We start from the raw sequence: 56,302 nt of genomic DNA on the forward strand, positions 1-56,302 counted from the left end.
GGGCATACTGGGGGCAGTAACGTTTGCAGTCAGTCATTTAGCACCACGACCTGATCCACGTTCATACCTGCAATCCACTTTGAATATACCTCATAAACCATCTTAGCATTTTCATGGCCCATCTGACTCGCTCAAAACGAAGGATTCGCCCGCGGTAGACGCTGGGCAACACAACGCGCAGCGGAGATTTGTTTTGCGAGGGGAAGATGCTCAAGAGTGAAATTCAAACCTCGCGCTCTAAAACAACCCCCATTATCCCTACAAAATTGACACAGATCATTTACATATTAGGTGCTAATGTTAAGTATAGAGATTCATCAACAGGAGGAATGATATGAAAAAAGCATTATTAGGGACGGTATTGGCTTTCTCAGTAGCAAGCTTTGGTGCATCTGCAGCAGATATGATTTCCAAGGATGAAGCGCATCACTTCAAACTTGAATACATTGGCAACGTTACCGTTGGCGCTTCCGGCGGACAAATTTCCTCCCCTTCAGATCTTCATCAACAACTTTCGAAGTTGGCCGATGAGAAGGGCGGGAAATACTATGTCATCATCGCGGCCCGTGAGCACGGTCCTAACTTCCAGGCTGTTGCAGAAGTCTTTAAATAATCATTACGGTTAATACAGAAACCCGCTTTCGGCGGGTTTTTTTATTATTGTGTATTAATCTGGGCTGCCGATAATGTCAGCGCATCAGATGCTTTTTAAGCAATGCCCTCAGTTGGTGGTAGGTTAATCCCAGCAGTTCAGCCGCCCGCTTTTGGTTATATTTCGCCTGCTTCAGGCTTTGTTCCAGCAATTGGTGCTCCTGATCGTGCTGAAACTGACGTAGGTCGAGGGGCAGTGAAGGGGCGTCACTGGCGGTCACTGGTGCGGTAATCGTCTGAGGGCTACGCTGGAAAGGGTCGATAACGATCGTGTCCAGCTCCGTCTCACTGCTGCCATGGCGGTAAACCGATCGCTCGACCACGTTCTTAAGTTCACGAATGTTACCCGGCCAGTGGTAAGCGAGCAGCGTTTCCTGAGCATTTTCGCTGAAACCAGGAAAGAGCGGCAGGCCCAGTTCACGGCACATCTGAATGGCGAACTGCTCCGCCAGCAGCATAATGTCGCTGCGGCGTTCACGCAGCGGCGGGAGCTGAACTACGTCAAAGGCCAGGCGATCGAGAAGATCGGCGCGGAATTTATCTTCTGCCACCCTTTCAGGGAGATTCGCGTTTGTCGCGCAGACCAGACGCACGTTGACCTGCAGCGGCTGACTCCCCCCAACGCGTTCCAGCTCGCCGTATTCAATCACCCGAAGCAGCTTTTCCTGGACCAGCATCGGGGCAGTCGCCAGCTCATCCAGAAACAGCGTACCGCCATCCGCCCGTTCGAACCGTCCCGGGTGGCGTTTTTGCGCTCCGGTAAAGGCGCCGGCTTCGTGACCAAAAAGCTCGGTGTCGAGCAAGTTTTCATTCAGCGCCGCACAGTTAAGCGAAATGAAAGGGCCATCCCAGCGGCCGGACAGATAATGAAGACGGTTCGCAATCAGCTCCTTACCCGTCCCGCGCTCGCCGATAATCAGCACGGGCTTATTGAGCGGGGCGAGTCGGGAAACCTGTTCCAGCACCTCGAGAAAGCTGTTTGCTTCGCCAAGTAAGTTATCTTTGTATCCAGCCATGATGAAATTAACCACTCCTTAGTGTTATTCACCAGGTGAGAATAGTTCGTGGCTGGAGAAAAATCAATCAGTCTCTGTAAAATCAACAAGATAAAAAGTTGGCACGGCATTTGTATTATCTGTTCAGCAGGGCATCGCCCGATAACAGAACTAAGAGGATTGAATTATGGGTATTTTTTCTCGTTTTGCCGACATCGTGAACGCCAACATCAACTCTCTGCTTGAGAAAGCAGAAGATCCGCAGAAGCTGGTGCGCCTGATGATTCAGGAAATGGAAGATACGCTGGTAGAAGTGCGTTCTACTTCTGCCCGCGCGCTGGCTGAGAAAAAGCAGCTTTCGCGTCGTATTGAGCAGGCTACTGGCCAACTGAATGAATGGCAGGAAAAAGCTGAACTGGCCTTGCGTAAAGATAAAGACGATCTGGCCCGTGCCGCGCTGATTGAAAAACAGAAGCTTGCGGATATGGTGACCACGCTGGAACATGAAGTTAACCTAGTAGACGACACGCTCTCTCGCATGAAGAAAGAGATTGGCGAGCTTGAAAACAAACTGAGCGAAACCCGTGCGCGCCAGCAGGCGTTAACGCTTCGCCATCAGGCTGCCAGCTCTTCTCGCGACGTCCGCCGTCAGCTGGACAGCGGCAAGCTGGATGAAGCAATGGCGCGATTCGAGTCCTTTGAACGTCGTATCGACCACATGGAAGCGGAAGCAGAAAGCCACAGCTTGGGTAAACAGAAAACGCTGGATCAGCAGTTCGCTGACCTGAAAGCCGACGATGAAATTAGCGAGCAACTTGCTGCGCTGAAAGCCAAAATGAAGCAAGACAACCAATAATAATTTTCGCGGCACCTGAGCGTGCCGCTACGTATCCTAAGACAAGGAGTACACATGAGCGCGCTTTTTCTGGCTATTCCCCTGACCATTTTCGTGCTGTTTGTTCTGCCGATTTGGTTATGGCTGCACTACAGCAACCGCGCTTCACGCGGCGAACTTTCTCAAAGCGAGCAGCAGCGTCTGGTGCAGCTGTCCGATCAGGCGAATAAGATGCGCGAACGTATTCAGGCGCTGGAAGCTATCCTGGATGCGGAACATCCAAACTGGAGAGATCGCTAATGGCTGGACTGAATCTGAATAAAAAATTGTGGCGAATTCCGCAGCTGGGCATGGTCCGCGGCGTCTGCGCCGGGCTGGCGCATTATCTCGACGTTCCGGTGAAGCTGGTGCGAGTGGTCACGGTCTTATCAATCTTCTTTGGCCTGGCCTTTATTACGCTGGTGGCGTACATCATTCTGTCGTTTGTGCTCGACCCAATGCCGGAAGGGCAACTGGCCGCTGACGGTGCGCCGACCAGCAGCGATATCCTTAATGACGTGGATGCGGAACTGGCCGCAGGCGAGAAGCGGCTGCGTGAAATGGAACGCTATGTCACGTCAGACACCTTTACGCTGCGAAGTCGTTTTCGTCAGCTTTAAGAGAGAGATTGCATGAATCGAAACTGGCAACAGGCCGGTCAGAAGGTAAAACCCGGCCTGAAAATCGCAGGAAAACTGGTCCTGCTGACCGCGTTACGCGTTGGCCCGGCTGGCGTAGCCGGTTGGGCAATTAAATCTGTTGCCCGCAAGCCGGTGAGAATGTTGTTGGCCTTGGCGCTGGAGCCACTGCTGCAAAAACTGGCCGGACGTATTTCGAGAAAGCTGAAATAACATTGATATGGCACGCTGATTAGCGTGCCATTTTGCTGCAAGGTTTTATTCCTTTCATGTTGCCCCCATGTCATATTTTTAAGAACTCTTAGGCCATCAGGCAATAAGGACGGCGATGAAGCGACTTAAAAACGAACTCAATTCTTTGGTGAACCGTGGCGTCGATCGCCATTTGCGTCTGGCGGTGACGGGACTAAGCCGCAGCGGTAAGACAGCGTTTATCACGGCGATGGTGAATCAGCTGCTTAACCTTCATGCTGGAGCACGGCTCCCGCTGCTGGGCGCCGTGCGTGAAGAGCGCCTGCTCGGCGTTAAGCGCGTCCCCCAGCGCGACTTTGGTATTCCTCGCTTCACCTATGATGAAGGGCTGGCGCAGCTGTACGGCGACCCGCCCGCCTGGCCCACGCCGACGCGCGGGGTCAGTGAGATACGTCTCGCGCTGCGTTTTCGATCTAACGATTCATTGATGCGCCACTTCAAGGATACCTCCACGCTGTATCTTGAAATTGTGGATTACCCTGGCGAGTGGCTGCTCGATTTACCTATGCTGGCCCAGGATTACCTTAGCTGGTCGCGTCAAATGACGGGATTGTTGCAGGGACAACGCGCGCAGTGGTCGGCAAAATGGCGCCAGCTCTGTGAAGGTCTCGATCCTCTCGCGCCTGCGGATGAAAACCGTCTGGCGGCCATTGCCGAAGCCTGGACAGATTATCTGCATCAATGTAAGCAAGAAGGGCTGCATTTCATCCAGCCGGGGCGTTTTGTTTTGCCGGGCGATTTAGCGGGTGCGCCTGTGCTGCAGTTCTTCCCATGGCCGGACGTGGACGGGATAGGGGAATCGAAGCTGGCGCAGGCGGGCAAGCACACCAACGCGGGTATGCTGCGAGAGCGTTACGCGTACTACTGTGAAAAAGTGGTGAAGGGCTTCTACAAAAATCACTTTTTACGCTTCGATCGTCAGATTGTGCTGGTGGACTGCCTGCAGCCTCTGAACAGCGGGCCGCAGGCGTTCAACGACATGCGCCTGGCCCTGACGCAGCTGATGCAAAGTTTTCACTACGGCCAGCGAACGCTGTTCCGCCGCCTGTTCTCACCGGTGATCGATAAGCTGCTCTTTGCCGCGACGAAAGCTGACCATGTGACGGTCGATCAGCATGCCAATATGGTGTCGCTGTTGCAGCAGCTGGTGCAGGACGCCTGGCAGAACGCGGCGTTTGAAGGGATAAGCATGGATTGTCTTGGCCTGGCTTCCGTACAGGCTACCCAAAGCGGGCTGATTGACGTTAACGGTGAAAAAATCCCGGCGCTGCGCGGCAATCGCCTGAGCGACGGCGAGCCGCTCACCGTCTATCCTGGAGAAGTGCCCTCACGTCTGCCGGGCCAGGCTTTCTGGCAAAACCAGGGCTTCCAGTTCGAAGCTTTTCGCCCGCAGGCCATGACCGTCGATCGACCATTACCGCACATTCGTCTGGATGCGGCGCTGGAATTTTTGATTGGAGATAAATTGCGATGACGGAACCGTTAAAACCGCGCATTGACTTTACCGGGCAGCTTGAGCAGGACTCGCAGGAGGCATTTAAGACGGCTCACACGTTCAGCGGTACGCAGGCAGAGTACTTTGCCCCGGTGCTGTCAGAAGAGGCCTCGGTCGAAGAAGGTCAGGCAGAAGCCGTTGTTGAGGCCGCTTTGCGCCCCAAGCGCAGCCTCTGGCGCAGGATGGTCACCGCCGGGCTGGCGTTGTTTGGCGTAAGCGTGGTCGGGCAGGGAGTCCAGTGGACGATGAACGCCTGGCAAACTCAGGACTGGGTCGCTCTCGGCGGCTGTGCGGCGGGTGCGCTGATTATCGGTGCTGGTGTGGGTTCCGTTGCGACAGAGTGGCGGCGTCTCTGGCGTCTGCGACAGCGAGCGCATGAACGCGATGAGGCGCGGGAGCTGCTGCATAGCCACGGCACCGGAAAAGGTCGCGCTTTCTGCGAAAAGCTGGCCGCTCAGGCCGGGATTGATCAGTCGCACCCGGCTCTTCAGCGCTGGTACGCCGCCATTCATGAAACCCAGAACGATCGGGAAGTGGTGACGCTCTATTCGCATATGGTGCAGCCAGTGCTGGATGCGCAGGCGCGGCGCGAGATTAGCCGTTCGGCGGCCGAATCCACGCTGATGATTGCCGTCAGCCCGCTGGCGCTGGTGGATATGGCGTTTATCGCGTGGCGTAACCTGCGCCTGATTAACCGTATCGCCAATCTTTACGGTATTGAGCTGGGGTATTACAGCCGCCTGAGGCTGTTTAAGCTGGTCTTGCTGAACATCGCTTTTGCCGGTGCCAGTGAACTGGTACGTGAAGTGGGTATGGACTGGATGTCGCAGGATCTGGCCGCGCGTCTGTCAGCACGCGCAGCGCAGGGAATCGGTGCCGGTTTGCTGACCGCACGTCTTGGCATCAAAGCGATGGAAGTGTGTCGTCCGCTGCCGTGGATCGACGGAGACAAGCCGCGCCTGGGCGATTTCCGCCGCGAACTCATCGGCCAGCTTAAAGAGACGCTCAATAAAAAACCTAACCCGTGAGGTTTTGCTCACTAATCGTGCTGGCTGTCAATATTTGTTGACAGCCACCTTCCCGAACACCGCGATCTGACATATCATTTTATTGTTACTGGCTTATAACGGTGAATTTCCCATGCGTCTGGAAGTCTTTTGTGAGGACCGTCTCGGTCTGACCCGCGAGTTACTCGATCTCCTTGTTTTACGTAGCATTGACCTACGTGGCATTGAGATTGACCCTGTCGGGCGAATTTACCTCAACTTTGCCGAAATTGAATTTAATACCTTCAGTAGCCTGATGGCGGAAATCCGCCGTATCGCTGGCGTTACGGATGTGCGTACCATTCCCTGGATGCCGTCAGAGCGTGAGCATCTGGCGCTGAGCGCGCTGCTTGAAGCGATGCCGGAACCTTTCCTGTCGCTGGATCTGAAAAGCAAAGTTGAGCGTGTAAACCTGGCGAGCTGTCAGCTCTTTGCGCAAAGCCAGGCGAAGCTCAGCAACCATCACGCCACGCAGCTGATCCCCGGTTTTAACTTCCAGCGCTGGCTGGACAGCAATCCGCAAAATACCCACAGCGAACACGTCGTCATTAACGGGCAGAATTTCCTGATGGAAATCACGCCGGTTTACCTGAAAGGGGAAAGTGACGCTCGGGTACTGACCGGGGCGGTGATCATGCTGCGCTCGACCGTGCGAATGGGCCGCCAGCTGCAGAATCTCTCCAACCAGGATGTTGGCGCATTCAGCCAGATTATTGCCGTCAGCCCGAAAATGCGCCATGTGGTCGACCAGGCGCGCAAGCTCGCAAATTTAACCGCGCCGCTGCTCATTACGGGCGATACCGGTACCGGGAAAGACCTGCTGGCGCACGCCGTGCATTTGGCCAGCCCGCGTGCGGACAAACCGTATCTGGCGCTCAACTGTGCCTCTATCCCCGAGGATGCGGTTGAAAGTGAATTGTTTGGCCATGCACCGGAAGGGAAAAAAGGCTTCTTCGAACAGGCAACGGGGGGGGCCGTGCTGCTGGACGAGATTGGCGAAATGTCGCCGCGCATGCAGGCCAAACTGCTGCGGTTCCTGAACGACGGAACCTTTCGTCGGGTGGGGGAAGATCATGAAGTCCACGTGGACGTACGCGTGATTTGCGCTACCCAGAAAAACCTGGTTGAGCTGGTACAAAAAGGGATGTTCCGCGAGGACCTCTATTATCGTCTGAACGTGTTGACGCTGAACATTCCTCCGCTCCGTGATTGCCCACAGGATATCATTCCCCTGACGGAGCTGTTTGTCGCCCGCTTTGCCGATGAGCAGGGGGTGCCGCGTCCGAAACTTTCCGCGGACCTGGGCACGGTCCTGACGCGTTACGGCTGGCCGGGAAATATCCGTCAGCTTAAAAACGCGGTGTATCGCGCCTTGACGCAGCTGGAAGGCTACGAGCTTCGCCCGCAGGATATCCTGCTGCCGGATTACGATGCCGGGACGGTGTCCGTGGGCGAAGAGGCTATGGAAGGATCGCTGGATGATATTACCAGCCGTTTTGAGCGATCGGTGCTGACGCAGCTTTATCGTAGCTATCCAAGCACCCGCAAGCTGGCAAAACGCTTAGGGGTATCGCATACCGCCATTGCTAATAAGCTGCGCGAATACGGACTGAACCACAAGAAGAGTGACGAATAACAATGAAAGCCTCTGCGAAGAGGCTTTTTTTTCGCGCTTATTCCTTCGCCATCGGCGTGGTTACCACGTCTACTTTTGTCTCTCCCTGAATCACTGCGATCCTGTTTTCCACCTCTTTCACCTGCTCACGATTGGAAAGCAGGGTATAAGTGAGATCAAACTGGGTGCTGTCGCCGGGTTGCAGTTGCTTAACACGCTTTTGCTCGCGTTCTATCGTGACGGGGTAAGCGTAGCTGGTGCCAGGCTCAATACCCGTGACATAACCCTGTTTTAGCGTGTCGGTATTTTTCCATAAGGTCAGTACGGGCAGTTGACGGGTATCGAACTGAATTGACGCGCCTTTGTCGCCCGCTTTATTGATCACTGCGGCGAGCGTTTTGTGGCTATTATCGGCGAGAGGTTTGATATTGAAGACCATTTCATCAAAGTCTCGGGTCGGGCCGGCATAGGTCTGCCAGGTGTCGAGACCTGCTTTAGCATAATCGTTGAAAGGACTGATACTCGCCGCAGGGGCAAGGAAGCGTGCGCCTTCTTCAAGAAGTGGGGCGCCGAAGTTGCTGTGGTAGATTATCTGATAGTCATGAGGGTAATCAGCGCGGTTCGTGAGAACATCATGCAGGCTGAACTGGTTGCTTCCCGGTACGTAGCGCAGCTCGGTCATCGTTTGCAAATCCGCTTTTTTAAACGTGCTCTCTTTAATTAAGCCGCGAATACGGATTTCATACGGGGCGGTATCTGCGATCTCAACTTCAACCTGCGACGCGGGGGTATTTCCTGCCTTGCCGTGCAGGGTATAAAGCTGCCCGTCAGCGGTGATAGGATGGCCTGTCCATTCGTATCCGCAGCGTACCATCATCTCGTTGAAACCTTCCAGCCAACCCAGCCCATTTCGACTTTCCAGATTAATGTAAGCTGGGTTTACCACCTCTTTAACCGGCGAGCTCCAGCCCATTTTTGTACCAAAACCTTCAACATGCAGGAGATTCATTCCGCGAGTCGGGCTTACCGCAATCGTAAGCCCATCTTTACTGGTAATGACAATGATTTTGCTGCCTTCCTGCTTACCACCGTGCAGGACTTTTTGCTCAATGCTGAAAGGCTGACCTTTCACCTTCAGCTCATCGCTCGAGATCTTCCAGTTTTCTTTCTCCACGCTGCTTTCAGTGCTCGTCAGCACCCAGGCTTTTGCTGCGGTATGGCCCGAAGTCAATATTGTGAGCAGCGTTAACGCCAGTTTGATTTTCATGTTTTTCCCTTTTTGCTGAAACGATTTTTGTCTATCGTTAGCAAATCTAATATTTTGACGAAAAGGGAAATGTGATGTTGTTCACTGGTGAAGAAAATACGATTTATTAACCTAATTTATGCAGTCAATATCGCGTTATAGGTGAACGACTGAAATATTTTTTCAGTTTTAGTGTGATTTTTGTCTTAATTAGCTTTAACGATTCAGTCTTGTAGAAATAAAAAACCCCGCAAAGGCGAGGTTTTAGACGTCTGGCGTATTACAAACCGTGTGGCAGTAATAAACCTTTTATTTCATTACTTTGCTAAGCTTTGTACCATGCAAGCCAATGATTAGGCTTTGAGAACATCCAGCGCTGCGGTGTAATCAGGCTCTGTGGTAATCTCGTTCACCAGCTCGCTGAAGACGACGTTGTCGTTTTCATCGATGACCAGAACGGCACGTGCGGCCAAGCCTTTCAGTGCGCCTTCAGAAATACCCACGCCGTATTTCTCCAGGAAATCAGCATTGCGCAGAGTAGAAAGGGTAATAACGTTGCTCAGACCTTCAGCACCGCAAAAACGAGACTGGGCAAAAGGCAGGTCAGCAGAAATACACAGCACCACGGTGTTGTCCATTTCAGTTGCCAACTGGTTGAATTTACGCACGGATGCGGCGCAAACGCCGGTATCGATGCTTGGGAAAATATTCAGGACTTTGCGTTTGCCAGCAAACTGGCCCAACGTGACGTCAGACAGATCTTTAGCCACCAGAGTGAATGCCTGTGCTTTGCTACCAGCCTGCGGAATAGAACCTGCAACAGCAACCGGGTTGCCCTGGAAATGAACGAGTTGTGACATAGATATCTTCCTGTTTACATATAGTTAACGTCGAGGCTAGTGTATGCCAACAGCGGATAATACGGCAATCCAATTTTCATGCCTTACCAGGCTGCAAGGAGTCAGTGATGAGAAGCGTTAAAGTCTATGAAGAAGCCTGGCCATTGCATTCCCCCTTTGTTATATCCCGCGGCAGTCGCAGTGAAGCCAGCGTAGTCGTGGTTGAAATCGAAGAAGAGGGGGTTAAAGGGGTTGGCGAATGTACTCCTTATCCTCGCTATGGGGAAAGCCTTGCGTCAGTAATGGCGCAGGTGATGACCCTGGTACCCGACCTGCAAACGGGCCTCGCGCGGGAAGCTTTACAGCAGCGCTTGCCGGCAGGTGCTGCGCGTAACGCAATTGACTGTGCCCTCTGGAGCCTGGAGGCGGCTAAGCAGCACACATCCTTATCGGCGATGGCGGGAGTGACGCTTCCTGAATCGGTTATCACCGCGCAAACGGTGGTCATTGGCGAGCCGGAGCAAATGGCTGCCAGTGCAAAGGCGTTATATGACACCGGGGCCAGGCTGTTAAAAGTGAAGCTGGACGATCGACTGATCAGCGAGCGTATGGTTGCTATTCGTTCCGCGGTACCGGAAGCTACGCTGATTGTGGATGCGAACGAGTCGTGGCATCCCGAAGGGCTAGCGGCACGTTGCCAGCTACTGGCCGATCTGGGGGTGGCCATGCTTGAGCAGCCGCTCCCGGTAAAGGATGATGCAGCGCTGAAGAATTTTATCCACCCGTTGCCAATTTGCGCAGATGAAAGCTGCCATACCCGCGAAAGCCTTGCCGGATTAGCGGGACGTTATGAAATGGTAAACATTAAGCTGGATAAAACCGGCGGGCTGACAGAGGCGCTGGCGCTGGCTGCAGAGGCACAGGCGCAGGGATTTTCGCTGATGCTGGGATGTATGCTCTGTACATCCCGGGCGATTAACGCGGCGCTGCCGCTGGTGAATAAGGTCGCTTTCGCCGATCTCGACGGACCGACCTGGCTGGCGGTTGACGTTTCACCCGCACTCAGTTTCACCAGCGGCGTGCTTCATCTCTGAGGCTGCCAGCGCAGAAGCTCAACCATAGCTTTCAGGTATTTTTCGCTGGCTTCATCGGAGGATATGGGCGGGAATTCAGCGGTGATGCAGTGCAGGTCAAGATCGGCGCACCAGCTGCCAAACGACCCCGGTGTCTCGTAGCCAACGCTGGTGACAAGCGGCAGGGCGAATGCATCCGCCAGCCACTGTCCCAGCGCGGTGTGCCGAGGATCTTCAATGCAGGCAAGCGGATCGTGGAAGGAGACAACCCAGGCGGGGTGGATACGATGAATTAATTGGCACAGTGCCTGCGTCTCCGGCTCTGAACCCGGTTTTTCCCCCGTCAGTAATACCACGTCGCGCTCTTCAGCCGAGCTGTTCCAGCGGTACACCGTTTCTCCGGCACGCCAGTTGGCTGCCGGGAAATTACGGTTTAAATCGATCCCCCTCGCATTTGCTCGTAGCCCAAGCTGACAACCGTCTGGATTTACGGTCAAAATGACGTGATGACGGCGTAACGCCGGCGCGAGCGTACGCAATGCACAGGACAGAGTAACGATGGATGAATTTTCGTCGCCGTGCGTACCGGCAATAATCAGGCCGCTATTGCGATCGGCTTCAGGGGCGGGAAACCAAATCAGCGGAGCGCCCAAAAAAGAGTGGCCATAATGTTCGGTGCCTGGCGGAAAAGCGCCCCGTTCCGTTCGCGGTCGAGTGAGAGCCATAGGAAATCCAGATAATAAGTAACTACTGGCAGTGTTGTGCAAAACCCGCGCTTAATCAAATAGTTTCCGTGCAAGGCGATGATTGCCAGATATCAACTATCCAGCGTAGGATATTTGCATTTCGCCGTTCTAAAACAAATAATTACGCATCTGCGTGTTACCCATTTCAAAAGGGGATCTCATGAAGCATCCTGTTTCGCTGCTATGTTCTGCGCTGTGCCTTTGCGGGCTTTCTTCATTTTCATTCGCTGCTGACGTGCCACAAGGCACGACGCTTGCAAAAAAACAGGAGTTGGTCAGACACATTAAAGATGAACCCGCCTCTCTTGATCCCGCTAAAGCCGTCGGGTTGCCAGAGATCCAGGTGATTCGTGACCTCTTTGAGGGGCTCGTTAATCAGAATGAGAAAGGGGAGTTAACGCCGGGGGTGGCAACGCGCTGGCAAAGTAATGATAACCGGATCTGGACCTTTACGCTTCGTGATAACGCCAAATGGTCAGACGGCACGCCAGTCACTGCACAGGATTTTGTCTACAGCTGGCAACGCCTGGTGGATCCGACAACGACGTCTCCGTTCGCCTGGTTTGCTGCGCTTGCGGGCATTCATAATGCCCAGCCTATTATAGATGGTAAAGCCGCGCCTGACACGCTGGGGGTCACGGCTGTCGATGCCAAAACGCTGCGCGTGCAGTTAGATAAACCGCTGCCGTGGTTCAGTAACCTGACGGCAAGCTTTGCGTTCTATCCGGTTCAGAAAGCCAATGTTGAGAGCGGCAAAGAGTGGACGCGGCCAGGCAGTCTGGTCGGAAACGGCGCGTATGTGCTGAAAGATCGCGTGGTGAATGAAAAACTGGTGGTCGAGCCGAATTCGCACTACTGGGACAACGCCAAAACCGTCTTGCAAAAAGTGACCTTCGTGCCGATCAACCAGGAGTCTTCAGCCACCAAGCGCTACCTGGCGGGGGATATTGATATCACTGAGTCCTTCCCCAAAAATATGTACCAGAAGTTGCTGAAGGATATTCCGGGGCAGGTATATACACCGCCTCAGCTAGGCACTTACTACTATGCGTTCAACACCCAGAAAGGCCCAACCGCTGATGCTCGCGTGCGTCTGGCGCTGAGCATGACTATCGATCGCCGAATCATGGCAGACAAGGTACTGGGGACGGGTGAAAAACCGGCGTGGCACTTCACGCCAGACGTGACGGCAGGTTTCACCCCAGAGACGTCTCCGTTTGAGCAGATGTCGCAGCAGGAGTTGAATGCGCAGGCCAAAACGCTGTTACAGGCTGCTGGGTATGGTCCACAACGTCCGCTGAATCTGACCCTGCTCTACAATACGTCTGAAAACCACCAGAAGATTGCGATTGCCGTTGCCTCGATGTGGAAGAAAAACCTGGGCGTTGACGTTAAGCTGCAAAATCAGGAGTGGAAAACCTACATTGATAGCCGTAACACCGGCAATTTTGACGTCATACGCGCATCATGGGTAGGAGACTACAATGAGCCATCGACCTTCCTGTCGCTGTTGACCTCGACCCACACCGGTAATATTTCCCGCTTCAACGACCCTGCGTACGATAAGATTATAAATCAGGCGACGCTGGAAACCACGGCAAAAGCGCGTAATGCCGATTACAACATGGCCGAGAAGATCCTTGCTGAAAAAGCGCCGATTGCGCCGATTTATCAGTACACCAATGGCCGCTTGATCAAACCGTGGGTGAAAGGTTATCCGATCAATAACCCTGAAGACGTTGCCTATAGCCGTACAATGTATATCGAGAAGCATTAACAGGACTTTTATAGCCTGAATGCGCTGAGCTATCTGAAATGAAAAAAAGCCCGTCAGAGAACGGGCGAAATAAGCAAATGATTTATTGATTCGTTAGCTGCCATAGCGGCTAACGATGGGCATTTTACGCATCCGTTAAAATTGCGGGTAGCCGACAAATTAGGTAGGTGAAACAAGGCATTAAACGTGCGTCATGGCGCATCAATCATGGGGTAAAGGCGACTTTCAAAATATTCCACCATGACCCATATCTCGCCGCTAAAGATAAACCACATGCCTAATATAATAAGGCTTAAAATGATTATGGTGAGTATTATTTCTGTTTTTCCCATTGCAGATATTACCCACTTGAAATCTGTTCCTTAGAGGTGGGCATTGTAGCGGAGAGTCTTCTTTTATGCAGCCAGAACTTTATTACGTCCATCATTTTTGGCGCGATAGAGTGCATCATCAACGCGTTTAAACAGTTCATCGATACTTTCACCGGGATTGTGGCGCGCAACGCCGATGCTGACCGTAAATCGCGGCAAACCAGGAATGGTTATGCGCGCAACGGCGGCACGGATCGTTTCCGCAATCTGCATCGCGGCATCAATGGGCGTGCGCGGAAGCAGGATCACAAATTCTTCTCCTCCCCAGCGGAAGACAAAATCGTCTTGGCGGCTACAGGCTTCCAGTGTTCGGGAGAGGGATATGAGTACCTCATCACCCTTCATATGACCAAAGACGTCGTTGATGTTTTTAAAATGATCGGTATCAACCAGCAGCAGGCTGAACTGTTGCTGAGCGGGAAGGTGCGTCGGGTTGGTTTGTTCTGTGATGGTATAGAATTGCCGACGATTGAGCAGGCCCGTCATGGAGTCCCTTAGCGCGGCGTGCTCAAGCTCAAGCTCCAGACGCTTTTGCTCGGTGATGTCATGGATAATACACAGCATCAGCTTGTCGCCGTAGATCTCAATAGGACCGGCATACGTCTGAACATGTCGGGTTGTACCATCTGCAAGCCGGTGAACGAAGTTGAGCGGTTTGTGCCCACCCGGCAGTGCAGCAATTTCAGTCATGATCGGCAATACGTCTCGTCCCAGAGTGTTTATTTCCCAGGTATGTTTGCTGCACATGTCATCGTGGGAATAACCGTAAAAATGAAGTGCGGCAAGGTTAGCATCGACGATCTGGCCATCGCGAGAGGGGTCTATTAGCAGCATCGGCGCGCTGTTTGTCAGGAAAAAGCGCGCGTAGAACCCCTGTTTTTTACGCTGGTAGGTCGCGGAACGACTGGCCTTTAGCCCAGAAGCAGCCTGCTGAGGGATCCCTTCAAAAGTAATAACGTCACCAAAAGGGGAAACGTGGGTCAGCGAAAGGCGACAGCTCAGCGTGGTTTCGCATCGATCGCGCCAGACGGTGAAGACTTCAATGATGTCCTGTCCCGAACTCAGCTCGGGAACATACATTGAAAGTACCTTTTGTGCGCTTGCGGAAAAGGTGCCATTACGCATCTCCTTCAGGGATTTCTCCTGCATCAAGGCAGATGCCGCTGAATTTGCAAATATAATATGTTCGGAAACAGGTGAAATCAGCCACACGGGTGTTTTAATTAAATTTAGTGCATCAAAACAATATTGCGACATAGAGAATTCCTGTACATCGACACGGGATGCCTGACGATCACGGCGGAATTGATTCGCGTGGACTCTTTTGAAACATACTCTACTTAATCACATCAGGCATGATTTTTTTGCGAAATAGGAGGGGATTCCGTATGAATTTTACCGATTGGTACAATTTGCTTATCGGAGTTCTTCTGCAATAGCAGCCAGGGAACCTGCTCAGCGGGTAAAGGACGGGAAAACAAGAATCCCTGTAAATAATCGCAGCCCAAATCGGTCAGGACGGTTTGCTGTTCCAGAGTTTCAATCCCTTCTGCGACGACATTCATCTCCATGTTACGCGCAATACTGATTATTGTTTCAACGAGTTTTCTGCTCTTTTCATTTCCCATCATTGAGCTGACGAAGCTTTTATCGATTTTAAGCTCTTTTGCCGGCAAGACGCTGAGCATCAGCAGGTTGGAATACCCGGTTCCAAAATCATCAATCGACACGGTGACCCCAGCCTGATTAAAGGCGTTAAGCAATTCAATGCTGCGATCGAGGTTTTTAAGGGCCGTGCTTTCAGTCACTTCAAGGATTAATCGGGAGGGGGCCAGGCTGTATTTTTGCAACATGGAAGAAATAACCTGGAATATATCCTGTTGTTCAAACTGTACCGGCGACAGGTTGAATGACAGCGTCCACTGACTAAAGCCTTGTTCCGTCCAAAAATGCAGTTGTCTGCATGCCGCTTCAATCGCCCAGTTGCCAACGGGAATGATTAACCCCGTTTGTTCCAGAGACGGCAGAAACAGATTGGGCAACAGTACGCCTTGCTCCGGATGTCGCCAGCGCAGAAGGGCTTCAAATCCATGAATGGTGCTTTGCCCGGCATAATACGTTGGCTGATACCACAGCTCGAACTGATCGCGCTCCAGCGCCTGAGACAGCTTCTGCAAAAAAGCCGGTTCGGCGGGTACCGCTGTTGACATCTCGGTGCGATAAACTGTCCAGCTGTTACGGCCTTCCTGTTTGACATGGTGCATCGCGGCGTCTGCTTTAAGCTTTAACTCATGCAGCGTTTCGCCATGCAGAGGGTAGAGGCTCACGCCGGCGCTGACCGTGATGCTTAATGCGTGTCCGCAAATGGACAGTGGACGGCGCACGTCTTCCAGAAGCGCGGTGAGAAGACTATCTAGCTTTTCATCGTCACACTCCGGGACCAATAAGATCAACGCATCGCCGCCCAATCTCGCCAGCGTCATGTCCTGGGCCAACCTGCCCGTTATGCGTTGTGCAACGTTGATGAGCAGCTCATCGCCCACCATGTGGCCCCAGGTGTCATTCACCCGCTTGAAGTGATCGATATCGAGGAAGACTACGGCAAACTGCTTTTTAGTGAGCAGCGCGCTGCGCAGGCAATCCTGCATCCTGATATCCATCTGGTGCCGGTTAGCCAGGCCGGTAAGTACGTCAAAACGTGCCTGCAGCTCCAGTTGACGGTTAAGCTGGTGCAAATTGTCCGTCAGTCGGCTTGTGCGCCGGTGGGAATCCACCAGCGAGATAATCAACATCATCCCCAGCAGGCAAAGCGTCGTGACGGAAACCCAAATTGATAATCCCAGCTCGCTGATGCCTCCTGGCAGCGTGCGCGTCATTTCGTGGAAATGCGCAGCGTACATGCCGGTGTAATGCATTGCACAAACGGCCGCACCCATCACGAGGGCTGCTGCAATACGATTGATAAAGACGCCCTTGCGTTTGTCCCTCAGATGGAAGGCTAACCACAGCGCAACGCCGGAGGCGATGACGGCAATCAGCATTGATAGCAGCACGATGCGCCATTCCCACATGATGCTTCCTTCAAGCATTAAGGCGGCCATACCGACGTAGTGCATAGAGACAACGCCTGCGCTAAGGATCAATGTGGCAAGAATCAGTCTGAAGGAGGAGAGCGTTTTCGCCGGGACGGCGATATTAATGGCGAGCGTTGAGGCGAGCACGGCAACGCCCATTGAGGCCAAGGTTAAACCAAGATGGTAACTCATGATCATCGGCATTTTCATCGACAACATACCAATGAAATGCATCGACCAGATCCCGATACCCAGCGTTACTCCGCCAGCGACACGCCAGAACATGGCACCTTTGCGGCTCGAAAGGGGGATTTTACCCGCGCTATCTAATGCCACAAAAGAGGCGATAAATGCCACAAGATAAGAGATGGCTATTAATACAGGGTCCCACGATACATTGAGCATTATGCAATCCCACGCCAAATACGTTACAAAGTTCACCTGCCGAACATGCCTGGTGCCCGGATCATGCGCGTTCAAACTATATTAGTTAGCCATCACGAAAAATGACCCATTCAATGAGAAATAATCGGTTATTTAAGAATATAAAATATATTACCTAAATTAACCTTTGTAGCACCGCTTAACAATAACGTATTCCTACAGCAATGCTTCTTAAATACTCGCCAGTCATATTGCGTCACGAAAGAAGATGGTATCGCTTAAGTATGGCGTAAACCAGCGTGACGGGATGATGTGAAAAACATTTCCACTATTACATTTTTTTATTCTTACTTAAGTTAAATCCACGCAATCAAGCTGCGAAACGTCAAACCAGCGTAGTTCTTGAGGAAAAAGTGGCTCAGCAATGCTATAAAAGTTAATGCCGACAAAAATATAAAGTTGTAGGAAAACTCATGCTAAGAAATATTAGTGTTAGGACCTTTATTATCTATTTTCTTCTGGCTGCTTTTTTGGTAAATGATGGAGTGATTGCGTTATTCTCAGGTAATGTTTCACTTTTTATTGCAATAAATATTATTCAATTCAGCGCATTGTTTTTACTGTGGGCGTACATGACAAAATATCTTGTGACACCGATCAATACTGTGAAAAAAAGTATTGAAGAGGTGACGTCAGGCAATCTTGGCGTGTCGATTCCTGAATTTGGCAATAACTGCGCGGGGCGATTGATCCCGGGCATTAATAGCTTATCCAGCAATATCGCGACGCTGGTTCGTGAGATTCGCGCATCGTCCCAGACCGCCATGACCTTATCGGATCAGCTCTCGTCCCGCAGCGAGCAGCTCTCGGTCAAAACAGAACAGCAGTCGGCGTCACTGATTCAAACGGCTGCCAGTATGGAACAGATGGCAGCGAGCACAAAAAATAACGCCGACAATACTCGCTTAGCCAGTGAACAAGCGAATGTCGCGACCCTTCAGGCGCGTAAGGGCGGCGAGCTGATGGGGCTGGTTGCCAACAACATGCAATCCATTACCGAGTGTGCTCAGCAAATGACGGAAATCATCTCCCTCATTGATGGCATCGCTTTCCAGACCAATATTCTGGCGCTGAACGCGGCCGTAGAGGCAGCAAGAGCCGGCGATCATGGTAAAGGGTTCTCTGTCGTGGCGGGAGAGGTCCGAAGTCTGGCGCATCGTAGCGCCGAGGCGGCGAAAAATATCAAATCCCTGATTGAAGTGACCAGCAATAACGTGACCCAGGGCGCTAACGTCGTCTCGGAAGCCGAAAAAAATATGCACGAGATCGTGGCCGGTTCGAGCAATGTCAGCCGGTTGATGGACGATATCTCCGCGTCGACCTCTGAGCAGGAGAAGGGGATTTCGCAGATCACTCAGGCATTGTCAGAGCTGGAACGCGTGACGCAGAGCAACGTGTCTATGGTTGAAGAGCTTAACGGCTCATCAGATGTGCTCCGAAATCAGGTCATTGAACTGCAAGCCCGGACGCGCAACTTCCGGCTGGATAATGAACATCTCTCTGGTGGACCGTTAGGGCTGAATCAACGTTCGCCTCTGTTTACGCCACGAGCAGGACACTCACTCTAACGATAAAAGCCTGCCTGGCAGGCTTTTTTTTATTGTTCCACCATCCACTGATTTCGCCCCTGCTGTTTTGCTCTGTACAGGGCTTTATCGGCCCTCGCAATCACAGAAGGCGCTGTCTGCCCCGCTTTCCAGGTAGCCAAGCCCTGACTAACGGTAACCCGATCGTTGACAGGGGACCTCGCGTGAGGCAAGGCCTGACGCTTTAACGCGTCGGTGATGCTTTCCGCACTGCGCTTGAGCGCGTCAATATCGGCATCGGGTAACAGTATTACAAACTCCTCACCGCCAAATCGACCCACGACGCCGGCATTTTCGCGGGTGGCCTCCTCAAGCGTTCTGGAGATCGTTATCAAACACCGGTCACCGTTCTGATGCCCATAATAGTCGTTGTAAAGTTTGAAATGATCGACATCGACCATAATCAAACCAAAACCTGTCCCATCGCGCTGGTGGTTGACTATCTCCTGGTCCATCCTTTCTTCAAATGCCCGCCGGTTTGCTATGCCGGTCAGGGGATCTTTGCTTGCCAACTGCGCCAGCTGCTGGATGAGATCGGCGTTTTCCTGTTCGCGACGTAAGGCAAGGAGAAACCAGCCGTTCAATATACGTCTGCCTGATTCAAGTAATCCTGCCAGCAGTACCCACTGAAGCGCATTCAAAACGGTGAGCGTAGTGCGGTGAAATAGAGTAGTGATCAAAATGGTTATCCACACCGGCACGATAAAACTCAGTAGCACCTTAGGATCGAAATAGAGCGATATCAGCGCGGTAAAGAGAAGCAGTGCGGCAAAGGGAAAAATAATCCGCACGTCTTCGCTGGAAATAAGGACATAAAAACAGACTGACCAGCAAAGGCTTAGTACAAAAGCGATGCTCTTAGAGAGCGTTCTTAGCCATGATGCCTGTGAAAGCGGTGCCATGCGAAGGATAAATAGCACACCAGAGGAGAGCAGAAGATTGATAACAACCATCGTCTCCAGCACCCCTGCCGGGTGAAGTGACGGGGCCAATGCCTCAGCTGGTGAAAAATAGCGGCGTCCCAGTATAAATAATGAAAACAGAATATTTACCCACAGAAACCAGGTCATGCTGGTTTTGATCGCAACGGCTCGCATTTCAGCCAGTCGCGACTCGAATGCGGCATAGCGCTTTTTTATGGTCATGCAGTTACCTCTGCGTACATCTAGATCAAATTAATAGCATTTTGTTAACTTTATCGAATTGCCTGCACCTGTCCACCGGAAGATTCGGGAAAACGACCATTTCCCGAACTAATTCAGCGCGATGCAAAACATATAGGTTGCTTAACCTTTGCCGAAAGCTAGACTGACAACGAAAGAGCTTAAATGGTGGAGGCGTTGTGGAAAGCATTAAAGGATCTGAACTTAACGTTCCAGACGCAGTGTTTGCGTGGATGTTCGATGGTCGCGGCGGGGCGAGGCCTCTGGAAGATAGCGATGAGATCGATCGCGAGCATCCGTGCTGGTTGCACCTGAACTACACGCATCCTGACAGCGCAGACTGGCTGGCTTCAACGCCACTTTTACCGAATAACGTGCGTGATGCACTGGCGGGAGAAAGTTTGCGGCCGCGGGTCAGCAGAATGGGGGATGGGACGCTTATCACGCTGCGCTGCATTAATGGCAGCACGGATGAACGCCCCGATCAGCTGGTTGCAATGCGTGTTTACATGGATGACGGGCTTATTGTCTCTACCCGTCAGCGTAAAGTGCTGGCGCTGGATGATGTCGTCAATGATTTGAAAGAGGGCACAGGTCCGACAGACTGCGGTGGCTGGCTGGTGGACGTGTGTGATGCGCTTACCGATCACGCAAGTGAATTTATCGAAGAGCTGCACGATAAAATTATCGATCTCGAAGATAACCTGCTCGATCAGCAAATTCCGCCGCGCGGCTTTCTGGCACTGGTGCGTAAACAGCTGATTGTGATGCGCCGTTACATGACGCCGCAGCGTGACGTGTATGCCCGTCTGGCGAGCGAACGGTTGAGCTGGATGAATGACGATCAGCGCCGCAGAATGCAGGATATCGCCGACCGACTGGGACGGGGTCTGGATGAAATTGACTCTTGTATCGCCAGAACGGCGGTCATGGCAGACGAGATCGCGCAGGTGATGCAAGAATCGCTGGCGAGAAGAACCTATACGATGTCGCTGATGGCGATGGTGTTCTTACCGAGCACGTTTTTGACCGGGCTGTTTGGCGTAAACCTGGGCGGGATCCCCGGTGGCGCATACCATTATGGCTTTACCGCATTTTGCGTCATGTTAGTGGTTTTGATTGGGGGTGTTGCATGGTGGTTGCATCGCAGTAAATGGTTGTAAATTTTCGTTTTTTCGACTTGCTCAGTGCTTCAAAACGTCATTTTAATTGAGCGAAGTCAATAAACACTTACCACGTAAGGTGCAATATTAGTCCCGCAGGTGAATGCAACGTCAAGCGATGGGCGTTGCGCTCCATATTGTCTTACTTCCTTTTTTGAATTACTGCATAGCACAATTGATTCGTACGACGCCGACTTATTAGTCGGCTTTTTTTTTGCCTCTCGTTCCTCAGCGTCTACCCTAAAAGGAGAACGCCCAAACCTGGAGGGAAAAATGACCATCCTGCTAAGTCTGCAACTCTCGCTTTCAATTCCAACGGGCCCGGTTCCCAACGATCCTGCCCCGATGCCCGATCCGATACCGCGTCCGCAGCCGATGCCCGACCCACCGCCAGATGAAGAACCGATTAAAATGTCGCATCAAACCCCGAGATCTGCGAGGATACGCGCCATCTGTCTGCAAAGATGACCACGAGAGACTATTGTGACCGCTTTTTCTACTCTGAATGTTCTTCCCGCCGCCCAACTCGATAATCTCAACGAGTTGGGATACCTCTCTATGACGCCTGTTCAGGCCGCTGCACTGCCAGCCATTCTTGAAGGTCGCGATGTGCGCGTACAGGCGAAAACAGGCAGTGGAAAAACGGCGGCATTTGGTCTTGGAGTGTTACAGCATATTGATGCTGCGCTGTTTAAAACCCAGTCTCTGGTGCTGTGTCCCACTCGTGAGCTGGCGGATCAGGTCGCGGGTGAATTGCGTCGTTTGGCGCGTTTTCTGCCTAACACCAAAATTTTAACCCTCTGCGGCGGACAACCTTTCGGCGCGCAGCGTGATTCCCTGCAGCATGCGCCACATATCATTGTCGCGACGCCGGGACGTCTTCTGGATCACCTGCAAAAAGGCACCGTTTCACTGGATGCGCTGCGAACGCTGGTGATGGACGAAGCCGATCGTATGTTGGACATGGGCTTTAGCGACGCCATTGACGACGTTATCCGCTTCGCGCCGCCAGATCGCCAGACGCTGCTGTTCTCTGCAACCTGGCCTGAAGCCATTGCCGCAATCAGCGGTCGCGTGCAGAAAGATCCGCTCACCATTGAAATCGACAGCGTCGATGCGTTACCTGCCATCGAGCAGCAATTCTTTGAAACCTCACAGCAGGGAAAAATCCCGCTTCTGCAGAAGTTGCTCAGCCAGCATAAGCCAGCGTCGTGCGTGGTGTTTTGTAATACCAAAAAGGATTGCCAGTCGGTGTGCGATGCGCTGAATGCCGCAGGGCAGAGCGCCCTGTCATTACACGGCGACCTGGAACAGCGCGATCGCGACCAGACGCTGGTGCGTTTTGCTAACGGTAGCGCGCGCGTGCTGGTTGCGACGGATGTGGCGGCACGTGGTCTGGATATTAAATCCCTGGAACTGGTGGTTAACTTTGAGCTGGCGTGGGACCCTGAGGTACACGTACACCGCATCGGCCGTACTGCGCGTGCGGGAAACAGTGGCCTCGCCATTAGCTTATGCGCGCCAGAAGAAGCGCAGCGCGCCAATATTCTCTCAGAAATGCTGCAGATGAAGCTGAACTGGATGACTGCATCCGGTAATGTCAGCATTGTTCCGCTGGACGCCGAAATGGCGACGCTGTGTATTGATGGGGGCAAAAAAGCCAAGATGCGTCCAGGTGACGTATTAGGGGCACTGACGGGAGATATTGGTCTGGACGGCGCTGATATTGGCAAGATTGCAGTGCATCCAGCACATGTTTACGTGGCGGTTCGCCAGTCGGTAGCGCAAAAAGCCTGGAAGCAGCTGCAAAACGGAAAAATTAAAGGGAAGACCTGTCGCGTTCGCCTACTTAAGTAGAAAATAAAGCGTCTCAGAAGCCATACCTGAGACGCTTTTTGGTTATTTCACTTCAACGACATTCAGACGCAGTTCTTCGAACGGGGTGTCATCTTCTTCCGGTTGCCAGCCTGCAGGCTGCATTGGGATCTCTTCACGGTCAAACGCCAGATCGCCGCCATTCACCACTTCAGAATCGTGGTTAATGCCCTTAAAGTCGAAAAGTTCGATGTCTGCCATGTGCGAAGGCACCACGTTCTGCATCGCGCTGAACATGGTTTCAATGCGGCCTGGATAACGTTTATCCCAGTCGCGCAGCATGTCTCCAATGACCTGACGCTGCAGATTCGGCTGAGAACCGCACAGGTTGCATGGAATGATTGGGAATTCTTTCGCCTGAGAGAAACGCTCGATGTCTTTCTCACGGCAATAGGCAAGAGGGCGGATCACGATATGTTTACCGTCATCGCTCATCAGCTTAGGCGGCATACCCTTCATTTTACCGCCATAGAACATGTTCAGAAACAGCGTTTGCAGGATATCGTCGCGGTGATGGCCCAGCGCAATTTTGGTCGCGCCCAGCTCCGTTGCTGTGCGATAGAGAATGCCACGGCGCAGACGGGAGCAGAGGGAGCAGGTTGTTTTCCCTTCTGGGATCTTCTCTTTCACAATCCCATAGGTATTTTCTTCGACAATTTTGTACTCAACGCCCAGCTTATCGAGATATTCCGGCAGAATATGCTCAGGGAAGCCCGGCTGTTTCTGGTCAAGGTTGACCGCCACCAGGGAAAAATTCACCGGTGCGCTTTGCTGAAGATTACGCAGGATCTCCAGCATGGTATAGCTGTCTTTACCCCCTGACAGGCAAACCATGATGCGGTCGCCTTCTTCAATCATGTTGAAGTCTGCAATGGCTTCGCCCACGTTGCGGCGCAGTCGCTTTTGCAGTTTATTCAGGTTGTATTGTTCTTTCTTTGTAATATCTTGATTCTGTTGCATTTATGCTTTACTCAAATCTCAAATGGGGCACCAGGGGGACAAAACGATTTCAAAGCACCCGCTTCGTATTGTGCATTGTCACCTGTTCGCGGTTCATTTCGTCTATCCATCTAGCATAGATTTCATACACCCTCTGCGCATTTTCGTGCCCCATCCGATTGGCGATAAAAGACGGGTTAGCGCCTGCCGATAATAACCAACATGCGAAAGTGTGCCGTGTATGGTACGGATTGCAGCGACGAATACCAGCACGTTTTACACCAGAGTCCCACTCGGTGCCCAAACTGTTCAATGCGGTACTCGCGAATTAGAAGAAAAATTTCGACGAGCAGTGACAAATGACAAATACCTTTTAAGATTTCGAAGAAGCAAATCTGATTACATGGAGTTTCTGATGTCTATTGTCGTGGTGACCGTTCTATCCTGCTTTCTCATCGTGTCGGGGCTTTACTCTATCCTGCAGCAGCTAATGCATGCCTGGTGTGAGCCGGAGCAGGAGTAATGCACGCTACCTCTTGACCCTAAGTTAACTTGAGCTTTTAAGATGGCTGCTCTGTCATCAAAAGTGGAATGTGGCTCATGAAAGAGGTAGATGTTGGTTTTACGCACGTTGCGTTTGTTGTGAGCGATTTGGATAACAGCATCGCTTTCTATCATCGCTATGCTGGGATGGACGTTATCCACCGTCGTGAGCCTAATCTTCCTGAGGCGCGAAAAGTCGCATGGTTAAGCGACCGCACTCGTCCATTTGCTCTTGTGCTCGTACAAGTCGATAAGGTCACTGATACGCCTCTCGGTAATTTTGGTCATCTCGGGGTAGCGTGCGCAAGCGCTGAAGAGATAGACAAAAAAGTTGAGATGGCGCGTTTAGAAGGCGTATTGCGAAAAGAGCCGGTACAGGCAGGCGATCCTGTCGGTTATTTTGTGTTTATCGCTGATCCTGACGGTAATACGTTAGAGCTGTCATACGGGCAAAGAGTCGGACTTGAAGCGTTAGCCAAATAATATTGATATTCACACGGGTGAACATGCCAGGCACGATTCACTCGCTATGATTATTCGCAGAATGGTATGGCACCGAGATTTTAAATTTATAAACATTTCATTTCTGTTTAGGTGACGAATGCACGTGACTCGCTGCGTTTTAGCATATTCCTGCTACGCTTTTTTGTTGTACAAGGGAGCGCACGTATGAAGAATAAAGACGAACAAACTGGGTTAGTCGGGTTGGCCATTGGTGCCGCCGTCATTGGGCTGGTTTCTCAACAGACACCGATCGATCGCGAGAGTATTGTCAATGAACTGGTCCGACTGGGAAGGCAGAAGGGCGATGGCGTAGAAGATGAGGTTTTCGTTAAGGCTGCTGAGTTGGTGAGAAAAGGGGTGTAAAAGATGGATGAACTCATCATGTATGGACCATTACTCTACTGCTGCATGTCAGGTCCGTAGCCTTGCAGGGGCTTAATGTGCATCGAGCACGGATAACAGTTCGCCCAAATGACGAACAACGCCGCCGAAGTCGAAGATAAGCGCTATCCAGGCACAACCCAGAAGGGCGAGCAGAGTGAGTGAAATGCGAGTGAACACGCAAAATATCCTTATTTTGTCAAAACGAACGCTTACTCTATCCTGATTTCCTTAAACTTGCCCTTAACAACCCCATCATAAAAACGGCCTTTTGAGACAACGCTCAAAAAATCAGAAAAAACGCGGGCAGGAACAGGCTGGTATTGCAGTCTTGAACGATCACGAAAGCAGATTTCAAGCGTGGCGCTTTGTTCGTCATAAGCGACAGAGGCAATGCGGGATGATTTAACAGGATGATGGACCATAAAGATGCGCCTCTTACCACGTAATACATGCGTCTCATCATCTTACAGGAGGCTTCAGTGATGCAAGTTGAAAGTATTATGACCTGTGTTATTTAAACGGCCCGCAATACTCTGCGGGCCAGAACCATTAGAACTGATAGACCAGGCCTAACGCTACGATATCGTCAGTGCCGATACCGTTGTTTTTGTAGAACGCATCATCTTCGTCCAGCAGGTTGATTTTATAATCAACATAGGTGGACATGTTTTTGTTGAAATAATAGGTAGCGCCAACGTCAGCATATTTAACCAGATCCTGATCGCCCTGGCCGTTGCCCAGATCTTTGCCTTTCGATTGCAGGTAAGAAATCGCCGGACGCAAACCGAAGTCGAACTGGTACTGCGCGGTGACTTCAACGTTTTGAGTTTTATTAGCAACCGCGTGTTCGTTGTCACCGTATGGAGTCATATTGCGCGTTTCAGAATACATTGCCGCCAGGTAGATATTGTTAGCGTCGTATTTCAGGCCCGCAGTCCATGCATCTGCTTTATCGCCGCCGGCAGTGGTATTGATAACCTGGTCATTGGTACGATCGGATGAGGCATAGGCCGCGCCCGCGCTGATACCCATACCGAAGTCATAGGTGGTAGAGATACCGAAGCCGTCACCGTTCTCATGGCGCGTATCACGGCCGTTGTTGGTTCCTTCCTGGTTATTGCTGGCATCTTCGTTTTTACCCTGGTACTGCAGGGCAAAATTCAGGCCCTGTACCAGCCCGTAGAAGTCGGTATTACGGTAGGTCGCCACGCCATTGGCACGCCCGGTCATGAAATTATCCGCTTTGGAGTAGGCGTCGCCACCAAACTCTGGCAGCATATCGGTCCAGCCTTCCACGTCATACAGTACGCCGTAGTTACGACCATAATCAAACGAGCCGTAGTCACCCACCTTCACACCAGCGAAAGCCAGACGAGTCCAGGACTGGTTGTCCGAGTTCTCCGTATTGTTCGCCTGAATATTGTATTCCCACTGCGCATAGCCGGACATCATGTCGTTGATCTGGGTTTCACCTTTGAAACCCAGACGCATGTAGGTCTGATCGCCATCAGCACCTTTATCATCGGAGAAGTAGTGCAGACCATCTACCTTTCCATACAGATCTAATTTATTGCCGTCTTTATTATAAATTTCCGCAGCATGTGCAGCGCCAGCCATTAACAGAGCTGGAATCATCAGAGCCAGTACTTTTCTTTGCATTGTGATATTCCTTTGCAGTTGTTTTTATTTAATTACGTGTTGAACTTTCCGGATTGGAAAGATGTCACATGCTAAATCACGCGGATGAAAGACTTGTAAAATATAATTGTTACGAACTAAGTAAAATCTAAACCGAATTATTCGGCAGAAATGATGATTCGTTCGATGAATGAATTAACGCTAATCATAATAAATTAAAATTATTAATCATGCGTTGAATAAGGTAATGTGTGCGGCGTTATATGCCTTTAAGATTTTTCATCCATAACTCACATGAATGTTCTGTATATAGATAAATAGAGATTCGTTGATTATGTGGATTGCCCGTTGCGGATGCATCGGGCTTTTTTTATGGCAAAAAAATGCCCGGACAAGCCGGGCAGAACTATTATTCGCTGGTCGATTTTTCCGCTTTTCCGGCCATCTGCGCCAGGAAGTCATAACGTTTTTGCAGATCGGCCGCGGCATCTTTCCACAACTGCTCTGCCACTTCAGGCTGCTGCGCATTCAGACGACGGAAGCGTTGCTCCTGCATTAACGTCTCGGCAAGGGCATCTGACGGCGGACGGGAATCCAGCGCTAACGGCAATTTGCCTTCATCTGCACGGCGAGGGTCGAAGCGATACAGCGGCCAGAAGCCGGTTGCCGTCAGCTGACGCATCTGGTCATGACTCAGCGCCAGATCGTAGCCATGTTCCTCGCACGGGCTGTAGGCGATGATAAGGGACGGGCCAGGGTAGGCCTCCGCTTCCTGAATCGCCTTCACCGTCTGGTTAAGCTGTGCGCCCAGAGAGATTTGCGCGACGTAAACGTGGCCGTACATCATCATGCTCACGCCAAGATCTTTACGCGCCTTGCGCTTGCCATGTTCGCCAAATTTGGTAACGGCGCCTAACGGCGTTGCTTTGGAAGCCTGTCCGCCGGTATTGGAATAACACTGGGTATCCAGAACCAGGATGTTGACATTCTCGGTCAGGCTCAGCACGTGATCCAGCCCACCGAATCCAATGTCGTATGCCCAGCCGTCACCGCCAATCAGCCAAATTGATTTATCGACCAGAGCGTCAGCATCGGTCAGCAGTTGTTCTGCACCTTCCACGCCCTGCAACGCCTGACGCAGTTCTGCTACCTGCTCGCGGCGAATCTCGGGCATGGCCTCCGCGTGAAGCGCGTCGTTCAGCTCGGTGGGGATTTTATCGGCAAACTTTTCCAGCAGGCGCATAACGCGCGCGCGGTGCTGGTCAACGGTCAGGCGGAAGCCCAGACCGAATTCGGCGTTATCCTCAAACAAGGAGTTCGCCCATGCCGGACCACGACCGTTGGCATCAGTGGTATACGGCGTAGAAGGCAAGTTACCGCCGTAAATGGATGAGCAGCCGGTGGCGTTGGCAATGAGCATTCTGTCGCCATAAAGCTGCGTCAGCAGTTTGATATACGGTGTTTCACCGCAGCCTGAGCAGGCGCCAGAGTATTCAAACAGCGGCGTGATCAGCTGCGAAGTACGAATATCAATACGTTCCAGCTTGCTGCGATCGATTTCAGGCAGGTTAAGGAAGAAGTCATAATTCACTTTCTCTTCTTCCACGTGATCGAGACGCGACATCATATTGATGGCTTTAATTTCCGGGTTCTGACGATCTTTCGCCGGGCAAACCTCAACGCACAGATTACAGCCGGTGCAATCTTCAGGTGCCACCTGCAAAACGTACTTCTGCCCGCGCATATCACGGGATTTGACGTCCAAAGAATGCAGGCTGGACGGGGCGGATTCCATCTCCTCCGGCGAAACGACCTTGGCACGAATAGCCGAATGCGGGCAGGCCGCCACGCAGTGGTTGCACTGAGTACACAGCTCTTCTTTCCAGATAGGGATCTCTTCGGCAATATTGCGTTTTTCCCAGCGGGTCGTGCCCATCGGCCAAGTTCCGTCCGGCGGCAGCGCGGAGACGGGGAGGGCATCGCCCAGTCCGGCCAGCATCGCCGCCGTAACGGTCTTCACGAAATCTGGAGCTGCATCGGATACCACTGGCGGTCTGTTCGGGCTGCTGGCATTTACAGGCTGCAGCGGCACCTCAAACAGCAATTCGCGAGCCAGCGCCAGCGCCTGCCAGTTACGCTCAACCAGCTCCTGCCCTTTGCTACTATAGCTTTTGGCAATCGCACCCTGCAGTTCAACGAACGCGCTGTCACCCGGTAAGATATTGGTCAGATGGAAGAAGGCCATCTGCATAACGGTGTTGATACGCGCGGCGAGGCCGCATTCGCGGGCAATCTTTGCGGCGTTGATGACGAAGAGGCGCGCTTTTTTCTGGTTCAGCACCGCCTGCACTTCCTGCGGCAGACGCGACCAGACCTCATCTACGCTGTAAGGAGTATTGATCAGAAAGATACCGCCGGGTTTCAGGCGCTCTGCCATCTGATATTTGTCGATAAACTGCAGCTGGTGACAGCCGACAAAATCAGCCTTCGAGATGAGATACGCCGAGCGGATAGGGTGTTCACTCACGCGCAGGTGTGAGACGGTCAGACCTCCCGCTTTCTTGGAGTCATAGACGAAATACCCCTGGGCATACCACGGCGTCGAGTTACCGATAATCTTGATGTTGTTCTTGGTTGCCGAGACGCTGCCGTCACTGCCTAATCCATAGAACAGCGCTTCCAGTTTGGCCTTTGACGGCAGGCTATTTTCCGGCAGGGCCAGGGACAGATTCGTCACATCATCATAGATCCCAACCGTAAAGCGTGACTTAGGTTTTGCGGTATTCAGCTCATTAAATACGGCAAGAACGCAATCCGGGCCGAACTCTTTCGAGGATAAACCGTAGCGACCGCCAATCACGCGCGGCAGGGTTTCTCGCTCGCCGTTATTAAAGGCTTCTGCCAGCGCAGTCATGACGTCAAGGTAGAGCGGCTCTGCAAGGGCACCCGGCTCTTTGGTACGATCGAGTACCGCAACGGTGCGTGCAGTGTCAGGCAGGACAGAGAGCAGATGTTTGGCCGAGAACGGACGATAGAGACGCACTTTAAGCACGCCCACTTTTTCGCCGCGCGTCAGCAACTCGTCAACCACCTCTTCGCAGGTGCCAATGGCTGATCCCATAAGTACAATCACGCGTTCCGCCTGCGGGTGACCGTAGTATTCAAAGGGCTTATATTCACGGCCGGTAGCGGCAGCGAAATCGCTCATCGCCTGTTCGACATGCTCATAAACGGCGTTGTACCACGGGTTCGTCGCCTCGCGGGACTGGAAATAGGTATCCGGGTTGGCGGATGTGCCGCGAATCACCGGATGTTCCGGATTAAGGGCGCGGGCACGATGCGCATCGATCTCCGCCTGCGGCAGAAGATTCAGGATGGTGTTGTCCGCCAGCGGGACGATTTTGTTGATTTCGTGAGAGGTGCGGAAACCATCAAAAAAATGAATGAACGGCACACGACTCTTCAGCGTCGCAATATGCGAAATCAGCGCGAAGTCTTGTGCTTCCTGAACGGTGCTGGCGCACAGCATGGCGCAACCTGTTTGACGCACGGCCATCACATCGGAATGATCGCCGAAAATAGAGAGGGCGTGGGTAGCGACGGTTCGCGCGGCAACGTGCAGGACAAACGGGGTTAACTGGCCGGCCAGTTTATACAGCGTTGGGATCATCAGCAGCAATCCCTGCGATGAGGTAAACGACGTCGACAGCGCGCCGGTTTGCAGCGCCCCGTGCACGGCGGCAATTGCACCGGCTTCGGACTGCATTTCAACCACGCGAGGGACATCCCCCCAGACGTTTTTTAACCCGTTGCCGGCCCAGGCATCAGCCTGTTCAGCCATTGTGGAACTTGGCGTGATCGGGTAGATGGCGATAACTTCGCTGGTACGGAACGCGACTGACGCGACTGCACCATTACCGTCAATAGTTTGCATAAGACAACACCCTTACATTGCGCAAAAAAGTGGAACCCGTGAAACGGCGACGAGCTCAGATAATAATTCCCTTAGTATAGGACGTGAGCCTATTCCATTGAAGTTATAAGGCTTTCGAGTGCACAAATTGATCCAAGGGGCATGCCGGAGACAATCCATGGGTTGCATATGCGATCATTATATTTAATTGATTTTTATGTGTTTTTTAATGTGTCGTAAAATTCTGACGTAAAAAAGCCTGCTATAAGCAGGCAACTATTTTATTTATAATAATGTTAATTTTTTGTTTTTAAATATTGATTACATGTTTTTTGCCGCAACCAATATCTCTTGCGGCGTAAGTTCTTTGTCAGTGGCAACATAAACCACACCATGATCGCCGGTAAGCGAGGGAAAACCCGCGGACATGATGGGAAGATCTATTTCATCGCCATTAGGGTATGCTTGGCGTATAGAGGTAATACTTTTGAGCACGGTAATAACCCGGGACAGTTCACCATTGAAAAAAACAATTACCTTTTTCATATATCACCCAATTTATGTTTGTCATTTTTTTTGAAGCAAGTTTTCGTGTAATTAACGCGAGCAACACGCCATTCAACATGAATAAAATCAGACGTGTTGAGCTTGATTTTTATCTTTTCTGTAGTGACTATTCAGAATAGGTCATTGTTGATTTGCAGAAAATACACTTTGCACCAAATGGATTGTTCTCTGAAACGTCAAAGATTGAAATTCTGTACTGGGAACCATGACAACATGGACATCTAAAATGAATATGTGAAGTGATATAATTTACCTTTTTTTGTTTTCTGGCTATTTTCCGTACGGTGTTTTTACGCTTTTTTGCATGACAGGAAAATTAAAGCAAGCAATGATCTAGTGAAACGTGTATGGTGTCAGTTCTTAAAATTTGGAGATGCCTATGTCTGGACGCAAAAACTCACAATCTCGTCGCAATTATTTAGTTAAATGCCCATGCCCAAACTGCTCAAAAGACTCAGAGCATAGTTTCAGTCGTGTACAAAAAGGGGCTCAACTTGTTTGCCCGTACTGCAGTTCTTTATTCAAATCAACGCAGCAACACTAACTGTCTATTCTCTTTGCCAAATGATTCAGGTTCAAATCGCTTGAATCTTATCATTTGGCATTGATCGTGAACTATTTATCGCAGAGTACTACGCACGTAGCCGCAGGTCCTTTCTCGCCATTTCTAATGGCAAATTCCACTTTTTGACCTTCAAAAAGCGTTTCAAAGTTATCGCCCTGCAGCGCAGAAAAGTGAACAGAAACGTCTTTGCTTCCATCAAGAGGGGAAATAAAGCCGAAACCTTTATCTTCCTTGAACCATTTGACGAGCCCGAGAATTCTTGTAGACATGAAATTTCCTGTTGAGCAATTAAAGCTTTGTGCGTTGATATTAAACGTAGAATATTAAACGTATGGACTCAAAAGGAGGGATATCCGCGATAGCGCCTGGTTATGAGGACTGCCTGCTAAAATTTGTACGTTCGTTTTTGTATCGAACCAATAGGGTCATTAATGCACGTGTAGAATAAATAAGCAATTTTTATTTTGGCCGTCCAGAGGGCTGAGCTAAAATAAATAGCAAAAAATTCAGTTAAGTGTATAGTTCATGGATGTTTTCTAAAAGGATATTATTTGTCTCGTAAAATGACAGGCATCGTCAAATCGTTTGACACCCTCAGTGGTAAAGGCCTCATTACCCCCTCCGATGGTCGAAAAGACGTTCTTCTTCATGTTTCCGCCTTCAACACCTGTGAATCTGAATTGCTCCAACCCGGAATACGCGTAGAGTTCTGCCGTATCAATGGACTTAGCGGCCCAATGGCTGCCAATATTTACCTCTCCTGACATCACCGATTATCCTCCCCATTAATGTGTCGCGTGCCTTTCGGTAGAAAAAATTGCGAGAAATTGTTTCGAAAGCGCATAAATACGCACATCCGCTCTCGACGATGCGCCGCGTGATGCCTATTATGCATAGGTTTCGCTTTCATTGTGGGGGAGAGGTTATGCGTTCAGCGTTTTGGATAGGATGTGCCGCGTTATTGTTGTCGGCATGTAGCAGTGAACCTGTGCAGCAGGCAACGGCAGCACACGTGACGCCAGGCATGAAAGCCGCAATGTCCAGTTCAGGGCAAGCTAACTGTGCAATGATTGGGGGTTCGCTGTCCGTGGCGCGTCAACTTGATGGGTCTGCTATTGGCATGTGCGCGTTGCCAAATGGCAAACGCTGCAATGAGCAGTCGCTTGCCGTGGGATCCTGCGGGAACTACTGATTACTCGACGCGCTTAAACATCAGCGTTTTGTCCGCCGTTGCGAGCGTTAGCTGGTCTTCAGTCAGATCGACCTGTGCCCCTTTGCGCAGCATGTCGCCAATCGCCTGATCCAGTTCGTTAAGCTGTGGTTCGGTGCATAATTTTCGGGTCATGGCCAGCGTGTCGACTTTAAGCTCGCCTTCGGACAATTTACCCTGACCGTTGAAGCGGTTGCACATTACGCCTGTAACGGAAATGTTTTTGACCAGGCCAATACCTGGCTGCGCGCTAAAACCGATCTCTGGCTGAACCGCCGTGGACGTGATGGCCTTACCGTCAACATTCTCTAAAACAAAGCGGTGGTTTTGAAGCTGGTCAAGGTGAACCGACGCTTTACCGGGATTGACGCATCCCGTGAGAACCAGGCTGATAACACTTAACGCAACGAGCTTTTTCATTTTTCTTCTCTAACCATCAAATCCATGAGTCAATTCTAGTGTAACGATACGCCGCAGGGAGTTAATGGGGTTTATCCGAATGTGCGAGAAGAGACCGGGCGCGTTGTGCGCACCCGGCAGTACCGATTAATGGGATTTAAAACCGGCCGCGGTCATCAACATACGGAAGAACATACTCACACAGGCCAGTGCCAGTACGCTGCCTCCCCAGATAATGGCCAACCACAACAGGCGCTTCCAGACAGGTTGTTGCATCAGTGATAACCCTCCCCATGCTGTACTTTTCCGCGAAATACATAGTAACTCCAGAAGGTGTAGACCAGGATGACAGGAATGATCAACAGTGCACCCACCAGCATAAAGGCCTGGCTCTGAATAGGGGCGGCGGCCTGCCACAAGGTGATTGATGGTGGAATAATATGCGGCCAGATGCTGATCCCAAGCCCGCTAAAGCCGAGGAAAATTAGCCCTAACGTCAGGATAAAGGGCAGATTATGGCTTTGAGGTTGCGCCAGGCTGCGCCACTGCCACAGGCTAAAAATGATAACCAGAGCAGGGACCGGCAGCAGGTAAAACAGGTTCGGCAGCGTAAACCAGCGGGCGGCAATTGCCGGTTGCGCCAGCGGCGTCCAAATGCTGATTACCGCAATGAATGCCAGAAGCACAATTAAGAGCGTTTTAGAGAGCTCCCGCATCCGCTGTTGCAGTGCGTTTTCGCTTTTCAAGACCAGCCACGTGGCGCCTAACAACGCATAAGCCACAACCAGACCGACGCCGCAGAACACGTTAAAACCCGTCAACCAGTCAAATGGCCCACCGCTGTAGGTTCGTCCTGTAACGGCAAAACCATTAATCACCGCGCCCACCGTTACGCCCTGGGTGAACGTCGCCAGAATCGAACCGCCAATAAACGCCTTATCCCAGAAGGGACGGTGCGCAGGCGTCGCTTTAAAGCGAAACTCAAACGCCACACCCCGAAAAATAAGACCGATCAGCATTAAGGTCAGAGGGATGGTGAGGGCATCAATAATCACCGCATAGGCTAAGGGAAATGCGCCAAACAATGCTGCACCGCCCAGTACAAGCCAGGTTTCGTTCCCATCCCAGACAGGGGCAACGCTATTAACCATCACGTCGCGGTCATCGGCGTTTTGTACGGCCGGGAAAAGAATACCGATTCCCAGATCAAAGCCATCCATCACGATATACATCAGCGTGGCGAAGACGATAATCACAAACCAGCTAATGGAAAGATCGATACCCATTATGGTTGCTCCTTACTATCAGAAGTGACGGCAGACAGCGGGCGAGCCGGGCGTCCGTCGGATTCGGTGGCGAATGATTCATGTGGCTGAGGGCCTTTTTTGATCAGTCGCACCATATAGCTGTAGCCCACCCCAAAGACCGAGGTATAGACGACAAAGAAGGCGAGCAAGCTTACGCTCATGTGCAGGTCGCCATGTGCGGATACCGCATCCTTCGTTCTTTGAAGCCCATAAACGACCCACGGCTGGCGTCCCACTTCGGTTGTGACCCATCCGGCAAGGATTGCGATTAACCCTGACGGCCCCATCAGCAGCGCAAACCACAGGAAGGACCGTGAGGCGTAGAGCCGGTTTCTGTAGCGTAGCCAGAGGGCGATCCCTCCCAACAGCAGCATCAACATGCCTAAGCCCGCCATAATACGAAATGACCAGAAGACGATAGTGGCGTTAGGGCGATCTTCTTTGGCAAACTCCTTCAGCCCAGGAACCTGTTTTTCAAGGCTGTGCGTCAGGATCAGGCTGCCGAGCGCTGGGATCTCCAGACCATAGCGGGTGCGTTCCTGTTCCATATCCGGCCAGCCAAAAAGCAGGAGCGGGGTAGGTTCACCCGGCGGGTTTTCCCAGTGACCTTCAATGGCGGCAATTTTCGCGGGCTGGTGTTTTAAGGTGTTAAGCCCGTGCATATCACCCACCATAGCCTGAATGGGCGCCACAATTAGCGTCATCCACAATGCCATCGAGAACATGGCACGAATGGCAGGTGAATTGTTGCCGCGCAGCAGATGCCAGGCTGCGGATGCGGCAACGAAAAGCGCGCTGCTGAGAAATGCCGCGATTGACATATGCAGCAGGCGGTAAGGGAAGGAGGGGTTAAATACCACGGCAAACCAATCCACCGGCACAACCTGCCCGTTAACAATTTCATAGCCCTGCGGGGTCTGCATCCAGCTGTTTGAAGAGAGGATCCAGAAAGTAGAGATGATGGTTCCCAGTGCCACCATGCAGGTCGCAAAGAAGTGCAGCCCCGGCCCGACTTTATTCCAGCCAAACAGCATCACGCCGAGGAACCCGGCTTCGAGGAAGAACGCGGTCAGCACTTCATACGTCAGCAAGGGGCCAGTAATGCTGCCCGCGAACTGTGAAAATCCGCTCCAGTTCGTACCAAACTGATAGGCCATCACCAGCCCGGAAACCACGCCCATGCCAAAGTTAACGGCAAAGATCTTCGACCAGAAATGGTACAGCGAGCGCCAGACCGGATTTTTTGTTTTTAGCCACAACCCTTCAAGCACAGCAAGATAACTTGCCAGGCCGATGGTGATCGCCGGAAAAATAATGTGAAAGGATACGGTAAACGCAAACTGTATCCGAGCGAGATGAAAAGCATCTAAACCAAACATGCACAGCCTCAATGTCAAACGGTGTGCTGTTATGGTATAGGGCCGGTAAGACGACTATCAGAGGCAGAAAAGTGTTTTTTATGTATAACAGTTCTCTAAAAAAGCACGTTTACACCATCTGATATGATCAGGTTTTTGTGAATAAAAAATTTATTTTTATGATTTTTCCGCATTAAAGCGCTTGCCACATCGCAAGGAACGTGCGTTAATGCTCTTCTGGTTTTGAGTCCAAAAAAATATCTGACGTAGTTTTATAAAGCAGTTCTCATCACGTTGTGCCTCTCCGCAGCCTCTCTTGGGTCTTTATCTACTTTCCGATTAGTTTTGTTTCAAACCATTATTGCCGATCGGCCCATTAGTAATTTACGTTTTTACGTTTACAGGAGAATCCTATGACTTCTTATATCCATTTCCGCTGCCCTTGCTGTCATGGCTCGCAGTACCGTACTTCAGCCTTTGATGTGTCTGAGAAAAATCCGCTCGGCGCAAAATGCATCTTTTGCAAAGCGTCGATGATTACGCTCGACCACCTTGCGGCCGCGCATGCTGCTCAAAGTCATGTCACTGAGTACCGTAAGTAATTAACATCACGTACTATAACAGTTAGCAAAATCTTCACTTTTTCTCCTGCTGATATACACTGTCGGCAATACGGAGAATCTGATGAAAAAATACCAGCGTCTGGCGCAACAAATTATCTCGCAAATAGAGCTTGGCGTATGGCTGCCGGGCGATAAGCTCCCTTCTTTGCGAGAGCAGGTGACCAGCAGCGGCATGAGTTTTATGACCGTTGGTCACGCGTATCAGATGCTGGAAAGTCAGGGGCGCATTGTCGCCAGACCGCAGTCGGGCTATTACGTTGCCTCGCGTCCGACCGCACAACAGCCTTCTCCTCCTGCTCAGGTCATGCGTGACGAAGTGGTGGATATCAACACCTACATCTTCGACGTATTACAGGCCAGCCGCGACCCCTCCGTTGTGCCTTTCGCGTCAGCATTTCCCGATCCGCGCCTTTTCCCGCTTCAGCAGCTCAATCGTTCACTCGCTAACGTCAGCAAAACCGCCACGGCGATGAGCGTGATTGAAAACCTGCCGCCGGGGAATGTTGATTTACGCCACGCCATTGCCCGCCGCTATGCGCAACAGGGGATGAACATTTCGCCCGAAGAGATTGTCATTACCGCTGGCGCGCTCGAGGCGTTGAACCTGAGCCTGCAGGCGGTAACGGAGCCGGGCGACTGGGTGATCGTCGAGAACCCGTGTTTCTACGGCGCGCTGCAGGCGCTAGAACGCCTCAAGCTGAAAGCCTTGTCGATAGCGACCGACGTCCGGGAGGGCATCGATCTGAATGCCCTTGAGCAGGCGTTGAATGATTATCCGGTAAAAGCCTGCTGGCTGATGACCAACAGTCAAAACCCGCTTGGCTTTACGCTCAGCGCTGAGAAAAAGGCGCATCTGGTCGCGCTGCTGACGAAGCACAACGTCACCCTGATTGAGGACGATGTCTACAGCGAGCTCTACTTTGGCCGTGAAAAACCGCTTCCTGCTAAAGCCTGGGACACCACGGACATGACGCTCCACTGTTCGTCATTTTCCAAATGTCTGGTAGCCGGTTTTCGCATCGGCTGGGTGGCTGCGGGGAAGCATGCGCGACGCATTCAGCAGCTGCAGCTGATGAGTACGCTGTCGACCAGTTCTCCCATGCAGCTTGCGCTGGTGGATTATCTGGCGACCAAACGTTACGACGCGCACCTTCGCCGCCTGCGACGCACCCTGGCCGAGCGCAAACAGCTGGCCTGGCAGTCGCTGTTGCGTCATATGCCGGCTGGCGTCAAAATACATCATAACGAAAGCGGGTACTTTTTATGGTTAGAGCTGCCCTCAGGGTTGGACGCAGGGCTTCTAAGCGAACAGGCCTTAATCCACCACATCAGTATTGCGCCAGGAAAGATGTTTTCTACCTCTGACGCCTGGACGCCGTTCTTCCGTTTTAATACATCCTGGGGATGGGGAGAACGGGAAGAACAGGCCGTTATGCAGTTAGGGAAATTAATTAGCGGCATGCTGAAAGAATAATTCCCCTGCAATTAAATTATCATCTCTTATCTCTTTGATGGCGCGGCGGCTCTTTCGTCGTGTCGCATCATAGGAAATCTGCATACCGTCTCTCACGGCTAACTCCTTGTCTATAATCCAGTTAACGGGGAATGCGCCCTCGGTCACACCTTGATGAAATTTCCCTAAGCCGCGCGGTGCGGCGCATTTGCGCGGTCTACGTTTAATGAGGGAGATATTTTTACGGCACGGCTGCCGCTAAATTTCATTGCGACAGGAGTAAATCTTATGAGCATTAAATTTGCCCGCAGCAGCCTGTGCGCGCTCGGCATGACAATCGTGACCGCGCAAGCCGCAGAGCCACCCAAGGCTATCGGCGATGGGGAAGGACGCCTGGATATTATTGCCTGGCCGGGGTATATCGAACGCGGTCAGACCGATAAAAATTATGACTGGGTCACCCAGTTTGAAAAAGAGACCGGCTGCACGGTCAACGTCAAAACCGCAGCAACGTCGGATGAAATGGTCAGTCTGATGGCGAAAGGGGGCTATGACCTGGTGACGGCTTCGGGTGACGCGTCGCTGCGCCTGATTGCCGGTAAACGCGTTCAGCCGATTAACCCTGATGTGATCCCTAACTGGAAAACTATCGACCCGCGCATTGTGAAAGGCGCCTGGTTTAACGTGGGCGGAAAGGTTTACGGCACACCTTACCAGTGGGGGCCAAACCTGCTGATGTACAACACCAAAACGTTCCCAACGCCGCCAGATAGCTGGAGCGTTGTCTTCGTTAAACAGGATCTACCGGACGGTAAAACCAATCAGGGCCGGGTGCAGGCCTACGATGGCCCGATCTATATTGCCGATGCGGCACTGTTCGTTAAGGCCACTCAGCCGCAGTTAGGCATTACCGACCCGTACCAGTTGAACGAACAACAGTACGCGGCGACCTTGAAGGTCCTGCGCGATCAGCATGCTCTGATCCACCGCTACTGGCATGACACCACCGTCCAGATGAGCGATTTCAAAAATGAAGGTGTCGTTGCCTCCAGCGCTTGGCCCTATCAGGCTAACGCCCTGAAGGCCGAAAATCAGCCTATCGCTACCGTATTCCCGAAAGAAGGGGTAACCGGCTGGGCAGATACCACCATGCTCCATGCAGAAGCTAAACACCCTATGTGCGCCTACAAATGGATGAACTGGTCACTCACGCCGAAATTACAGGGCGATCTGGCGGCATGGTTTGGCTCACTGCCGGTGGTGGCTGACGGGTGTAAAGCCAGTACGTTGCTGGGCGATAAAGGCTGCGAAACCAACGGGTACAACTCTTTCGACAAAATCATGTTCTGGAAAACGCCCGTCGCGGATGGCGGCAAGTATGTGTCTTACAGCCGCTGGACGCAGGATTACATCGCCATCATGGGCGGCCGTTAATCGCCCGGGAGCTGAACATGACGTACGCGGTAGAGTTTAACGACGTTTCCCGTCTGTACGGAGACGTGCGGGCGGTCGATGGCGTCACCATCGCTATTCGTGATGGAGAATTTTTCTCCATGCTGGGGCCTTCGGGCTCCGGCAAAACCACCTGTCTGCGTCTGATTGCCGGGTTCGAGCAGCTATCAGGCGGAGCGATTAAAATTTTTGGCAAAGAGGCGAGCGAATTGCCTCCCTGGGAACGGGATGTGAACACTGTGTTCCAGGATTACGCCCTGTTCCCGCATATGTCGATTCTCGATAACGTGGCTTATGGCCTGATGGTCAAAGGTGTCGACAAGAAAAAACGCCATGCGCAAGCGCGCGAGGCGCTGGATAGAGTCGGACTCAGCTTTGCTATTGCCCGCAAGCCTTCTCAGCTGTCTGGCGGACAGCGTCAGCGTGTCGCCATCGCGCGGGCGCTGGTCAATGAGCCTCGCGTGCTGTTGCTCGATGAGCCCTTAGGCGCGCTCGACCTGAAGCTGCGGGAGCAGATGCAGTTCGAGCTGAAGAAACTTCAGCAAGAATTGGGCATCACCTTCATTTTTGTCACCCACGATCAGGGTGAGGCGCTGTCAATGTCTGACCGGGTGGCGGTATTCAACAACGGACGCATTGAACAGGTGGATAGCCCGCGCGAGCTTTACATGCGCCCGCGTACGCCGTTTGTGGCCAGCTTCGTTGGGACTTCCAACGTCTTTGACGCCTGCCTTGCGAAAAAAATGTGCGGCATGGCGGGCATGTATTCGCTACGTCCGGAACATATTCGCCTCAATGAGAGCGGAGAGATCCAGGTGCAGGGTGTTGTGCAGGCCGTGCAATATCAGGGCGCAGCGACGCGCCTGGAGTTAACGCTGACCGATGGGGAAAAACTGCTTGTCAGCCGGGCCAACCTCAGCGAGGCAACGATGCTGACAGGCGTTGAACCGGGGCAGCAGGTGCTGGCGTCATGGTCGCGAGAGGCGATGGTGCTGCTCCATGAGGAGAGGTGAAATGGATATGCGTGTTTCACCGCCCTCAGGGGCGCGAAGCTCGTTAAGCCGCATGACCGCGCTATTCTGGCGTAAACCGTCGCTTGGGTTGTTCCTGCTCCTGCTGGCACCCCTGATGTGGTTTGGCATCGTCTATTTAGGATCGCTTCTGACCCTGCTGTGGCAGGGGTTCTACACCTTCGATGACTTCACCATGTCCGTCACGCCGGATCTGACCTTTGCAAACATCCAGGCACTTTTTAACCCGGCTAACTATGACATCATCATACGGACGCTGGGGATGGCGATTGCGGTCACGATCGCCAGCGCCATCCTGGCCTTTCCGATGGCCTGGTATATGGCGCGCTACACCACGGGCAAGTGGAAGGCCTTTTTTTATATCGCCGTTATGCTGCCGATGTGGGCGAGCTACATCGTGAAAGCTTACGCGTGGACGCTACTGCTGGCAAAAGACGGCGTGGCGCAGTGGTTTCTTGGCTATCTGGGGCTGGAGCCGCTCCTGACCTCACTTCTGACGTTGCCAGCAGTGGGGGGAAATACGCTCTCGACGTCCGGGCTGGGGCGTTTTCTGGTGTTTGTCTATATCTGGCTACCGTTTATGATCCTGCCCGTGCAGGCTGCGCTGGAACGTTTGCCGGCCTCTTTACTGCAGGCATCTGCCGATCTTGGCGCTCGTCCGCGGCAAACCTTCCGTTATGTCGTCCTGCCGCTGGCGATCCCGGGCATTGCCGCGGGATCCATTTTCACCTTCTCGCTGACGCTGGGGGACTTTATCGTGCCGCAGCTGGTGGGGCCACCGGGCTATTTCATCGGTAACATGGTTTACTCTCAGCAGGGGGCTATCGGCAACATGCCAATGGCTGCCGCGTTCACGCTGGTGCCCATTATTCTTATCTCTCTTTATCTGGCGTTCGTGAAGCGTCTGGGAGCATTCGATGCACTCTGAGCGCGCACCGCTGTTCCTGAAAGTAGCCGCGTGGGGAGGCGTTATCTTTCTGCACTTCCCGCTGCTGATTATTGCGATCTATGCATTTAATACCGAAGACGCCGCCTTCAGCTTCCCGCCGCAGGGGCTGACGCTGAAATGGTTTAGCGTGGCTGCAGGGCGCGGAGACATTCTTGAATCAGTGACGTTGTCACTTCAAATCGCAGCCCTCTCAACCGCCATTGCGCTGGTGCTTGGCACGCTTGCTGCAGCGGCACTGTGGCGAAGCGCGTTTTTCGGCAAAAACGCGATCTCGTTGTTGCTGCTTCTACCGATCGCGCTGCCGGGGATTATCACCGGGCTGGCGCTGCTGAGTGCTTTCAAAGCCATCAACCTTGAGCCGGGATTTTTCACTATTGTCGTCGGCCATGCCACCTTCTGCGTGGTGGTGGTATTCAATAACGTGATAGCCCGCTTCAGGCGCACCTCCTGGAGCCTGGTGGAAGCTTCCATGGATTTAGGGGCCGATGGCTGGCAAACCTTCCGCTATGTTGTGCTACCCAATCTGGGTTCAGCGCTGCTGGCCGGAGGCATGCTGGCGTTTGCCCTGTCGTTTGACGAAATCATCGTCACGACATTTACCGCGGGACATGAACGCACATTACCGCTGTGGTTGTTAAACCAGCTCGGGCGTCCGCGCGACGTGCCGGTGACCAACGTCGTTGCGCTGTTGGTGATGCTGGTGACAACGATCCCCATTCTGGGAGCCTGGTGGCTAACCCGCGACGGTGAAAACATAGCCGGTAGCGGGAAATAACGTCGACTTCAACAGGACAAGACTATGCAAAAACAACTGCTGATAAATGGTGAACTGATTACCGGCGAAGGAGAGAAACAGCCGGTATACAACCCTGCCACCGGAGAAGTGCTGCTGGAGATTGCTGAAGCGTCTGCGGCTCAGGTCGATGCGGCGGTAATGGCTGCCGATCGTGCGTTCGTCGAGTGGGGGCAAACCACGCCAAAAGCGCGTTCTGAATGTTTGCTGAAACTCGCTGATGTTATCGAGGCGCACGGCGAGGAGCTTGCCGGTCTGGAATCACTCAACTGCGGCAAGCCGCTGCACTGCGCGCTGGGCGATGAAATTCCCGCCGTAGTCGACGTTTTTCGCTTCTTTGCCGGCGCTGCCCGCACGCTGAATGGGCTGGCCGCCGGGGAGTACCTGGAGGGGCACACGTCGATGATTCGCCGCGATCCGGTCGGCGTAGTGGCGTCTATTGCGCCGTGGAACTATCCGCTGATGATGGCGGCCTGGAAGCTGGCACCCGCTCTGGCGGCAGGGAACTGCGTGGTGATAAAACCGTCAGAGATTACCCCGCTGACGGCGTTAAAGCTTGCTGAGCTGGCGAAAGATATCTTCCCGGCTGGCGTGCTAAACGTGTTATTTGGGCGCGGTAAAACGGTGGGCGATCCGCTGACCGGCCACGAAAAAGTCCGTATGGTTTCCCTGACCGGTTCGATTGCCACCGGGGAGCACATCATTGGGCATACGGCGTCATCCATAAAACGCACCCATATGGAGCTGGGCGGCAAAGCGCCGGTCATTGTGTTTGATGATGCGGATCTCGATGCCGTTGTGGAAGGCGTGCGAACGTTTGGTTTTTACAATGCCGGACAGGACTGTACCGCAGCCTGTCGTATCTATGCCCAGAAGGGCATTTATGCCGAACTGGTTGAAAAACTGGGCGCAGCAGTAGCGAGCCTGAAGATGGGGGCGCCGGAAGACGGAACGACCGAGCTGGGGCCGCTCAGCTCCGCCGCGCATCTTTCCCGCGTCTGCCAGGCTGTCGATGAGGCTAAAGCGTTAAGCCATATCAGCGTGGTTACGGGCGGTAGCAAGAAAGAGGGGGCGGGCTATTACTTCCAGCCAACCCTGCTGGCAGGGGCAAAGCAGGAAGATGCGATTGTTCAGCGAGAAGTGTTTGGCCCTGTCGTCAGCGTGACCGAGTTCGACGACGACGCGCAGGTGCTGGGATGGGCTAACGATTCGCAATACGGCCTGGCGTCATCGGTCTGGACAAAAGACGTGGGCCGCGCCCATCGTATGAGCGCTCGCCTGCAGTATGGCTGCACCTGGGTGAACACACACTTTATGCTGGTTAGCGAAATGCCCCACGGGGGGATGAAGCTTTCGGGCTACGGGAAAGATATGTCGGTGTATGGTCTTGAGGACTATACGGTTGTGCGACATGTCATGATAAAATACTAAGCATCCCTGTCCGGCAGCGCGCGCTGCCGGACGGTCATGACTACCAGCCACACACGTCGTGTTCATTTTCCGTATCGTATGCGCGTACGGTATTGATCAGGTCTTTCACCACATCAGCAGCGACATCTGGAATTAACAGCTCCATTGGGGCGTCTGTTTCATAATCCACCGAGACACCGTTGCTATTATTGGTGACGGTCACGGTGTAGGTTGCTTTGCTCATCATCTTATTCCTTATAGGTATTAACCACTTTACCTATCCCCGCACCGGTGAGCGTAACGTCCGGATCGGCGAAAAAGTCGATATTGAAATACGTATCGTCGGTCAACAGCTCAATGCGGTGCCATTTCTGTGGTGGGGAAATACCGAAAGAACCCGCTTCTATAACCAGCTCAAGATCCGGCTTGGTGGCCTCTGCGTCGGCAAAGCCAAGGTAACGCACGGCGCCCTGCATTACGGACAGGCGGCCGTAGACGCCGGCTTTGGTATTGTGATGAGTAAAGAGAGCCTGCGGGGCGGTTTCTTTATTCCAGAAGGGAGTGGCGCGGGAATGAACATAATTCTCAGGAATACGTAGCATGGTGGTTTCCTTCATAATCTCAGGCCGTTAAAGAGACTTCAGCACGTCCGGTTCGACAAAGAAATCGATGTTAAACAGGGTGTCATCGGTCATGACTTCAATGTGGTGCCATCTTTCCGGCGGGAAAACACTGAAGTGACCCGCCTTAATAATCAGTTCGCTGTCTGGCTCAGTGGTAAATTCATCCGCGTAGTCCAGGTATCGGACTGCGCCGCGGGCGACCGAAAGACGGGGGTAAACGCCCGGACGGGTCCCTTTATCAAGATGACGCTGAAAAATTCCGGCGGGTGCCGTCTCTTTGTTCCAGAAAGGGGTGGAGCGGGTATGAATACAATTTTGCGGAATACGTAACATGTTTCCTCCCGTGAATATCTGTATACAGTAGACTCCTTTCGGCGGGTAAGAATTTATCAAAAAGTGCATTTTAAATGTATGTTATCACTAAAGGGTAGTGTACGTTCTGCGAGGTTGTTACACGCGGTACTCAATTGTTATTATCCTTAATATTTAAGTGGTTATGGTGTAACGAAAAAACTTGATCTGTATCAACATATGACGCATATTGCGTGCGGTTATTTTTTGGCTCTGGTAAAGAGAATGACGTTGTATCAAAAGATGTTGGTTTTTTACGCAATCATGGCGTCCATCTGCGCACTCATCACCTGGTTTTTGTCGAAAGATCGCAAACGGATTCGTCTGTTAAGTGCATTTCTGGTGGGGTCTACCTGGCCAATGAGTTTTCCTGTCGCACTCCTGATCTCGCTTTTCTGAAGCACGCTTCCATTTCTAAACGATGAAGATAGCATTCCAGATACGGTAACTGTATAAATATACAGTTCGTCGTAAAAGGAGTGCTTATGAACAGTTTTTACTCACAGCAGGCTGGTTGCAACGTGCGCTGGCAAGATCTGCCTGGTTCTGGTGAACCCGTTGTTTTCATTCATGGTCTTGGCTGTGCCTCATCCTACGAATATCCCCGTATTGTCTGTGATGCCCATTTTGGCGCGCGCAGAGCCATTCTTATCGATCTGCCCGGCAGCGGTTACAGCGACAAACCTGCGCACTTTAGCTATCGCACCCACGATCAGGCACGCGTTGTGGCTGAGGTCTTGAATCATCTCAATCTCGATGCGTTCTGGCTCTACGGTCACAGCATGGGGGGCAGCATCGCCATTGAAACGGCGGTATTGATGGGGCAGCGTGTGAAGGGGCTTATGGTGTCGGAACCGAATTTTCACGCCGGCGGCGGGATGTTCAGCCGAACCATCGCGGCACAAACGGAGCAACAGTTTCTGAAGCAAGGGTATGATGACATGCTCAGCACAGAAACCTCGGCATGGACGGGGAGCCTGCAAAGCAGTGCCTCTTATGCCGTATGGCGCGGAGCATCGAGCCTGGTGGCTGGGGTTGAGCCTGACTGGGAAACGCAGTTCCTGTCGCTCGAATGTCCCGTGACGCTGATTTTTGGCGCGATGTCGCTGCCAGATGCGGATGTTGATCGGCTTAAGGCAAAAGGTGTTCCAGTGAAAATCATCCCCGATGCTGGGCATTCCATGTCGTGGGAAAACCCTTCCGCGCTGGCGTCGTCGTTAGCAGAGTGTATGAGTAAGCAATAACAGCCCGCAGAGCTGCGGGCTGGGGCAGGTTAGCGCAGCAACGTCTGCAAGGCGCGGCGTGCGGCGGGCTGAACATCATGAGGATGATTGTAATCAATGTTCTCTATTGCCCGGCTATAAAGCGCAACCAGCCAGTCGTACACATACGCGGTTGCGGCGTGCACGGGTTGCTCTCCCAGGCGCGTCAGGCGCGGTGTTGCACTGCTGACCACTGGCGTGACAAAGATAGCGTGGCCTTTGCGAATGCGGCTTGCAGGACGCTCTGCAACCGGCGTTTTATCATAACCCAGCCAGCCCACGAAATTACCCATGACAGCGTGCAGTTGGGCTGCGCTGCTTTTATCGGCTTCCACAATGCGCTGAAGCTGCTGGGGCAGGTCTAGCCGATAGCTGGTTAACACCAGTACGTCCGCAATCTGCTGCAAAATCGCAGGGTCCAGCCCCAGACGGGCAGCTGTCGCATCGTTGCGGCTCCACTGGCGCAGATGGTTGATCCACACCTTATGCGCCAGGCGAGCTTTGTCTTTAGTCTGGAAGGGGCGGGTACTTTCCTGCGCGCGATCGTCAAAGAGATCGATGGTGTCGGTAAACAGGCCATTAACCTGCTCCTCGCGCGGCTGCTGGACCGCCAAAAGCGCTTCAAAGGCGTTGAGCGGTGGTAAAAGCCCTTCGAGGAGTTCGCCGTGTCGCGCCGCGCTGGTTTGCAGCGTCCGCACCAGGCTTTCCGCCTGAGAACGTCTTGCGCCAGGCTCTTGTGTCAGCGGCTCCAGATAGCTGCGCATCATAGCCGATAGCTCCTGCGCCAGCATCGATTTCAGGGTGTGTAGACGCTTCAGGCGCTGCGCGGGGAGCGTGGCCTGGGATAACCACTCAATAACGCGCTGCATGCTGTGGTTGTCCAGCGCCTGCAGCGTGCCCCAGCGCAATCCCGGTTTGCCCAGCAAATGCTGTACGGATTCATCGAGATTTTGTCGGGTTGTAAAGCGGGCATCCTGAGGCGTGATTGCCCATACCAGGCCCGGCAGGGCTGATTCCTCAGCGGGTTGCGTCTCTTTAACCCAGTTCATCAGGACTTTTGCCGTGCTTGCCGTGTGTTCGTACTGCGCGGTCGCATTACAGATCACCAGCACGTCAGGCTGCAGCTGTTGGCGATAATGTTCAAGTAACCACTGGCATTTTGCCTGACGGAGCGGATCGGCGCTGTTGTCTGGAAAAACAGGGATATCAATAATATCAACGTTATCCAGCGCGCTGTTCTCGACAGGCAACACCAGCTCACGCGTCAGAAACGCAAGGATATCGACCGGGACGCTAATGGCGTTAAGCATCTCGTCGTTACTCAGCGGATGGAGCAGCGTCTCCTGCGCTTCCGGCGAGGTGAGTGCGCCGTGGGTAAGGAATCCTTCACCCGGCAGGCCAAAATTATCCACTAACAGGCTAAGCGGGGCGGCAAGCTCTCTGGCGTGGCTGGTTTGGTGGAGCACGTGCGCCAGATCTAACCACTGCTGGGTCAGCTCCCGTTGCTCGCCCCACAGCAGAGACCACACGCTGGCGCGGGTGCTGAGATCCAGCGACGGCACCAGCAGTGCAAACTGATGCCACAGCGCATCATCAATGTGCTGCTTAGCGCCGGGTATCGTGTTCTGCCAGAAGCGGGCAATGGTACCTACCTCCTGAGCCGTAATACCGGGCACGCCCTGCGGCTGACGCAGGCCGCGCCACTTATCAAGACGCGCCTCGATGACGGCTTTATCCACCGGACGGAACTGCGGATGCAGGGTTGTACGCGCAATAAACAGCTGTACCAGTTCGGCCTCGGTGACCAGGCTCAGGCGCAGCGGGAATGCCTCATCAATGACGGCAACGTTTTCACGGGTGAACCGAAGCGCCATGTAGGTTAAGGCATGCCCCGGGTTGATATGCGAAAAATAGTCAAACGTGCGCTGGCCAGGGGTGATGTTCAGACGGCCGTTTCCACTGCCGCACAAGGATAACAGCAGGTGCGCTTTGGCTCCCTGCGAATGGCCGTACAGCCCAATGCTGCCGGGACGTGTCAGCGCACGTTCAACGGCCTGTTCCCGCGCCTGTACTGTGTTGATGCGCGAAAGCAGCGCGTCGGCGTCGTTATCCAGCAGGGGAGCATGCAGGCGCGTCTCGTTAATCCACCCGGCTAAGGCCTGAGTAGTGGTAATCGTCGCAGTCATGTCAGGTATACGCTCCCGCTGTCGATCCAATAATGGCTACCGCTATGACGGCGATCGGCCAGGGTATTCAGTTTGAAGGTTAAGGCATCGGCTGGAACCGGCGTTCCGTCCTGTAGCCAGGCATCGCTCAGCTCGAAGGCTTCCGGGCCTTCAATCTTGCTGCCTCCACGCAGCCTCAGGCGCACGTTCAGCACGCCGTCGCCCGCAATCGCTTTTGCCAGTTCGGCTGAGTTGATGCTCAGGGTATACAGCGGTGTCGCTGGCCAGCGCGCGTTCGCCAACTGGCGGAAGCCGAGCGTCACGTTGCCGCGCAGCGGGAAATGCAGCCGGGCATCCAGTTTCGCGCCAGGTTTATCGAGGTCGATCTCCTGATACCAGACATTTTCCTCGCGCAGCGTGTTGACGGTGTTATCCAGCACGCCGAGATAGCGCACGGTGGAGTATGCGCCAATATCGGCGGCCTTAAAGTTGAAGCGTGGGAGACGCAGATCGAGTGCCAGGCTGCACAGCATCGCCCCCACGGCAGCGGTGGATTTCGGGTTGCCGATGCGTCCCTGCTGGCTGAACGGATACCACTCATGCACCTGGTATTTATCCAGCCAGACGATGCGGTTGACCGGCACCGGCTGCAGGTGACGGATTAAAGCCTGGACGCCCGGCAGGCAGCCCGGACGGCCGGTAATCAGCAGAATATCGCAGCTATAATGGGAGATAGCCTCACACACCGCATGCAGCGGAGAGGCTAGCGTGAACTGACCGGCCAGCATGGCATCCTGCATTTCGCGGAAATTAACGTGCAGCGGCACGGCAAACACATCGAAGGCATCGGAGCCGGCAGGCAGCGCGTGGTCGATTGCCTGCTGAAGATAGTTCATGACGTTGCGGGTCGGTTTTTGCGACAGCAATTCCCCAAAGGTGGCATGCAAGCCGGCCACCGGGTCGTCAATGTCGCTGGCTTCCCACGCGGCCAGAATGGCATGACCGATCGGCATAAACAGCTGAAGCGCCGTTTGCTGACGAAGTACCGCCTGGGTATCAACACGCCCGGAATCGCCGAACAGTGATGCCATCAGCAAAGAGGCATCCGCTATGCCGGATTTTTGCAGCTGCGTTTGCAGGGCTGGCAGGACGTAGCGCTGGATGACGTCCAGGAGTGTGTCGTCACCGGCCACCTTAAAGCCTTCGCGGAACAGCAGCTGCGGGGTGATTTTGACGTTGTTACCCGAGCCATCATCGAGCTGATAGTGGGTAATCGCCATGTCCGTCGTTCCCCCTCCAATATCGATGGACGCTACGCGCAGTGCACGTCCGGGGCTAGCTCCGGGTTCAGGTTCACGATCCGGACGGGCGAGCGAGGCGAAGAAAGCCTCCGTCTGGCCGCCAAAATGGGAGATGGCTTCGTTGTACAGCCACACCAGTTGACCGCAGCTGGCTTCATCCCACTCCATCTGGATTTCAGGGACCGGGACCACGCTCTTTTCCTGCTGCTTGCGGCTGGCAAAATCGTCATCCTGCGGGTGCCATCCCATCGCTTTCCAGACGATAGCGATCGCTTCAAACATGCGGCGACGGAAGATCTCGCGCTCTTGCTTGGGCATGGCCGATGGCAGGGTGAGGATCAGCGTGCGAAGCTGACGCGGAGAGGCCGGGAAACCCAGGCGCAATCGAGTGGCGACGCTATTAATCTGCCCCAACGCCTGCGCAAGCAGTTCACACAGCATGTGGGTCATCAGGGTGCTACGGCTGTACTGCGGCGAGAACACCGGCAGACGTTCATCCTGCGGCAGCGTGAAGAGCGGTTCGCCGTCGTCGTTCATCAGGTTCATCAGCGGGAACGCGGTGGCCAGCGGCTCGCGCTGGGTTTTGCTGTTCATCTGGCTAAAACGCCAGTCCTGCACGACCGGGGTCTCATCCCACAGGTAGCGACGAGGGCTGGAGATGCCGCTGTTGCCTTCGGTTCCCAGTCGCTGCATCGCCAGTTTACGCGCTTCATCGCCCACGCGGACGATAGAGGGCCAGACAAACGCATCTTCACGTCCGCTTTCAACGGAGAAGTGCTGTTTGCCAAAACGCGCCTCTGAAAACTCCAGACGGCTGGTGAACAAGGGCTCGTTCAGAAACTGGGGTTCACTTAACGATCGCACCTGCAGCTCGGCAGTCTGGCGCAGGCCATCGTTCGCATCACCGTGATCTTCAATAATGACGCCGCAGGTGTGGGTATTTCCCACATCCAGGATCAGGTCGACCGGAATGGCTGGCGTGCTGAGCGTGTGGGTAACAAACTTCACTTCGGGCACGGTGAGCTGTTCACCGAGCATGGTCAGGAGGTTGAGCCAATGCGCCTGGTACTCAAAGCCGCGCATCGCCTGGTAAAGTTCACGTTCAGAACGTTTTTCAACGCCGTCTGCGTATTGGGTAAAGGCTTCGCGCAGCCAGCCGTCAATCCAGGTCTGGTCGAGGAAGCTTTCAACGTCGTTATCGTGCCAGGCCAGCGCGAAGCGGGTACCGTTCAGAATATCGTTTTCGACCGGCGACAGCGCGGAAGTGGCATGCTCTGCAATCTGGCTGTCGAGAGCGAGGGTAACGCGGTGCGTATTGCCTGCAGTGTCCGGCACGTCCAGCTTACGCACCTGAACGCGCGCCCAGTTATCCGGGCCGTCAACAAAGGTACGTGGCGGATTAAAACGTAAGAACGGAAGGGGAAGCCAGACGCCGTCCAGCACCGCCAGCGACTGATGCAGCGGAATGGTTGTTTCAGGCTTCACCACTTCTGGCTGTCCGCCATCGGTCACCGGCAGTGTATAACGGTTATTGACCAGATCGAAATCGAGGCGCAAAAGCGGGCCGTTCGCCGTTTTACGGACGAAGCGCCCGTGGCTAGCGGTGTCCTGCGGAGTCAGGCCAAAATCGAGGAATTGCACGCCGCTGTTGGCAATAAGCGTGACGCTCTGTTTATAGTCGCAAAGATTTACCAGCATAGGGTCAGGCACCTGCTTTCTTAAACGTCAATGGAACGACGGTGTTTGCATCATAACGAGCGCGACACTCTGCCACGTCGCTGGTGCCTGCTTTACAGGCCACTTCCGGCATTGGGTAGCGGGACCCGTCCGTACAGCGAGCGTTACCGCGACTCTTAATCATCAGCTCGCCGTTGCTGTGCAGCCCGGAGAACACCTCAACGCGGCAGACAACGTTGTCGCCATGAACGACGCGGGCAAAACCTTTGTTGCTCTGGATTTGGTAACGCAGTGACGGCGGCTTGCCGGTCACCGGATCTTTCACATCCAGAATTGCGCGCCAGGTGCCATTAAGGAAGCGCGTCGAACCCGCTTTGACCTGGTTTGCCTCCATCACCATCGCATCTTTAGGGATAGCAGCAATCACCACCGGAGCCGGTTCTGGCTCAGGCACCGGGTCTTTCGCTTTGCGCTCCAGGACTTCTGCCTGATGCAGAGGTAACGTTATTGCCAGTGGCTCAACCGCTTTGATCGGCGCTGGCGCAATCACGACGGGCGCTGGCGCAGGGGGCGGTGCAGGCTCAGCGGACGGAGCCTGTTTTGACCACAGCATCGGGCCTGCAATCGCGACGACGAGGGTGGCAGCCACGGGCAGAGCCCACAGAGGGACGCGACGTTTTTTAGGCGCAATCGTCGGTGCAGGTTCTTCAGCCGGAGGCGCCACAAGCGGTGAGGGCTGGGCTTCATAAAGATCTTCCTGCGTGATGCGGACTACCGTTGCTGGCGCGATCAGCGGCTCATCGGCCTGCTCAAAGGTCATGACCGGCGCGGGTTCAGGCTCGGGCTCAGGATCTTCAATCACAACGGGCGCAGGTTCGGGGATCAGCGATTCGCGCAAACAGTCGAGTACGTCATCGCGTGCATTTTCGTTGAGATTAACAAAGCCCCAAAAGCAAATAACCGGTTTGCCGTCGACCAGAAACAGGAAGTTTTCACCAGGAAACTGGAACGCTTTGGACAGCAACGAACCGAAAAGTTGTTGTGCCGTTTTCGGTGACTGGAGGCACTTTTTACTCAGCGAGTCGACGCTGGCAAGGGTGTTCTCCAGGTAGCGCAGGGCGCGGTAACGGTCGTCTTCATCGGCCGCTTTCCAGCTGCTGACGGAACCCTCTACAGGGGAGTACCAGTCAACGCGGTCGCCGCCATCGTTAACCTGCGGAATGGCCAGACAATCGACAATAGCCTGCTGTTTGCGTAACCGAAGCGCTTCACGGATTTGCAATGCTGATTCGAAAACGGCTTGTCCGCCGCCGCCAACGGCCTGAAAATCATCCAGATTACCGCTGCGTAAAAGAGTTTTTGCCACGATTTGATCCCATATACTTCTTCACACCGTTACTTTAACGAAATAGGGCGTCAAGCAAACGGAGGAAGAGACGCTAAAAGGGCTGATTTCTTGCAGCATAGAAAGTGACGGTTGTGCTTGACGAACAACGGCACTTAAGGCAAATCAACGTTTAATGCAGAGTGTAAAACCAGCGAAAAACGCGACTTTAGAATAACCTGATAGTGTTTCGTTATTTGCCAGGTGATAGCGCCTATGCTGTTATTACTGTCCTATATAATAAAACCGAAAGGGTTATAACCATGTCCACAGGGAAAACGCTGATCGCCCTCGCGCTGAGCACGCTTTTACCGGCAAGTGCCGCATGGGCGGCAAACCATGACACCATTATTTACTGCTCTGAAGCCTCGCCAGAGTCGTTTAACCCGCAGATTGCTAGCTCCGGCCCATCCTTTGTGGCCAGCTCTCAGGTGCTCTATAACCGTCTGATCAATTTTGACCCGGTAAAAAATACCCCGGTACCGTCGCTGGCAGAGTCCTGGACCATTTCGCCGGACGGTAAGACGTATACCTTCGCGCTGCGTAAAGGGGTGAAGTTCAACAGCAATAAATTCTTCAAGCCGACCCGTGACTTTAACGCCGATGACGTTATTTTCTCCGTCATGCGTCAGAAAGACCCTGAGCACCCGTATCACACTGTCTCACAGGGTAATTACGAGTACTTTAATGACGTAGGCCTGGATAAGCTGATTCAGGACGTCAAAAAGGTCGATGATTATCACGTTCAGTTCACCCTGAGTGAGCCAAACGCAGCGTTCCTGGCCGACTGGGGGATGGATTTTGCCTCTATCCTGTCAGCCGAATATGCTGATGCAATGCTGAAAAAGGGCACGCCAGAAAACGTCGACACCTGGCCTATCGGCACCGGCCCTTATGTGCTTCAGCAGTACAAAGTGGACTCGCTGATTCGGTATGTTGCTAACCCGAACTACTGGGATGGCGCGGTTCCGACCAAACACCTGATCTTCTCCATTACCCCTAACGTGGAGACTCGCCTGGCGAAGCTGCAAACCAACGAGTGCCAGATTATTCCTGCGCCTTCACCGGTTCAGTTTGAGGTGATTAAAAAGAATAAAGACCTCACGCTGCATTCCGTGGATGCGCTGAACGTGGGCTATCTGGCGTTCAACACCGAGAAAAAACCGTTTGATAACGTGCTGGTGCGTCAGGCGCTCAACTATGCGACCGATAAGAATGCCATCGTGAACGCGGTATTTATGGGCTCCGGCACGGTGGCTAAATCGCCTATCCCGCCAAACATGTTGGGCTTTAACAAAGACCTGAAGGACTACCGCTACGATCCTGAAAAAGCGAAGGCTTTGCTGAAACAGGCCGGGCTGGAAAAGGGCGCAGAAGTGACGCTGTGGTCTATGCCCGTCCAGCGACCGTATAACCCGAACTCACGTCGCATCGCAGAGATGATTCAGGCCGACTGGGCGAAAGTGGGCGTGAAGGCGAAAATTGTCTCTTACGAATGGGGTGAATATCTCTCAGGCATGCGCAAAGGTGAACATGACTCCGCGCTGTTCGGCTGGATGTCTGACAACGGCGACCCGGATAACTTTGCTGATGTGCTGCTGGGATGTAACAGCATCAAGACCGGATCAAACGCCGCGCGCTGGTGCGATAAGGGGTATGATTCCCTGGTTCAGAAAGCCAAACTGACCAGCAACCCGGCTGAACGTGCGAAGCTTTATGGCCAGGCACAGGAAATTTTCTACCAGCAAGCGCCGTGGATCGCGCTGGCAAACGGGAAAACTTTCTATGCCACCCGCAGCAATATTACGGGTTACAGCGTGAGTCTAATGGGCAGCGATTTCTCAAAAGCGAAGCTGAACTAACTGCCTCATCGCCCGGTAAGCAGGCGCTGCCGGGCGTTTTATAAGGAGTGACAATGTCACATCTAGATGACGTGATTAATCGTGTGAATGCCGTTCTTGAAGAGGGAACGATAACCCATATGAATGAACTGCTGATTGAACTCAGCGATGATGCCGAGCTGAGTCGCGACGAACGTTATGCTCAGCAGCAGCGCATTCGTACTGCTATTGCCCATCACGGCAAGCAGTACAAAGAGGAGATGGATGCAAGAAATGAACATCTGACGAAGGGCGGGACAATCCTTTAAAACTGCCGTCTCGCCACGAGCCATGCACCTACCACCAGCATCACTGCGCCGCAAACCGGGCCGACCAGCGCGCGCAGTGGAATGCCATTGCTTTTCAGTACGTCCATTATCAGGCCGCCAATTAGCTGGCTGGCGACCAGCACGGCGATCGTCGTCGCCGCGCCGACGTTCTGATACCCGCTGATGCTGGCAAAAACAAAAAATGACCCTAACAGCCCTGGGATAATCGTCCACCAGCGCACCGTCGATGCCAGTTCGCTAAAGCCAGCAACGCCCTGCTTGAGCAGCAGCATGCTGACAAACAGCACAATACCCACCAGCGAATTCAACAGCATCGCAATAAGAATGGTTGAGGAGGACTGCGTAATGCGCACCATTAAGGTATTTTGCACCACCAGACCCACCCCCGCGGCCACCAGAAAAGCCAGCGTCAGTGATTGATTCATTAAAAGGCATCCGGATCGCTGCGCTCATCGAGCTGCAGCTGCATAAAGGTTAAATCCAGCCAGCGGCCAAACTTGGTGCCTACCTGCGGCATGTGCCCTGTGGTCACAAAACCGAGGGTCTCATGAAGATGAACAGAAGCATGATTTTGTGACTCAATGCCGGCCACCATCACATGTTTACCGATTTCACGGGCTTCAATAATCAATGCCTTCATTAAGGTACGACCGATTCCTTTGCCCTGATGCGCCGGGTGGACATAGACAGAGTGCTCAACCGTATGCCGAAAACCGTCGAACGCACGCCAGTCGCCGAAAGAGGCGTATCCGGTTACCGTGCCATCATGTTCACTTACCAGCACCGGGTAGCCCACAAGTGTCCGGGCTTCAAACCAGGCAATACGGTTTTCGGTATCGACGGTTTTATCATTCCAGATGGCAGCGGTATGCAATACCGCATGGTTATAAATCTCACCAATGGCGGCGCAGTCTTCTTTACAGGCATGACGAACGTTCATGGTTGAACCTCTAAACGGGCTGTTTACTATAGTGTTACAAGGTGTCCATGATATTACACAATTGCCCTGATAAACCGCTACGGCATAAACCATATTTTTTTGTTATGAAAACCATATTGAAAAGCCTTTCATACACTATAGTATGACGGCATGAATACTATGACAGACACGATTAATCAACGGATTAGCGCCCGAATTCGCATTGAACGCGAGTCGCGCGGTTGGTCACTGAGCGAGCTTGCTGAACGGGCTGGCGTCTCTCGTGCCATGATTCATAAGATTGAACGCGGCGACAGCAGCCCAACCGCAACGTTGCTCGCCAGGCTGTCCGGGGCTTTTGGCATCAGCATGTCGACGCTGATTGCGCGAGCCGAGATGCAGGAAGGCAAGCTGCTACGCCTGGCGAACCAGCCCGTCTGGCGCGATCCTCAGTCACACTATCTCCGACGTCACATTTCGCCCCGCACC

At 53.0% G+C, this 56,302-nt stretch carries 58 protein-coding genes and 1 pseudogene (1 of these 59 only partly in view); 30 read left to right on the forward strand and 29 right to left on the reverse strand.

Features of this window, described 5'->3' with window-relative positions:
* Nucleotides 1-334: 334 nt before the first annotated feature.
* Nucleotides 335-613 carry a DUF1471 domain-containing protein gene (locus V5P19_RS04555; RefSeq protein ID WP_334400527.1) on the forward strand — a complete coding sequence of 93 codons (279 nt, stop codon included), beginning with the start codon at nt 335-337 and terminating at the stop codon, nt 611-613.
* Between the two features lie 76 nt (nt 614-689).
* Here the strand turns inward: V5P19_RS04555 and pspF are convergent, their stop codons facing one another.
* Nucleotides 690-1,667 (reverse strand): phage shock protein operon transcriptional activator, encoded by a 978-nt coding sequence (pspF, locus tag V5P19_RS04560; RefSeq protein ID WP_334400529.1) that lies wholly within the window; start codon nt 1,665-1,667, stop codon nt 690-692.
* Between the two features lie 166 nt (nt 1,668-1,833).
* Here pspF and pspA point away from each other — a divergent pair, with 166 nt between their 5' ends.
* The 7 genes from pspA to tyrR all read left to right on the forward strand — a co-directional run bounded on the left by pspA (nt 1,834) and on the right by tyrR (nt 7,587).
* On the forward strand, nt 1,834-2,502 hold the full coding sequence (pspA, locus tag V5P19_RS04565) for a phage shock protein PspA (protein ID WP_334400531.1): 669 nt from the start codon (nt 1,834-1,836) through the stop codon (nt 2,500-2,502).
* A 54-nt stretch (nt 2,503-2,556) separates the two neighbouring features.
* Nucleotides 2,557-2,781 carry an envelope stress response membrane protein PspB gene (gene pspB / locus V5P19_RS04570; protein ID WP_334400533.1) on the forward strand — a complete coding sequence of 75 codons (225 nt, stop codon included), beginning with the start codon at nt 2,557-2,559 and terminating at the stop codon, nt 2,779-2,781.
* Nucleotides 2,781-3,140 carry an envelope stress response membrane protein PspC gene (gene pspC, locus V5P19_RS04575; RefSeq protein ID WP_334400535.1) on the forward strand — a complete coding sequence of 120 codons (360 nt, stop codon included), beginning with the start codon at nt 2,781-2,783 and terminating at the stop codon, nt 3,138-3,140. The genes pspB and pspC overlap by 1 nt, the downstream gene beginning before the upstream one ends.
* 12 nt (nt 3,141-3,152) lie before the next feature.
* Entirely contained in the window at nt 3,153-3,371 is a 219-nt protein-coding gene (gene pspD, locus V5P19_RS04580) for a phage shock protein PspD (protein WP_334400537.1), read from the forward strand.
* A gap of 115 nt (nt 3,372-3,486) precedes the next feature.
* Nucleotides 3,487-4,884 (forward strand): YcjX family protein, encoded by a 1,398-nt coding sequence (locus V5P19_RS04585; RefSeq protein ID WP_334400539.1) that lies wholly within the window; start codon nt 3,487-3,489, stop codon nt 4,882-4,884.
* Nucleotides 4,881-5,933, forward strand: coding sequence for a YcjF family protein (locus tag V5P19_RS04590; protein WP_334400541.1), 1,053 nt, complete (start codon nt 4,881-4,883; stop codon nt 5,931-5,933). The genes V5P19_RS04585 and V5P19_RS04590 overlap by 4 nt, the downstream gene beginning before the upstream one ends.
* Before the next feature lie 112 nt (nt 5,934-6,045).
* On the forward strand, nt 6,046-7,587 hold the full coding sequence (tyrR, locus tag V5P19_RS04595; RefSeq protein WP_334400543.1) for a transcriptional regulator TyrR: 1,542 nt from the start codon (nt 6,046-6,048) through the stop codon (nt 7,585-7,587).
* Nucleotides 7,588-7,624: 37 nt separating this feature from the next.
* Here the strand turns inward: tyrR and V5P19_RS04600 are convergent, their stop codons facing one another.
* Both V5P19_RS04600 and tpx read right to left on the reverse strand, forming a co-directional pair.
* Nucleotides 7,625-8,833, reverse strand: a complete 1,209-nt coding sequence (locus V5P19_RS04600) for an aldose 1-epimerase family protein (protein ID WP_334400545.1) — start codon at nt 8,831-8,833, stop codon at nt 7,625-7,627.
* 332 nt (nt 8,834-9,165) lie between these two features.
* Entirely contained in the window at nt 9,166-9,672 is a 507-nt protein-coding gene (tpx, locus tag V5P19_RS04605; protein WP_334400547.1) for a thiol peroxidase, read from the reverse strand.
* A 107-nt stretch (nt 9,673-9,779) separates the two neighbouring features.
* Between tpx and ycjG the strand changes: the two genes are divergently transcribed.
* Entirely contained in the window at nt 9,780-10,745 is a 966-nt protein-coding gene (gene ycjG / locus V5P19_RS04610) for an L-Ala-D/L-Glu epimerase (protein ID WP_334400549.1), read from the forward strand.
* Here ycjG and mpaA read toward each other — a convergent pair.
* Entirely contained in the window at nt 10,736-11,449 is a 714-nt protein-coding gene (mpaA, locus tag V5P19_RS04615; protein ID WP_334400551.1) for a murein tripeptide amidase MpaA, read from the reverse strand. The two genes, ycjG and mpaA, sit on opposite strands and share 10 nt — an antisense overlap.
* 181 nt (nt 11,450-11,630) lie before the next feature.
* Between mpaA and V5P19_RS04620 the strand changes: the two genes are divergently transcribed.
* Nucleotides 11,631-13,247: a peptide ABC transporter substrate-binding protein gene (locus V5P19_RS04620; RefSeq protein WP_334400553.1), complete on the forward strand. Its 1,617-nt coding sequence runs from the start codon at nt 11,631-11,633 to the stop codon at nt 13,245-13,247.
* Between the two features lie 191 nt (nt 13,248-13,438).
* Here the strand turns inward: V5P19_RS04620 and V5P19_RS04625 are convergent, their stop codons facing one another.
* The 3 genes from V5P19_RS04625 to V5P19_RS04635 all read right to left on the reverse strand — a co-directional run bounded on the left by V5P19_RS04625 (nt 13,439) and on the right by V5P19_RS04635 (nt 17,097).
* Nucleotides 13,439-13,579, reverse strand: coding sequence for an Ecr family regulatory small membrane protein (locus V5P19_RS04625; protein ID WP_334400555.1), 141 nt, complete (start codon nt 13,577-13,579; stop codon nt 13,439-13,441).
* A 63-nt stretch (nt 13,580-13,642) separates the two neighbouring features.
* On the reverse strand, nt 13,643-14,875 hold the full coding sequence (locus tag V5P19_RS04630; RefSeq protein WP_334400556.1) for a sensor domain-containing diguanylate cyclase: 1,233 nt from the start codon (nt 14,873-14,875) through the stop codon (nt 13,643-13,645).
* 92 nt (nt 14,876-14,967) lie between these two features.
* A complete protein-coding gene (locus V5P19_RS04635) occupies nt 14,968-17,097 on the reverse strand; it encodes an EAL domain-containing protein (protein WP_334400558.1) in 2,130 nt (709 codons plus the stop codon).
* 452 nt (nt 17,098-17,549) lie between these two features.
* Here V5P19_RS04635 and V5P19_RS04640 point away from each other — a divergent pair, with 452 nt between their 5' ends.
* Entirely contained in the window at nt 17,550-18,704 is a 1,155-nt protein-coding gene (locus V5P19_RS04640; protein ID WP_334400560.1) for a methyl-accepting chemotaxis protein, read from the forward strand.
* Nucleotides 18,705-18,733: 29 nt separating this feature from the next.
* Here the strand turns inward: V5P19_RS04640 and V5P19_RS04645 are convergent, their stop codons facing one another.
* Entirely contained in the window at nt 18,734-19,867 is a 1,134-nt protein-coding gene (locus tag V5P19_RS04645; protein ID WP_334400562.1) for a membrane-associated sensor domain-containing protein, read from the reverse strand.
* 197 nt (nt 19,868-20,064) lie between these two features.
* Here V5P19_RS04645 and zntB point away from each other — a divergent pair, with 197 nt between their 5' ends.
* Together zntB and dbpA are read left to right on the forward strand one after the other, a co-directional pair.
* On the forward strand, nt 20,065-21,048 hold the full coding sequence (gene zntB / locus V5P19_RS04650; protein ID WP_334400564.1) for a zinc transporter ZntB: 984 nt from the start codon (nt 20,065-20,067) through the stop codon (nt 21,046-21,048).
* A gap of 483 nt (nt 21,049-21,531) precedes the next feature.
* Nucleotides 21,532-22,905: an ATP-dependent RNA helicase DbpA gene (gene dbpA / locus V5P19_RS04655; RefSeq protein ID WP_334400566.1), complete on the forward strand. Its 1,374-nt coding sequence runs from the start codon at nt 21,532-21,534 to the stop codon at nt 22,903-22,905.
* Between the two features lie 42 nt (nt 22,906-22,947).
* Here dbpA and ttcA read toward each other — a convergent pair whose 3' ends face one another.
* Both ttcA and V5P19_RS04665 read right to left on the reverse strand, forming a co-directional pair.
* Complete coding sequence (gene ttcA / locus V5P19_RS04660) at nt 22,948-23,883, reverse strand: tRNA 2-thiocytidine(32) synthetase TtcA (RefSeq protein WP_334400568.1); 936 nt, start codon at nt 23,881-23,883, stop codon at nt 22,948-22,950.
* A 49-nt stretch (nt 23,884-23,932) separates the two neighbouring features.
* A pseudogene (locus tag V5P19_RS04665) lies at nt 23,933-24,178 on the reverse strand (tyrosine-type recombinase/integrase); the annotation flags it as partial.
* 284 nt (nt 24,179-24,462) lie between these two features.
* Here V5P19_RS04665 and V5P19_RS04670 point away from each other — a divergent pair.
* Together V5P19_RS04670 and V5P19_RS04675 are read left to right on the forward strand one after the other, a co-directional pair.
* The gene (locus V5P19_RS04670; RefSeq protein ID WP_334400570.1) at nt 24,463-24,888 is read left to right on the forward strand and encodes a VOC family protein; all 426 of its coding nucleotides are present in this window, start codon (nt 24,463-24,465) and stop codon (nt 24,886-24,888) included.
* Between the two features lie 186 nt (nt 24,889-25,074).
* Nucleotides 25,075-25,272 carry a hypothetical protein gene (locus tag V5P19_RS04675; protein ID WP_334400572.1) on the forward strand — a complete coding sequence of 66 codons (198 nt, stop codon included), beginning with the start codon at nt 25,075-25,077 and terminating at the stop codon, nt 25,270-25,272.
* 72 nt (nt 25,273-25,344) lie between these two features.
* Here V5P19_RS04675 and V5P19_RS04680 read toward each other — a convergent pair whose 3' ends face one another.
* From V5P19_RS04680 to V5P19_RS04705, 6 genes are all read right to left on the reverse strand, one after another.
* Nucleotides 25,345-25,470, reverse strand: a complete 126-nt coding sequence (locus tag V5P19_RS04680; RefSeq protein WP_334400574.1) for a hypothetical protein — start codon at nt 25,468-25,470, stop codon at nt 25,345-25,347.
* 32 nt (nt 25,471-25,502) lie between these two features.
* Nucleotides 25,503-25,715: a KTSC domain-containing protein gene (locus V5P19_RS04685; RefSeq protein WP_334400576.1), complete on the reverse strand. Its 213-nt coding sequence runs from the start codon at nt 25,713-25,715 to the stop codon at nt 25,503-25,505.
* A gap of 127 nt (nt 25,716-25,842) precedes the next feature.
* Entirely contained in the window at nt 25,843-26,952 is a 1,110-nt protein-coding gene (ompC, locus tag V5P19_RS04690; protein WP_334400578.1) for a porin OmpC, read from the reverse strand.
* Between the two features lie 388 nt (nt 26,953-27,340).
* Nucleotides 27,341-30,865: a pyruvate:ferredoxin (flavodoxin) oxidoreductase gene (gene nifJ, locus V5P19_RS04695; protein ID WP_334400580.1), complete on the reverse strand. Its 3,525-nt coding sequence runs from the start codon at nt 30,863-30,865 to the stop codon at nt 27,341-27,343.
* A 300-nt stretch (nt 30,866-31,165) separates the two neighbouring features.
* A complete protein-coding gene (locus V5P19_RS04700; RefSeq protein ID WP_334400582.1) occupies nt 31,166-31,390 on the reverse strand; it encodes a hypothetical protein in 225 nt (74 codons plus the stop codon).
* Between the two features lie 127 nt (nt 31,391-31,517).
* The gene (locus V5P19_RS04705; protein WP_334401150.1) at nt 31,518-31,655 is read right to left on the reverse strand and encodes a hypothetical protein; all 138 of its coding nucleotides are present in this window, start codon (nt 31,653-31,655) and stop codon (nt 31,518-31,520) included.
* A gap of 135 nt (nt 31,656-31,790) precedes the next feature.
* Here V5P19_RS04705 and V5P19_RS04710 point away from each other — a divergent pair, with 135 nt between their 5' ends.
* A complete protein-coding gene (locus V5P19_RS04710; protein ID WP_334400583.1) occupies nt 31,791-31,955 on the forward strand; it encodes a YnfU family zinc-binding protein in 165 nt (54 codons plus the stop codon).
* Between the two features lie 71 nt (nt 31,956-32,026).
* Here the strand turns inward: V5P19_RS04710 and V5P19_RS04715 are convergent, their stop codons facing one another.
* The gene (locus V5P19_RS04715) at nt 32,027-32,245 is read right to left on the reverse strand and encodes a cold shock domain-containing protein (RefSeq protein ID WP_334400585.1); all 219 of its coding nucleotides are present in this window, start codon (nt 32,243-32,245) and stop codon (nt 32,027-32,029) included.
* 282 nt (nt 32,246-32,527) lie between these two features.
* Here V5P19_RS04715 and cspF point away from each other — a divergent pair, with 282 nt between their 5' ends.
* Both cspF and V5P19_RS04725 read left to right on the forward strand, forming a co-directional pair.
* Nucleotides 32,528-32,740, forward strand: a complete 213-nt coding sequence (cspF, locus tag V5P19_RS04720; protein ID WP_334400587.1) for a cold shock-like protein CspF — start codon at nt 32,528-32,530, stop codon at nt 32,738-32,740.
* A gap of 161 nt (nt 32,741-32,901) precedes the next feature.
* On the forward strand, nt 32,902-33,168 hold the full coding sequence (locus V5P19_RS04725; protein WP_334400589.1) for a DUF333 domain-containing protein: 267 nt from the start codon (nt 32,902-32,904) through the stop codon (nt 33,166-33,168).
* On the opposite strand, the gene hslJ is transcribed toward V5P19_RS04725, so the two are convergent.
* From hslJ to V5P19_RS04745, 4 genes are all read right to left on the reverse strand, one after another.
* Complete coding sequence (gene hslJ / locus V5P19_RS04730; protein ID WP_334400591.1) at nt 33,169-33,606, reverse strand: heat shock protein HslJ; 438 nt, start codon at nt 33,604-33,606, stop codon at nt 33,169-33,171.
* A 126-nt stretch (nt 33,607-33,732) separates the two neighbouring features.
* Entirely contained in the window at nt 33,733-33,861 is a 129-nt protein-coding gene (locus V5P19_RS04735) for a DUF2474 domain-containing protein (RefSeq protein WP_334400593.1), read from the reverse strand.
* Nucleotides 33,861-34,871 (reverse strand): cytochrome d ubiquinol oxidase subunit II, encoded by a 1,011-nt coding sequence (gene cydB, locus V5P19_RS04740; protein WP_334400595.1) that lies wholly within the window; start codon nt 34,869-34,871, stop codon nt 33,861-33,863. The genes V5P19_RS04735 and cydB overlap by 1 nt, the downstream gene beginning before the upstream one ends.
* The gene (locus V5P19_RS04745; RefSeq protein ID WP_334400597.1) at nt 34,871-36,271 is read right to left on the reverse strand and encodes a cytochrome ubiquinol oxidase subunit I; all 1,401 of its coding nucleotides are present in this window, start codon (nt 36,269-36,271) and stop codon (nt 34,871-34,873) included. The genes cydB and V5P19_RS04745 overlap by 1 nt, the downstream gene beginning before the upstream one ends.
* A 392-nt stretch (nt 36,272-36,663) precedes the next feature.
* Here V5P19_RS04745 and V5P19_RS04750 point away from each other — a divergent pair, with 392 nt between their 5' ends.
* From V5P19_RS04750 to patD, 7 genes are all read left to right on the forward strand, one after another.
* Nucleotides 36,664-36,852 carry a cold-shock protein gene (locus tag V5P19_RS04750; RefSeq protein ID WP_334400599.1) on the forward strand — a complete coding sequence of 63 codons (189 nt, stop codon included), beginning with the start codon at nt 36,664-36,666 and terminating at the stop codon, nt 36,850-36,852.
* Nucleotides 36,853-36,934: 82 nt separating this feature from the next.
* Nucleotides 36,935-38,347, forward strand: a complete 1,413-nt coding sequence (locus tag V5P19_RS04755; protein ID WP_334400601.1) for a PLP-dependent aminotransferase family protein — start codon at nt 36,935-36,937, stop codon at nt 38,345-38,347.
* 267 nt (nt 38,348-38,614) lie between these two features.
* Nucleotides 38,615-39,760, forward strand: coding sequence for a putative ABC transporter substrate-binding protein YdcS (gene ydcS, locus V5P19_RS04760; RefSeq protein ID WP_334400603.1), 1,146 nt, complete (start codon nt 38,615-38,617; stop codon nt 39,758-39,760).
* A gap of 17 nt (nt 39,761-39,777) precedes the next feature.
* Complete coding sequence (locus V5P19_RS04765; RefSeq protein WP_334400605.1) at nt 39,778-40,791, forward strand: ABC transporter ATP-binding protein; 1,014 nt, start codon at nt 39,778-39,780, stop codon at nt 40,789-40,791.
* Between the two features lie 7 nt (nt 40,792-40,798).
* Complete coding sequence (locus V5P19_RS04770) at nt 40,799-41,737, forward strand: ABC transporter permease (RefSeq protein WP_334401152.1); 939 nt, start codon at nt 40,799-40,801, stop codon at nt 41,735-41,737.
* Entirely contained in the window at nt 41,727-42,533 is an 807-nt protein-coding gene (locus V5P19_RS04775; protein ID WP_334400607.1) for an ABC transporter permease, read from the forward strand. Before V5P19_RS04770 ends, V5P19_RS04775 begins: the two co-directional genes overlap by 11 nt.
* Nucleotides 42,534-42,557: 24 nt before the next feature.
* Entirely contained in the window at nt 42,558-43,982 is a 1,425-nt protein-coding gene (gene patD, locus V5P19_RS04780; protein WP_334400608.1) for an aminobutyraldehyde dehydrogenase, read from the forward strand.
* Nucleotides 43,983-44,022: 40 nt separating this feature from the next.
* Here the strand turns inward: patD and V5P19_RS04785 are convergent, their stop codons facing one another.
* Genes V5P19_RS04785 through V5P19_RS04795 form a run of 3 tightly spaced genes read right to left on the reverse strand, consistent with a single transcriptional unit; the run spans nt 44,023 to nt 44,917 of the window.
* Nucleotides 44,023-44,205 (reverse strand): DUF1869 domain-containing protein, encoded by a 183-nt coding sequence (locus tag V5P19_RS04785; RefSeq protein WP_334401154.1) that lies wholly within the window; start codon nt 44,203-44,205, stop codon nt 44,023-44,025.
* Between the two features lie 4 nt (nt 44,206-44,209).
* The gene (locus tag V5P19_RS04790; RefSeq protein ID WP_334400610.1) at nt 44,210-44,563 is read right to left on the reverse strand and encodes a DUF1971 domain-containing protein; all 354 of its coding nucleotides are present in this window, start codon (nt 44,561-44,563) and stop codon (nt 44,210-44,212) included.
* A gap of 27 nt (nt 44,564-44,590) precedes the next feature.
* A complete protein-coding gene (locus V5P19_RS04795; RefSeq protein WP_334400612.1) occupies nt 44,591-44,917 on the reverse strand; it encodes a DUF1971 domain-containing protein in 327 nt (108 codons plus the stop codon).
* A gap of 243 nt (nt 44,918-45,160) precedes the next feature.
* On the opposite strand from V5P19_RS04795, the gene V5P19_RS04800 reads away from it, so the two are divergent.
* The gene (locus tag V5P19_RS04800) at nt 45,161-45,334 is read left to right on the forward strand and encodes a GhoT/OrtT family toxin (protein WP_003856960.1); all 174 of its coding nucleotides are present in this window, start codon (nt 45,161-45,163) and stop codon (nt 45,332-45,334) included.
* 86 nt (nt 45,335-45,420) lie between these two features.
* A complete protein-coding gene (locus tag V5P19_RS04805; RefSeq protein WP_334400614.1) occupies nt 45,421-46,179 on the forward strand; it encodes an alpha/beta hydrolase in 759 nt (252 codons plus the stop codon).
* Between the two features lie 29 nt (nt 46,180-46,208).
* On the opposite strand, the gene V5P19_RS04810 is transcribed toward V5P19_RS04805, so the two are convergent.
* From V5P19_RS04810 to V5P19_RS04820, 3 genes are read right to left on the reverse strand one after another with little or no spacing between them, the layout of a single operon-like run.
* Complete coding sequence (locus tag V5P19_RS04810) at nt 46,209-48,383, reverse strand: virulence factor SrfC family protein (RefSeq protein ID WP_334400616.1); 2,175 nt, start codon at nt 48,381-48,383, stop codon at nt 46,209-46,211.
* Complete coding sequence (locus tag V5P19_RS04815) at nt 48,380-51,361, reverse strand: virulence factor SrfB (RefSeq protein WP_334400618.1); 2,982 nt, start codon at nt 51,359-51,361, stop codon at nt 48,380-48,382. The genes V5P19_RS04810 and V5P19_RS04815 overlap by 4 nt, the downstream gene beginning before the upstream one ends.
* A gap of 4 nt (nt 51,362-51,365) precedes the next feature.
* Nucleotides 51,366-52,706 (reverse strand): SrfA family protein, encoded by a 1,341-nt coding sequence (locus V5P19_RS04820; RefSeq protein WP_334400621.1) that lies wholly within the window; start codon nt 52,704-52,706, stop codon nt 51,366-51,368.
* A gap of 281 nt (nt 52,707-52,987) precedes the next feature.
* Between V5P19_RS04820 and V5P19_RS04825 the strand changes: the two genes are divergently transcribed.
* Together V5P19_RS04825 and V5P19_RS04830 are read left to right on the forward strand one after the other, a co-directional pair.
* Complete coding sequence (locus V5P19_RS04825) at nt 52,988-54,586, forward strand: ABC transporter substrate-binding protein (protein WP_334400623.1); 1,599 nt, start codon at nt 52,988-52,990, stop codon at nt 54,584-54,586.
* A gap of 53 nt (nt 54,587-54,639) precedes the next feature.
* The gene (locus V5P19_RS04830) at nt 54,640-54,873 is read left to right on the forward strand and encodes a YdcY family protein (protein WP_334400626.1); all 234 of its coding nucleotides are present in this window, start codon (nt 54,640-54,642) and stop codon (nt 54,871-54,873) included.
* Here the strand turns inward: V5P19_RS04830 and V5P19_RS04835 are convergent.
* Together V5P19_RS04835 and V5P19_RS04840 are read right to left on the reverse strand one after the other, a co-directional pair.
* On the reverse strand, nt 54,870-55,319 hold the full coding sequence (locus V5P19_RS04835) for a DMT family transporter (protein ID WP_334400628.1): 450 nt from the start codon (nt 55,317-55,319) through the stop codon (nt 54,870-54,872). The two genes, V5P19_RS04830 and V5P19_RS04835, sit on opposite strands and share 4 nt — an antisense overlap.
* Entirely contained in the window at nt 55,319-55,834 is a 516-nt protein-coding gene (locus V5P19_RS04840; protein ID WP_334400630.1) for an N-acetyltransferase family protein, read from the reverse strand. Before V5P19_RS04840 ends, V5P19_RS04835 begins: the two co-directional genes overlap by 1 nt.
* Before the next feature lie 150 nt (nt 55,835-55,984).
* On the opposite strand from V5P19_RS04840, the gene V5P19_RS04845 reads away from it, so the two are divergent.
* Nucleotides 55,985-56,302 carry the 5' portion of a helix-turn-helix domain-containing protein gene (locus V5P19_RS04845; protein ID WP_334400632.1) on the forward strand. It continues 258 nt past the right edge of the window, so 318 of the gene's 576 nt are visible here — the first part of the coding sequence; it begins with the start codon at nt 55,985-55,987; its stop codon lies off the right edge, out of view.

It is taken from the genome of Enterobacter sp. UNJFSC 003 (assembly GCF_036903355.1).
Taxonomy (GTDB): Bacteria; Pseudomonadota; Gammaproteobacteria; order Enterobacterales; family Enterobacteriaceae; genus Enterobacter.

Coding starts and splice junctions, on each gene's coding strand:
- V5P19_RS04555 (WP_334400527.1), top strand. CDS start 335: ATGAAAAAAGCATTATTAGGGACGGTATTGGCTTTCTCAGTAGCAAGC.
- pspF (WP_334400529.1), bottom strand. CDS start 1,667: ATGGCTGGATACAAAGATAACTTACTTGGCGAAGCAAACAGCTTTCTC.
- pspA (WP_334400531.1), top strand. CDS start 1,834: ATGGGTATTTTTTCTCGTTTTGCCGACATCGTGAACGCCAACATCAAC.
- pspB (WP_334400533.1), top strand. CDS start 2,557: ATGAGCGCGCTTTTTCTGGCTATTCCCCTGACCATTTTCGTGCTGTTT.
- pspC (WP_334400535.1), top strand. CDS start 2,781: ATGGCTGGACTGAATCTGAATAAAAAATTGTGGCGAATTCCGCAGCTG.
- pspD (WP_334400537.1), top strand. CDS start 3,153: ATGAATCGAAACTGGCAACAGGCCGGTCAGAAGGTAAAACCCGGCCTG.
- V5P19_RS04585 (WP_334400539.1), top strand. CDS start 3,487: ATGAAGCGACTTAAAAACGAACTCAATTCTTTGGTGAACCGTGGCGTC.
- V5P19_RS04590 (WP_334400541.1), top strand. CDS start 4,881: ATGACGGAACCGTTAAAACCGCGCATTGACTTTACCGGGCAGCTTGAG.
- tyrR (WP_334400543.1), top strand. CDS start 6,046: ATGCGTCTGGAAGTCTTTTGTGAGGACCGTCTCGGTCTGACCCGCGAG.
- V5P19_RS04600 (WP_334400545.1), bottom strand. CDS start 8,833: ATGAAAATCAAACTGGCGTTAACGCTGCTCACAATATTGACTTCGGGC.
- tpx (WP_334400547.1), bottom strand. CDS start 9,672: ATGTCACAACTCGTTCATTTCCAGGGCAACCCGGTTGCTGTTGCAGGT.
- ycjG (WP_334400549.1), top strand. CDS start 9,780: ATGAGAAGCGTTAAAGTCTATGAAGAAGCCTGGCCATTGCATTCCCCC.
- mpaA (WP_334400551.1), bottom strand. CDS start 11,449: ATGGCTCTCACTCGACCGCGAACGGAACGGGGCGCTTTTCCGCCAGGC.
- V5P19_RS04620 (WP_334400553.1), top strand. CDS start 11,631: ATGAAGCATCCTGTTTCGCTGCTATGTTCTGCGCTGTGCCTTTGCGGG.
- V5P19_RS04625 (WP_334400555.1), bottom strand. CDS start 13,579: ATGGGAAAAACAGAAATAATACTCACCATAATCATTTTAAGCCTTATT.
- V5P19_RS04630 (WP_334400556.1), bottom strand. CDS start 14,875: ATGTCGCAATATTGTTTTGATGCACTAAATTTAATTAAAACACCCGTG.
- V5P19_RS04635 (WP_334400558.1), bottom strand. CDS start 17,097: ATGCTCAATGTATCGTGGGACCCTGTATTAATAGCCATCTCTTATCTT.
- V5P19_RS04640 (WP_334400560.1), top strand. CDS start 17,550: ATGCTAAGAAATATTAGTGTTAGGACCTTTATTATCTATTTTCTTCTG.
- V5P19_RS04645 (WP_334400562.1), bottom strand. CDS start 19,867: ATGACCATAAAAAAGCGCTATGCCGCATTCGAGTCGCGACTGGCTGAA.
- ttcA (WP_334400568.1), bottom strand. CDS start 23,883: ATGCAACAGAATCAAGATATTACAAAGAAAGAACAATACAACCTGAAT.
- V5P19_RS04670 (WP_334400570.1), top strand. CDS start 24,463: ATGAAAGAGGTAGATGTTGGTTTTACGCACGTTGCGTTTGTTGTGAGC.
- V5P19_RS04675 (WP_334400572.1), top strand. CDS start 25,075: ATGAAGAATAAAGACGAACAAACTGGGTTAGTCGGGTTGGCCATTGGT.
- V5P19_RS04685 (WP_334400576.1), bottom strand. CDS start 25,715: ATGGTCCATCATCCTGTTAAATCATCCCGCATTGCCTCTGTCGCTTAT.
- ompC (WP_334400578.1), bottom strand. CDS start 26,952: ATGCAAAGAAAAGTACTGGCTCTGATGATTCCAGCTCTGTTAATGGCT.
- nifJ (WP_334400580.1), bottom strand. CDS start 30,865: ATGCAAACTATTGACGGTAATGGTGCAGTCGCGTCAGTCGCGTTCCGT.
- V5P19_RS04700 (WP_334400582.1), bottom strand. CDS start 31,390: ATGAAAAAGGTAATTGTTTTTTTCAATGGTGAACTGTCCCGGGTTATT.
- V5P19_RS04710 (WP_334400583.1), top strand. CDS start 31,791: ATGTCTGGACGCAAAAACTCACAATCTCGTCGCAATTATTTAGTTAAA.
- V5P19_RS04715 (WP_334400585.1), bottom strand. CDS start 32,245: ATGTCTACAAGAATTCTCGGGCTCGTCAAATGGTTCAAGGAAGATAAA.
- V5P19_RS04725 (WP_334400589.1), top strand. CDS start 32,902: ATGCGTTCAGCGTTTTGGATAGGATGTGCCGCGTTATTGTTGTCGGCA.
- hslJ (WP_334400591.1), bottom strand. CDS start 33,606: ATGAAAAAGCTCGTTGCGTTAAGTGTTATCAGCCTGGTTCTCACGGGA.
- V5P19_RS04735 (WP_334400593.1), bottom strand. CDS start 33,861: ATGCAACAACCTGTCTGGAAGCGCCTGTTGTGGTTGGCCATTATCTGG.
- cydB (WP_334400595.1), bottom strand. CDS start 34,871: ATGGGTATCGATCTTTCCATTAGCTGGTTTGTGATTATCGTCTTCGCC.
- V5P19_RS04745 (WP_334400597.1), bottom strand. CDS start 36,271: ATGTTTGGTTTAGATGCTTTTCATCTCGCTCGGATACAGTTTGCGTTT.
- V5P19_RS04750 (WP_334400599.1), top strand. CDS start 36,664: ATGACTTCTTATATCCATTTCCGCTGCCCTTGCTGTCATGGCTCGCAG.
- V5P19_RS04755 (WP_334400601.1), top strand. CDS start 36,935: ATGAAAAAATACCAGCGTCTGGCGCAACAAATTATCTCGCAAATAGAG.
- ydcS (WP_334400603.1), top strand. CDS start 38,615: ATGAGCATTAAATTTGCCCGCAGCAGCCTGTGCGCGCTCGGCATGACA.
- V5P19_RS04765 (WP_334400605.1), top strand. CDS start 39,778: ATGACGTACGCGGTAGAGTTTAACGACGTTTCCCGTCTGTACGGAGAC.
- V5P19_RS04770 (WP_334401152.1), top strand. CDS start 40,799: ATGCGTGTTTCACCGCCCTCAGGGGCGCGAAGCTCGTTAAGCCGCATG.
- V5P19_RS04775 (WP_334400607.1), top strand. CDS start 41,727: ATGCACTCTGAGCGCGCACCGCTGTTCCTGAAAGTAGCCGCGTGGGGA.
- patD (WP_334400608.1), top strand. CDS start 42,558: ATGCAAAAACAACTGCTGATAAATGGTGAACTGATTACCGGCGAAGGA.
- V5P19_RS04785 (WP_334401154.1), bottom strand. CDS start 44,205: ATGAGCAAAGCAACCTACACCGTGACCGTCACCAATAATAGCAACGGT.
- V5P19_RS04790 (WP_334400610.1), bottom strand. CDS start 44,563: ATGCTACGTATTCCTGAGAATTATGTTCATTCCCGCGCCACTCCCTTC.
- V5P19_RS04795 (WP_334400612.1), bottom strand. CDS start 44,917: ATGTTACGTATTCCGCAAAATTGTATTCATACCCGCTCCACCCCTTTC.
- V5P19_RS04800 (WP_003856960.1), top strand. CDS start 45,161: ATGACGTTGTATCAAAAGATGTTGGTTTTTTACGCAATCATGGCGTCC.
- V5P19_RS04805 (WP_334400614.1), top strand. CDS start 45,421: ATGAACAGTTTTTACTCACAGCAGGCTGGTTGCAACGTGCGCTGGCAA.
- V5P19_RS04810 (WP_334400616.1), bottom strand. CDS start 48,383: ATGACTGCGACGATTACCACTACTCAGGCCTTAGCCGGGTGGATTAAC.
- V5P19_RS04815 (WP_334400618.1), bottom strand. CDS start 51,361: ATGCTGGTAAATCTTTGCGACTATAAACAGAGCGTCACGCTTATTGCC.
- V5P19_RS04825 (WP_334400623.1), top strand. CDS start 52,988: ATGTCCACAGGGAAAACGCTGATCGCCCTCGCGCTGAGCACGCTTTTA.
- V5P19_RS04830 (WP_334400626.1), top strand. CDS start 54,640: ATGTCACATCTAGATGACGTGATTAATCGTGTGAATGCCGTTCTTGAA.
- V5P19_RS04835 (WP_334400628.1), bottom strand. CDS start 55,319: ATGAATCAATCACTGACGCTGGCTTTTCTGGTGGCCGCGGGGGTGGGT.
- V5P19_RS04840 (WP_334400630.1), bottom strand. CDS start 55,834: ATGAACGTTCGTCATGCCTGTAAAGAAGACTGCGCCGCCATTGGTGAG.